We start from the raw sequence: 56,899 nt of genomic DNA on the forward strand, positions 1-56,899 counted from the left end.
TCCACGGCCAGTCGGGGGTGGTCACGGAAGAGCTCGATGAGAGCGTCGTGAGCAGGAGACGGCATGTCGCTTACCGTAACGTGAACACCACTTTATGTGACGGCTTTTCATCGAACAGGACGAGGATGAAGTTGTTCTCCTTCGCCGCACTCCCACCGTGGCGGCAGGTGGTCCGGTGATCACGCGGGTCTCGGCGGCGGGGTCGCGGCCGGTCCGGCGGTCTCCGTCCACGCGTCCGGTGGATGGAGACCGCCGGTGGCCGGATCAGGGGGTCACCGCGGTGCCCCCACCGGTTCCGGGGACGCAGGCCGTACCTCGGAGCGGCTCAGGCGGCCGGGCCACCAGGCGCGCGGGCCCAGGTCCCGCACCAGCGCCGGGACCAGCAGGGACCGCACCACCAGGGTGTCGAGCAGCACGCCGAAGGCGACGATGAACGCGAGCTGCGCCAGGAACGCCAGCGGGATCACCACCAGCGCGGCGAAGGTGGCGGCGAGCACGACGCCCGCCGAGGTGATCACCCCGCCGGTGGTGACCAGGCCGCGCAGCACGCCTTCCCGGGCCCCGTGGCGCGCGGTCTCCTCGCGCACCCTGGACATGAGGAAGATGTTGTAGTCCACGCCCAGCGCGACCAGGAAGACGAAGCCGTACAGCGGCACCGACGCGTCGCTGCCGGTGAACCCGAGCAGGTGCGTGAAGATCAGCGTGGAGACGCCGAGGGTGGCCAGGAAGTTCAGCGCCACGGTGACCACCAGGAGCACCGGCGCCACCAGCGAACGCAGCAGGAAGATCAGGATGAGCAGGATGATCACCAGGACGACCGGGACGATGAGCAGCGTGTCGCTCCGCGCGGTCTCCGTGGTGTCGTACTGCTGGGCGCTGTACCCGCCGACCATGACGCCGTCCTCGGTGTCGAGCGCGGCGCGCAGCCGCTTCACCGTGTCCTGGGCGGCGTCGCCGTCCGGCGCGTCGCGCAGCGTCGCCTCGACCAGGGTGCGCCCGTCGACGACCTTGGGCTCGCCGCCCGGCCGGCCGCTCTGCGAGACCGGCTCGGCGCCGGAGACGCCCTCGACGCCGCGGGCCTTCTCCGCCACGGCCGCGGCGCGCCCGGCGGGGACGACGACGACCGCGGGCTGCCCGGAACCTCCGGGGAAGTGCTCGCTCAGCGTCGCCTGCGCCGCGACCGACGGCGCGTCGTTCACGAAGGTCTCGTCCAGCGGGACGCCCCGGGCGTTGAGCTGCGGCGCGAAGAGGGCCAGGGCGACGAGCGGCAGCAGGGTCGCGATCCACAGCCGGCGCGGATGGCGGGCGACGAGGGAGGCCACCCGGCCCCAGATGCCGCGGTTCCCGGCGTCGGCCGGGCGCGGCTTGGCCGGCCACAGCGCGGCGCGGCCCAGCAGGACGAGGACGGCGGGCAGGAAGGTGAGCGCGCTGAGCGCGGCGCACGCGATGCCGATGGCGCCCACCGGGCCGAGTGCGCGGTTGTTGGTCAGGCTGCTGAGCAGCAGTGCGAGCAGTGCCAGGGCCACCGTGGCGGCGCTGGCGACGATCGGCTCGAACGAACGGCGCAGCGCGACGCGGCCCGCGGCGAAGCGGTCGCCGGTCGCGGCCAGCTCCTCCCGGAAACGGGAGGTCAGCAGCAGCGCGTAGTCGGTGGCCGCGCCGATGACCAGGATGAACAGGATGCCCTGCACCTGACCGTCGACCCGGACGATGTCGTGGTCGGCCAGGAAGTACACCACGGCACAGGCCAGTCCCAGGGCGAACACCGCGCCGATGATGATGACGAACGGCAGCAGCACGCTCCGGTACACCGCCAGCAGGATGACCAGTACGGTGACCAGCGCCACCCCGAGCAGCAGGCCGTCGATCCCGGCGAAGGCGTCGGACAGGTCGGCCCGGGTGGCCGCCGGTCCGGCGAGCTGGGCCCGCAGGCCGTCGACCGCCACCGCCGAACCGATCCTGTCCAGGGTCTCGCCGAGCGAGTCCTCGACGGCGGGGCTGAGCTGGACCACGCCCTGCAGCGCCCGGCCGTCATCCGATCCGATGGCGGGGGAGGGCGTTCCGGTGACGCCCTCCGTGCCGCGCAGCGCGGCGAGCTTCCGCGTCGCCGTGGCGGTCTGCTCGGAGGTGACGGCCCCGCCGTCCGCGGTCCACACCACGATGAGCGGCTGCGTGTCACCCTCGCGGAACTTCTCCTGGACCTCCAGCACGCGTGTCGACTCCGCGCTCTGGGGCAGGAAGGCGGCCTGGTCGTTGGTGGAGACCTCGGCGAGCTTGCCGGCGAAGGGCCCCAGCCCGCCGCCGACGGCCAGCCAGACCAGTACCAGCAGGGCCGGGATGAGCCAGCGGATTCGCTTCCGTGCCATGGGGTCGCCTCTCCGTGATGCCATATGACTCAATTATTAAGATATTCAATGATTGAGTTAATGTAGCATGGCGGCATGGACGGTGACGGCGAGGGGGGCATCGACCGGCTGGCCTTCGCGATACGGCTGCGCAGGATGACCGCGGAGTTCAACCGCATCGCCCACGAGTTCGCCGGTGAGCACGGGCTGCACCACACCGACGTCCAGGCGCTCATCAAGATCTTCGACGCCCCCGAGCCGATCACCCCCACCCGGCTGCGGGAGGAGCTGAACCTCACCTCCGGCGCGGTCACCGCGTGCCTCGACCGGCTGGAGCGGGCCGGTCACATCCGCCGGGTCCGTGACGCGCACGACCGGCGCGTGGTCCACCTGCACTACCTCGACGCGGCCAAGGAGCTGGCCGGAGCCTTCTTCCGCCCGCTCGGCCGCAGCACGGACAACACCCTGCGACGGTTCAGCCCGGAGGAACTGCGCACCGTGGCCGCCTTCCTCGACGCCATGAACGAGGAACTCGACGCGCTGCGCGGCGCACCCGGCTCTCCCTGACGTCTCCGCCGGGTTCCCTCCCGAAGGTCTCACGCCGAGATCTTCGGCCACGCGGGCCGAATGGTTGCGCCCCGACCCGGCTCCTCAGAACACGCGCGCTGGACGGATGGACGTCCAGCGCGCGTGGCTTCGTGCGGAGAGGAGCGGCGCCCGTTCCTGTCACGACGGCCACCTCAGCGGGCGGTCACCACGGGGACGGCCAGAAGCGCATCGGCCAGCCGGGGCAGCGAGGAGACGACCAAGCCGCCCGCGGCGGCGAGTTGCTTGCGGCGGCCGTGTTCACTCACCACTCCGATCGCCCGGAGGCCGGCGTCCCGGGCCGTGTGCATGCCCCCGACAGACCGGCTGACCAGTGTGCAGGTGGAAGGTCGCAGCCCCATGGCCTTCACCGCCTGCCGTACGAGGCCGACGTACGGAAGGTCCTCGGTCATCCGTAGCCGCTCGCGTCCGAGGACCGGCCCCACCAGGGGGCGCAGGCCGTGCGTCTCCAGATGAGCCTCCATGGCGGCGGAGCAGGCGCCGCCCACCACGGCGACGGGTCTGCCGCCGGCCTGACACGCTCGTAGCACCTCGTGAATCCCGGATGTGGGTGCCGCCGTCACGGCCGCCGCCGTCTCGGCCTCCCGCACGATCTCCTCGGCCGCGGCGCCGTGATCCCGGCCGACGTCGTGTGCGTAGGCCAGCATCCAGAGCGGATCGGTCAGGAGGGAGGTCAGGAGCGTCATCCTGTGTCCCGCCGCGAAAAGGCCGTCGCGGATCCTTTCGGCGACCGCCGCGGTGTCCACCTCGGTGACCAGGTCGCACAGCGTGCCGTCGAAGGGGACCAGCACGGCATGGGTCCGCTCCAGAACATGGGCGACATGGGGCCGCACCCGTGCGCTCGTCACCCGGAACCCTCCTGATCATGACGGTCCGCCAGGTGTGTGCGCCGCCGCACGACCGGAGATGCTCGGCGGGGCGTCGCGCGTGACGCCGTACGGCCCGCCGCCCTACATGATCACATGGGGCCGATCCGTGTCCACCGTCCCTCTCGGACGGGTGACGGCGGACACCCGCGCGGACCCTTCACACGCGCTCCCCGGGACCACCACAAGCCCCTGCTTGGCTTCCCTCTCATGAAGCGGGAACCCATCAGACAGGAGCCGGACATGGGACGGCGGCTCGCGCCGGTTCCGGTCAGAACGGGGACGACGGGGGAGGACCGGGCGGACCGCGCGGCCTTCCTCACGGTGATGTCGCTGCCGGCGTTGGCGCTCGCGGACTGGTTCGTTGTGACGACCGTCATCCGCGAGGTCCAGTGTGAGCAGTACGAGCGCGGCGGCGTCCTGGACTGCGGTGGTTCACCCGCGATGGAGGAGGCGTACACCACCGGACTGCTGCTGACGGTCCCGGCCCTGGCGGTCCAGCTGTGGCTGATCGGGTTCGCGATCCGGTGGCTCCGGAACGGGTCACGCCCCTCCCTCGGATGGATGCGCTCACGTCGCGAAGGGAGCCGACGGGGCTGACCTCCGATCCGTGGGCCCGGCCCCGTTCCCGGCCCGCGTCGCCAGGCGGGCGCGGACGACGAGGTCGTGGAGGAGATCGCCCGCATCCGGCGTCTCCGGCAGGTGTGAGGCGTCCCGGGCCTCCTCCAGGACGGCGGTCAGCCGGGTGACGTCGCGTTCCAGCCGCGCGCGGCCGGGGCCGTCCGCGGGCGGCGCCCCGTGCTCCGCGTGCCGCTTGGCGGCCATCAGCTCCGCCAGGTACGGCGGGCCGCCGTCCAGCCGGGTGAGGTCGGCGACGAGCGTTCCGGTGCGCATCAGGTGGATGCCGGTGAGCAGCACCCGGAACGTGTAGAGCAGTGGCTTGAGCTCCCCGGACCGCTCGAACAGGCGCCACTGCGTCCGGGCGAAACCCAGGTAGTGGTGGGCGTGGTGGCGGGTCAGGCAGCCGGGTGCGGCGGCGGCCAGCTCCTCGTGCACCGGGGACGTCGTCACCACCAGCGGGGACAGCAGCTGCTCCAGCACGTAGCCGTTGCGGCGCAGCAGCAGCCGGCAGAACTTGGCCAGGTCGTGGGTGACGAGGTCCACCTCCACACCGTGACGGGTCCACGAGCGGGTGACGGTCTCCTCGGCGGCCCGCAGCCCGACGACGTCCTCCAGCGGCAGCAGGTGCACGCCGCGCAGGTCCACGTCGGAGTCGACGGACGGGAAACCGTACAGGTGCGCGCCGCTGACCGTGGCGAACGCCAGGGTGTGCGGCTGCTCGGCGGGGACCTCGGCCAGCCAGGCCGGGAGATGGACGGTCACAGTGATGCCCTCCGTACGGTCACCAGGTAGTCCTCGACGGTCCGGCGGTCGGGGGCCTCCGGCAGCGCGCCGGAGGCGCCGAGACGGTCGAGGTCCGCGGCCAGCTCCGCCCGCCAGCGCTCCACCTCCGGCCAGGGGATCTCGCCCCGCCGCAGCGCCAGCAGCCGGTCGCGGTGGGCGCCTACCCGGACCAGCGGCTCGCCCTCGCGGGCCAGGTGGAGGCCGCTGAGCATCAGCCTGATCATGTGCATGGCCTGCTTCCACTTCGGCCGTTCGGGGTCGAGCCTGCGGAGCTGCGCCTGGGCGTACCCGGCGAACGTCCGGTGGGCGCGCCGGGACAGGAAGGCGCGGCGGATCGCCAGCAGTTCCTCGCCCGCCGGGGTGAGCCGCTCGACGATCGGCGACCACAGGCACTCCAGGACCGTCGGGTTGGCCTCCAGCGCCAGGACGCAGAACCGCTCGACCTCCCAGGAGAACTGCTCGGGCAGCGGCCCCTCGATGTGGGTCGGCGGCTTGTCCAGCCGCCAGAACAGCGGGGCGGGCGCGGCGAAGACCCCGCGCCGGTCCACGTCGGAGTCCTCGGTCGCGAGGCCGTAGGCGCGGGAACCGGTCACCACCGACAGCACCAGGTGGTCCGGGACGCTGACCGGGCAAGCCTCCCGATCCGAGCGGACCATCAGGCGGTACGGAGATCGGCGACGACGCGGAAGCGCTCCAGGACCACCGGGGTGGCGTCGTCCACGGTGAAGGCGGCGTCGCCCAGCGCCGAGCGCATCTCCGGGCCGTGCCAGAACTCCTCGTGGGCCGCGCGCCACCGTTCGGCCGTCGTGTGGCCCTCGCCCTCGTCCGCCGCGTGGGCGTCGTCCACCTCGCCCAGCGGTACGACGCGCACGCTCGTCACCTCGATGACGGCCACCGGACGGCCGGCGGAGTCCACCACCGCCGACCGGCCGCTGACCTCGGGCAGCGGCTCGCCCGCCCGCTCGTATTCGACGGCGAGGGAGGTGGTGGCGGTCTTACGGCCGTCGAGGATCGCCGCGACGAGCGCGTCCCGCAGGGGGCCGGGGAAGGCGAACTCGGCCTCCGGCAGGCCGGCGGTGTCCGGCGACCCGCCGGAATCGGATGTCATGGGGGACCACCCTAACGATCCGGCGGACCGTCAGGGGTGAGCCAGTCGAGCCATTCGCCGTGCGGGCCGGCCAGGGCGAGGGGTTTGCCGTCCAGGGCGGACAGGAAGGTCGGCCGGTTCGCGCCGGCCGGCCGCGACGCGAGGGCCCGCGGACGTGTGCGGTGAGGTCAGAGGGCCGCCCCGGGGCCGGGGAGGACGTCTATGTCGGTGGCGTGCATCGGCTGTTCGCATGTCGAGCAGCGCAGTTCGACCCGGCTGACCTCGCCGCATCCGCGGTGCCGGTGCAGGACGGGCGGACCGGCCTCGCCCGCCGTCCAGCGGTCGCCCCAGCGGGTCATCACCAGCAGCAGGTCGCACAGTTCCAGACCCTTGTCGGTGAGGGTGTACTCGTGTCGCGGGGGGTGCCGGGAGTACTCCCGGCGTTCCAGGATGTCGTTCTCGACGAGCCACCTCAGGCGCTCCGCGAGCACCTTGCGGGAGATGCCGAGGTCCTGCTGGATCTGGTCGAAGCGGGTGATGCCCACGTAGACGTCCCGCAGGATCAGGGGCGACCAGGGCTCGCCGATGACGTCGAGTGTGCGGGCGATCGAGCATGCCATGTCGCCGAACCGGGTCCGTTGCATGACCACAGCGTAGACCCTGTGGGTTCCCTTAGGGAACTTGCTTCGCTAGGGTCTCTCCTATTCGTTCCCTCAGGGAACCCAGTGGGAGGAGAGTGACGTGGACCGACCCCGCACCGTGTCCGGCGAGGAGTGGCGGGCCGCTCTGGCCGCGCTGACGGCCAGGGAGAAGGAGCACACGCGGGCGGCGGACGCGCTGGCCGCCGAAAGGCGCCGGCTGCCCGCGGTCAGGGTGGACAAGGACTACGTGTTCGAGGGCCCCGCCGGGCCGCTGGGCCTGCCCGACCTGTTCGGCGGGCGCCGCCAGCTCATCGTGTACAGCTTCATGTGGCACGGCGCCGGAGAGTACTGCTCGGGATGCTCGATGTTCGTCGACAACCTCGGGCATCTCGCCCACCTGCGCGCCCGCGACACCTCGATGGTGCTGGCGTCCCGCGGCCCGCTGGCGGAGATCCTCCCGTTCCGGGAGCGGATGGGCTGGACGATCCCGTGGGTCTCCTCGCTGGGCAACGATTTCAACGACGACATGGACGCCGGTGACGGGTTCGCACTGAACGTCTTCCTGCGCGACGGCGACGAGGTCTACCGCACCTACTTCACCACGGCGCGGGGGGTCGAGCGTCTCGGCAGCGTCTGGACCCTCCTCGACCTGACGCCGTTCGGCCGCCGGGAGACCTGGGAGGACTCCCCGGAGGGCCGCCCACGGACCGAGCCCTACGGGTGGTGGCGCCTGCACGACGAGTACGGCGAGGGCGGCGGGCCGGAGATCTGAGCGTCCCCGCTACGGCGACGTCCGGACGGCGTCCCATCGGGTGAACCGTCCCGCACGCCCAATTAAGAGATGAAATTTCCTGAGATATCCGTACGAGGAGGCATGTGATGATAGCAATGGCGCCCACCGCCGAGCCGCTGTTCGGCGAGAAGGACGCGACGCCGTTCGACACGGACGCGGCGACGGTGAAACCGTGGGAGCAGGCGCGTTCCTGCCTGGAGACCGCACCGAAAGGGTGGCTCTCGACGGTGCGGCCCGACGGTCGGCCGCACGCCATGCCGGTGATGCCGGTCTGGGCCGACGGCGCGCCCTGGATCGCCACCCGTCCCACATCCCGGAAAGGCAGAAACCTCGCCGGCGACCCCCGCTGCGTCCTCACCGTCGCCGGCGAGGACCTCGATCTCGTGATCGAGGGCGACGCCGCCCGGTCATCGGACGAGGCCGAGCTCCAGCGGGTGGCGGCCGCCTTCACGGCGAAGTACGGGTGGGAGCTCACCGTGCGGGACGGCTCGGTCCACGAGGAGAACCTGCCGGGCTCACCCGAGTACGGCTTCTATCGGATCGTCCCCGTCCGCGCCTTCGGCTACGGCGCGGACGGCCTGACGGCGACGCGCTGGCGGTTCGGCTGAACCGTGATCCACTCCGGGTCGCCAAGGCCGAAGATCACTGAGCATAATGCTGCGGTGAGACGTCGTGTGTCGCGCGGGCTGTCCGTGGCGCTGGTCCTTTCGCTTCTCGCCGGATGCGGGCTGGTCGGGCGGAAGCGTTACACCGTCAGCAGTGAGTCCATGGAACCCACGTTCCAGGTGGGTGATGTCGTCACGGCGGTCAGGACCGACCGGGACTACACCCCGAGACAGGGCGACGTCGTCTTCTTCACCGCTCCCGCGTCATGGGGCGGTGACGGCGTTCGCGTCTCGCGGGTGATCGGGATCCCGGGAGCCACGGTGGCGTGCTGTGACGGCGGCGGGCGGATGACCGTGAACGGCCGGCCGCTGGAGGAGCCCTACCTCAAGGACTCCCAGGCTTCGCGTGTCGCCTTCGGCCCGGTGACCGTCCCGGCGGGCGGACTCTGGGTGCAGGGGGACAACCGCCATATCTCCCTCGACTCACGCAGCTACTTCATCAGGGACGGGATCGGCCAGGCCACGGTCCCGGTGTCCCACGTCGTCGGCGTCGCCGAATAGCCCCGCCCGGGCCGGCGGCCGGTCAGGGGGTGAGCCAGTCGAGCCGTTCGCCGTGCGGACCGGCCAGGGCGAGGGGTTCACCGTCCAGGGCGGGCAGGAAGGTCAGCCGGTTCGCGGGCAGGCCGCGCGGGAGCCGGGCGAGCACCGACGGCAGCCGGGACGAGCCCTCGTTGGAGACCCAGCGCACCGGCAGACTCCGCACCGTCTCCACGAACCGGTCGCGCTCGTCCGGCTCCAGGTACGGCATGAGCGCGCTGTGGAAGACGACCACCGTGGCGTCGCGGGGAGCCTCCGCGACCAGGTCGCCGAGCGCTCCGGCGGCGTCCCCCCGAACCAGGCGCGGCGGATCCTCCGCGGCCAGCCGTACGGCGCCGCGCAGCCGGGCCAGCCGGTCGTCCTGGCCGGGCCAGACCAGGCACTCCAGCCAGCGCGCCGTCTCCGCGTCACGTACATCCAGCGGTTCCAGGTCGAGACCCGCCCGCCACACCACCTCCGGCATCCGCGCGGGCACCGGCGCCCTCCCGTTCGCCCGGCACGGCAGCTCGACCGGACCGTCCGCCGGGCCGAGGACGGGCCGGTCGTCGTAGCGGTAGCGGTAGCGGTCCAGGAGGAGACAGAGCCCGGCCGAGGCGCCCACCTCCACCAGGGCCAGCGGGCCGGGCAGGCCGGCGAGCACCGGCAGCAGGCTCGCGCACCGTCCGGCCTCGTTGGTCTGCGTCCGGCGCGTCAGCATCGTCTCGCGCACCTCGGGCCAGTGCCGTACGGTCCACTCACGGAAGGCGGGGAAACCGGCGGACGGCCCGCCGAGGAAGCGGACCGAGGCCAGCAGCAGGTTCGGCTGCCGCTTGGCGGGCGGCAGGCCGTCGATCAGCGCCGGCAGCAGCGCGTCGGAGGCGACGCCCCGGGCGAGGTCCTCGTACGCCGGGGAGCGCCCCCGGACCTCCTGCTCGGCGAACCGCCGGTACCGCTCGGCCGTGTCCATCCCGCGGGGGAGGGTCAGAGCCGCACCGGGAGGCGGGCCAGCCGCCACGACCCCGGCAGCGGCTGGCGCTCCAGGTCCGCCGGATCGACGGCCAGGGCCAGATCGGGGAAGCGGCGCAGCAGCGCGCCCAGCGCCACCTCGCCTTCCTGCCGGGCCAGGGCCGCACCCAGGCAGTAGTGCAGGCCGTGCCCGAACCCGACGTGGTTCTCCCGGCGGCCGTCCGGCTCGCGGGTGACGTCCAGCCGGTCGGGGTCGGGGAACTCGCGCGGATCGTGGTCGGCCGAGACCAGTGAGGCCGTCACCGCCTCGCCCCGCCGTACCGGCATGCCCCCGATCGTCACGTCCTCGGTCGCGTAGCGCATCCGCGTCATCTGGACCGGGCCGTACCGGCGCATCAGCTCGTGCACGGCGCGCGGCATCAGCTCCGGGTCGTCGCGGAGCAGGGCGAGCTGGCCGGGATGGGTGAGCAGGGCGGCGACGCCGTTGCCGATCAGGTGGGCGGTGGTCTCGTGACCGGCGAGGACGATGGTCAGCACCATCGTCACCATCTCGACGTCGCTCAGCCGGTCGCCGTCCTCGTCGTGGGCGCGGATCAGCCCGGTGAGCAGGTCGTCCGCGGGTTCGGCGCGGCGCCGGACGATCAGCTCCTGGATGTGCGCGACCATCTCCCGCAGCGGATCCGTCAGGGCGCCGGGCTCGGTCGACACCAGGGCCCGTCCCCACGAACGCCATCGCGGGCGGTCCTCCTCGGGGATGCCCACCAGCTCGCAGATCACGGTGATCGGCAACGGGTAGGTGAACCGTTCCAGCAGGTCCACGACGCCGTCCTCGGCCGCGGCGGGCAGGCCGTCCAGCAGGTTGTCGGTGATCTCCTCGACGCGCGGCCGCAGCCCGGCGACCCTGCGGGCGGTGAAGGCGCGGGAGACGAGCCGGCGCAGCCGCATGTGGTCGGCGCCGTCGGCGTCCAGGATGCTGCCGAGGATGTACTTCGCGTACTCCGGCGGGATGCCGCGCGCCTGGATGATCTGCTCGCGGATGTCGCCCACGTCCATGCCCGGGACGTGCGCCGGGTCGTTGACGAACCGCTGGTCGCTCAGCATCCGCTTGACGTCCTCGTAGCGGGTGACGAGCCAGATCGGCGAGGCGGACCCGGGGAGGAGGACCCGCACCAGGGGGGCCTCCTCACGCATCCGCGCGTACCCGCCGAAGGGGTCGGCGAGCAGTTCGGGATCGAAGAGGTCGACCGTATCGGAGGCCGTCTCGGCGGTGCGGGGATCGGCCGGAGCGCTCATGTCGTCCTCCTCGGGACCGGGATGCTCTTCTGCTCCCAGGGTTCCCGTCCGGCGCGTACGGCATGCCCCCGGAGTGCGCGGCGCGTGTCCGTTTCCCGGGTGACGTGATGTCCGTTTTCCCGTGTACCGGCCCCCGTATGCCCGGCCCCCGTATGCCCGGCCCCTGTGTGCCGGTCCCCCGTGTGCCGCGGCGCGCTCCCCTCCTCGCGCGCCGCGGCACCGGTCATCGGTACGGCCACCCGCCGGCCATCGGTACGGCCGGCCCACCGGTCACCCGCCGGCCATCGGCAGGCCGTGCCGCCGGTCACCCGCCGGTCATCTGTACGGCCGCCGCATGTACGGCCGCCGCACCGGTCAGCCGCCCTGGGACCAGACGCCCTCCCAGCCGGAGCAGCGGCCGGTGATCCTGGTGGACGTGCCGCGGCAGACCTTGGCGGAGGAGGTGAGCATGTAGCCGGCGTTCACCCGGAAGGAGAGGACCCGCGACCGGGAGCAGTTCCGGAACGTCTTCGTGTGCCACCGGCCGTGGTCGGAGAGCCACTTGATCTTCAGCCACGAGCAGGTGCGCGCACCCGCGGCGTCGTAGAGGTCACCGTGAATGCGCAGGCCGGTGCCGGAGCTCCTGACGACGCCGCCGGCCCAGCCCCCGCGGTCGGAGGAGGCGGTGGGGCCCCACGACCAGGTCTCGGCGGCCCTCGCGACCGACGACGCCGTCGAGGCGGCCGAGGTGGTCGCGGCGGAGGCCGTCGTGGCGGGCAGGCCGAGCCCGAGGGCGGCGGCCGTCGTGAGGCCGAGCAGCAGGCGGGCGGTGCGATGCATGGGTCCATCTCCTGAAAAAACCGGATTTCTGATGGACCAAGAGATATCCGGGACGGCTTGCAGTCGGCTTGCCGCTCCTTGCAACCGCCTGACGCGCTCCACCCCGGCCGGGCCAGGCGGTTCACCCGTGGGCGGCGGGGCACATTCCAGATTTCCCGGCTGTCTCCCAGGACGGCTCGAGGTGGTTGTCCGACGCTCGCCCGACTCGTTGAACACGCACCGCGTCAAACGCCCTTCAGAACACGATCAAGTGCCGCGCGGCCCGCAGGTCCCCAGTTCGGCTTACCGCCGGGAAGGCCTCGATCCCCGTTCTGCCCCATGAGCATCAGGAAGAGGCTCTTCATGGCGGCCAGTCCGCGGGCGCGCCGGATCGTCGCCTCGTCCGCGTGCGCGTACGCGTCGAAGAACCGTGCGGCCGTCCCCGTGGGGAGCAGCACCCACGCGGCGGCGAGGTCCCATGCGGGATCGCCGGCGAACAAGGCACCGAAGTCGATCACACCCGAGAGCGTCCCGTCCGAGACGACGACGTTCGCGGGATGGAGGTCGCCGTGCACCCACACCGGCGGGCCCTCCCACTCGGGGGCCGCGACGGCATCGGCCCAGACGGCCCGGACGGCGCGGACATCGCCGACGGTGCCGGGGTCGATGGCCTGCAGGAACCGCTCGAAGCCGTCCGTGCACCCCCTGGGGTGAGCGCCGAAGCCCGAACCGGCCGGGGCCTCGGCGGGCGCCTCCACATGGAGTGCCTGGAGGAAACCCGCCAGCGTGTCGGCCGCGTGGGCGCCGCGGCTGATCGAGCCATGATCCAGCGGCTCGCCGGGAACCCATGTCATCACGGTCCAGTGCTTGGGGAAGCGCTCGGACGGCTCGCCGAACCGCACCGGGGTCGGCACCGGCAGCGGCAGACGCGGAGCCAGCACAGGTAGCCACCGCCGCTCCTTGAGCTGGAGCTCGGGGGTTGGGTCCATGCGCTGCATGCGTACGGCCAGCTCGTCTCCGAGGCGCCACATGTGATTGCCCCAGCCGCCCGCCACCTCGCGGACGGTCAGCCCCGCAAGGTCCGGATGTTGCTCCTGCAGCAGGTCGCGGACCAGGTCTGCGGTGATCTCGATCTCGGTGCCGGTCATGCGACGTCACAGTAGCGAGGCGGCGGGCGGAGCGGCTCCGGGGTGTTCACGAAGAGGGCCGCCCCGACCTGCATCCGCCATCTGTCGTTCACAGCCTCCGACTGCGGATCACCCGCACAGCGGCGTCGCCTCGTCAGGTCCACCCGCGGGCGGCGGGCCAGGACAGGACGAACGTGGTGTGACGCTTGCGGATCACCAGCCCGTCTCCGGGGGCACCCTCGGCAGGAAGAGGTGCCGGGGCACCGCGCGCAGCGCCCCGGCGACCTCCTCGCCGATCCCGCCGAGCCCGCGCACCCGGGCGACCATCTCCTCGCGCGCCACGCGCCAGTCCGCCATCACCGGCCTCCCCACCCGTCGATCCCGTCACGGCGGGAGTCCTACTGCAGACAGAACTCGTTGCCCTCCGGGTCTCTCATCAGCACCCAGTACTCGCCGTTCTCCGCGTAGTCCCGCACCCATTCCGCCCCTAGCCCGGTGAACCGGGCGACCTCGGCGTCCACCAGCTTGCGGCGCTCCTCGATCGGCAGCCCGGACGGGCCGTCCACGCTGATGTCCAGGTGCACCCGATTCTTGGCCGTCTTCCCCTCCGGCACGCGCTGGAAGTAGAACCGGGGACCGTTCCCGGCCGGGTCCACCGCGGCGGCCCAATCGAGCCGCCCCTCCTCGGGGATGCCCTGCGCGTCGGCCCAGGCGTCCCAGCTGCCGAACCCCTCGGGCGGCGGCTGGAGCACGTACCCCATGGCCGCCGCCCAGAAGGCGGCGAGCGTGGACGGATCGTTCGCGTCGAAGCTGATCTGGATTTTCATGGACCTCCCTATGCCCACTCGGCGAGGATCTTGGCCTCCTTCTCCGGGTCGATGCCGTGGCCGCGGAAGGAGCGCTCCTCTACGGGGATCTCGCGGAGCCAGGCCCAGGTGTCGCGGACGGTCTCGGCGACCGGACGGCAGCGCAGCCCGGCGGCGAGGGCCTTCTCCGACGACGGCAGCCAGACCCCGGCGAACTCCTCGTCGCGCGGTGCCCAGACCGGCAGCTCGGTCCACGGGGCGACGTCCCGGCCGAGCAGGAACCCGTCGTCCACCCAGACCAGCTCCGCGTCCGAGCCCGTCACCGAGCGGCACTCCTCCAGCAGACCGCGGTAGGTGGTGTTGCCCCGCACGCCGCTGACGAAGAAGCGGTCGTTCGTCCCGGCCCCGGCCTGGTCGAGGGTGAACGCGGCGATGTCGCGGGCGTCGATGAGCTGCATCGCCATCTCGGGGTCGCCCGGTGCGAGCACCCGGCCACCGCGGTCGATCCGGGTGAGCCACCACGGGAGGCGGCCGACGTTCTCGTGCGGGCCGATGATGAGGCCGGGCTCGATGATCAGGGAGTTGCCGTCGAAGCCCTGCTCGACGGCGCGCTCGCAGCCCGCCTTGAGGACGCCGTAGTCGCCGTCGTCCCGCCCGGCGTCCGGTGCGCACTCGAACCGGGGCGAGCTCTCGTCACTGGCCTGTCCCGGCCAGGAGGCGCAGGCCGAGATGCTGGAGATGAACGCGTAGGTGGCCACGTGGCCGTTGAGGACGCGCACCGACTCGCCGACGACGCGGGGGACGAACCCGCAGACGTCGACGACGATGTCCCACTCCCGGCCCTCGGCGAGCCGTTCCAGGTCGGAGGTGACCTCCCGGTCACCCCTGACCGCTTCGACGCCGGGTACGTCGACACCGTTCCTGCCCCGGTTGAACGTGGTGACCTCATGTCCGCGCCGCAGCGCCTCTTCGACGATCGCCCGGCCCAGGAAGACCGAGCCGCCGATTACCAGAGTTCTCATGACCGAACATTGTTCGCCCACCGTCGACGATGTGGCATGGCCTTTCACCCTTGGCGCAAACTATCCGCTCACAGCAGATCGGCGGTTCACCGCGGATCGGCGGCCCATGGAGGACCGGCGGCTCGCAGCGGACCGGCGGCTCACAGTGGGCTGGCCGCGAGCGGCGGACGCTCCAGGACGTGGACCTGCGCCGTGCCGATGTCGAAGTAGAGGCCCACCAGCTCCAGACGGTCCTCCCGGACGAGCCGGTCCACCGCGGGGTAGGAGCGCAGGTTGTCGAGCTGCTGGAGCACGTTGGCCCGGCAGAGACGGTCCAGCGGGCCGCCGTCGCAGCCCGGGGACCCGGCGCTCCCGGAACCGGGAACCCCGTCGTCCCCGGGCGCCTCGGGCGACGCGCCGCCCCCGCGGCCACTTCCGGCGACGAACCGGGCCAGGCTGTGGCGGCCGTGCCGTAGCCAGCGGCCGAGCGCCGGCATGCCCTCCGGGGCGTCGCCGCCGAGCAGGGCGGCCATGGCGCCGCAGCCGGAATGCCCGCACACCGTGATGGTGCGGACGCCGAGCGCCTCCGTGGCGTACTCGATCGCCGCGGCCACCGAGTCGTCCGGAGGCGCCGCGCCGCGGCGGGGAACCAGGTTGCCGAGGTTGCGGACGGTGAACAGGTCACCGGGCCCGCTCGCGGTGATCAGGTTCGGCACGATTCGGGAGTCGGCGCAGGTGATGAACAGGTGCGACGGCTCCTGCTTGCGGGCCATCCCCATCATGAACGGGCGGATCAGCGGGGCCGTGCGGCGGTGGAACTCCCGCGCTCCGGCCAGCAGGTCAGGCTGTCCCGAGCCGTCCCCGCCTGTCATGGCCGCGCCGCCCGCCGCCGCCGGATCGGCCGCGGCCCCACCGGCACCACCGGCGACGGCGTCCGCCGCCCGCGTGGACGCGACCGCGAGATCCGCCGCCGCCGCCGACGACCGGCCGCGCCGCCTGTGGGCCCAGGGCAGCCACCAGCGGTCCGGGGCCGGTGGTGGGGGCTTGGCGGGGAGCACCCGGGCGCCGCTGACCGCCATCGCGTACCACTCGTCGTGGATCTCGTCGATGTCCACGCTCCCGCCGCCCCGCTCGTGGTCGGTGCGCCAGGCGTGGACCGCCTCGAACGCGGCGTTGTCCATGAAGTCGATGTTGAGGTCCAGGTCGACCGGGACCCCGGCCGGGATGGCGCGCAGCTCGGAGGTGATCCGCGGGACGCCGAGGAAGGTCAGCGACCCCGCGATCGACACGTGCCAGTGCCCGCCCGGCTCGGGGGTGACCCGTACGGTGACCCGGGTCAGCCGGCGCAGCGCCAGCAGCGCGGCGAGCCCGAGCCCGAGCAACACGCCCTCGGCCAGGCCGACGAGCACGACCCCCAGCATGGTGGTCACGTACACCGGGATCTCGCCGTGCCCCCGAAGATTGCGCAGGTGCCCCATGTTGACCATCTGGACGCCGATGAAGACCAGCAGGGCCGCCAGCGCCTCCATCGGGATCAGCGTGATCGTCCAGCCCAGGCAGAGCGCGAACACCAGGATCCACACGCCGTGCATGACCGTGGACCAGCGGCTGCGCGCTCCGGCACGGGCGTTGGTGCTGCTGCGCACGATGACCCCGGCCACCGGCAGCCCGCCCAGCGCGCCGGTCACCATGTTGGCCACGCCCTGTGCGGTGAGCTCCCGGTCCAGGTCGGTGCGCGGGCCGTCGTGCAGCTTGTCCGTCGCCACCGAGCACAGCAGCGACTCCACCCCGGCCAGCAGCGCCACGAGCAGCACCGCGGCGACGATCCCGTGCCAGTCGCCGCGCGGCCAGGCCGGCATGACCCATGTGTCCAGGCTCTTCGACAGGTCGACCCGGGTGACGTCCCACCCGGACACCGCGGCGGCCGCCGAGGCGACGACCAGGGCGGCCAGCGGCGCCGGGACGAGCCGCAGTCGCTGCGGCAGGCGGCCCCAGCCGACCAGGACCGCGATGGTGATCAGACCGGCGTAGACGGCGTGATCGTGTATGTCCAGGATCTGCCGGGGCAGCTCGGCGATGTTCTCGATCGCGGAACGCTGCGGGCTGCCGCCGAGCACGACGTGCAGCTGGGAGAGGGCGATCACCGCGCCCACCCCGGCGAGCATGCCGTGCACCACGGCGGGGGAGACCGCCAGCGCGGCCCGGGCGACCCGGAACACCCCCAGCAGAAGCTGCAGGGCGCCCGCGAACAGGGTGATCATGCAGGTGGCGCGCCAGCCGTACGTCGAGACCAGCTCGGCGACCACCAGTGACAGGCCTGCGGCGGGGCCGCTGACCTGGACGACCGAACCTCCCAGAAGGCCGGCGACCACGCCGCCCACGACGCCCGCGATGAGCCCGGCCGCCAGCGGCGCCCCCGAGGCGACGGCGATGCCCAGCGAAAGGGGCACCGCCACCAGGAACACCACCAGGGAGGCGGGCAGGTCGTACCGCAGCACGGAGGAGAAGCCACCCCGTGCGATCGTTTCGTTACTCTTCGTGTCCGTCCCCATGGGACAGACCCTATGACGCGGGTCCCCGCCGGTCGGGCGGTTACCCGAGGCCTTTACGCAGCCGGGAGGAAATCAGCGGTAATAGTCGGGGTGGTCCGGCGGCTGGGCCGCCCGTCGGCTCCGCCGGGAACCCGGCCGTCCCTGACCCTCGGGGGTCGCGACCGGGCCGGTGCCGTAACCGTCTCTGGTGACGGACTGGCCCGGGGCCGGCTCGGGCCAGGCGACGGGCGACTCCGGGCTCGCCGGGCGGACGGCGTCGTAGCCGTAGCCGCCGGTCGCCGGGCCCTGCCGCGGGCCGGCGGCGCGGTCGCCGGGGGAGACGCTCCGGGAGGGGGCCGTCGGGGTCGACAGCGCGGGGGTCGGACCGGTCAGCGCGTCGTCCTCGATGGCGGCCCAGCCGGGACTCACCTCGTAGGAACCCGCGGTCGGCGCGCCGTACACCGGTGACTGGTACGAGGAGTACGACGGGGCGGGGTCGTCGAGGATGTCGGCGGTGTTCACGGCGGGCCAGCCTCCGGAGACCGGGGAGGTGGCCCTCGCCCAGGGATTGTCGGCGACGTCCTTGGACGTGCCCGCCGCGGCGGGACCCTGAGCCGGGGCCGGCCGGGCCTCGGGGGCGGGACGGGGCGCGGGGGCGTGCGGCGCGGCCAGCGGGTCCGGGGCGGACCCGGCCGACGGGTTCGGGGACATGACGGGGAAGCCGCCGCTGGTGGTCGGCCCCATCGGGCGCATCGGCGGCAGCGGTCCGGCGAGCTGGTCTCCGGCCGGGCTCGCCGCGGGCACCGGCCCGGTGGCGGGCGGCTGACCCGCGGCGCCGCGCGAGCCGCGCCGGGGGGTGGGACCGTTCAGCGGGTCGTCCAGCGGGTCGGGGCGGCCGGATCCGCCGTTGCCGGCGGTACGGGAGCGGCCGGATCCGCGCCGGGAGCCGGTCCGGCGTCCCTCGGGCGCCGCACCCGCGGTGGGTGCGGCGAAGGTGACCGTCTTCTGCTCGGCCAGCGCGGCGGACGTCGGAGCGGGCTCGGGCTTGACCGGCCCGGTCAGGTCGGAGAGGCCGGAGGGCAGCGAGGCGGCGGCGGACTCGGCGGAGACCGGGGCCGGGGCCGGGACCCGGGGCTGGGGCTGGGGCTTGCGGTGCGGCAGCGGCACCTGGACGGTCGTCGCGTCCGGGTCCGCGCCGGAGGAGGCCCGGTCACCGGAGGCGGCGCGGCCCGCACCCGCCGGATTCTCCAGCGAACCGCCGAAGCCGCCGACGTCGGCCTGCAGGCGCGTCCAGTAGTCGTCGTCGTAGTCGTCGGCCCCGCCGAAGTCGTTCATGCCGCGCTTGCCGCGCGCGCCGGACGGCCGCGGGCGCGACGGCTTGGGCTCGTCGAACGGCGTCAGATCGGGGGAGTAATGCGTCATCTTCGGCTCGCGTGAGGCGAAGTCGTCGATGGACACCGACGGTGTCTGCGCCTCCTTCTCCGCCATCTCGCGAAGACGCTCCGCAGGGAGCGCGCTCTCCCTGCGGCTCATCGACCGCATGCCCAGTGCCACGACAACGAGCACGAGGAGCACGACGGCGACCAGGATTATTACGACCGCGGTCATTGCACCACCCTCAAGGCCATGGCCTTCCAGCGGCGCCGGTGAGGTCGCGCGGCCATCGACGCGACCTGCCCCCTTGCATCACCTGCGCACGGACATCGGTTCTGATTGTGTCGGACCACTATGAGCGTTGTCACACCCAACGTGAAGAATCGGTAACCATCAATACCTCCGGTGTTCGGCGCATCACTGGATGTGCCCCGCGGTCAGCCTGCCCCAGGCGATCGTCTTCTCCGCGATCGCCTTCAGCGTCTTGCTGAGTGGGGCCCCCTTGCCGAGGTGGATCTTCCCGTTGAGCGCGTAGACGGTGAAACGATAGCTCTGCCCGCGCCGGCACGGCGGGGCGTAGCCCACCTTGCCGCTCGTCGTGCTTCCCTCCACCGCGCCCACCGGGACGCTCTTCTCGGCGACCTCGTTGGTGCGCGGATCGATGTCGAACACCACCCAGTTCACCTCACCACCGGCACGCGCGTTGTTGTCGGCCACGATCGCGACCGACTTCGTCCCGTCCGGAACCCGTGACCAGCGCAGCGGCGGGTTGCCGGACGATCCCTTGCACGAGTATCCGGACGGCAGGACCGCGCCGTCCCGGAGGCGGGGACTGGAGACGCTGATCGGCTCCAGCTGGAGCCGATCGGCGGACGCGATGCTGCCCACCATCCCGCAGCCGGAGGAGACGACGACGAGCGCCGCGGCGAGTGCCGTCGGTACGGCTCGCCGCGGGCGGCGCGTAGACGTGTGCGGCTGCCCCATGCCCGATGATGCTACGCGGAACTGGAAGATGCGCAGACCGGATCGCGAGGTTCCATGGCGCGGAAACACCCGGGAATCGGACAGAATCAGAGCATGGAGGGGGTGCGGGCGGAAGGGAAAATGACCTTCGCCGTCCTCGGGGCCCTGGAGGTCCACAGGGGGGACGAGCCGGTGGAGATCTCCGGCCGTCGCCTGCGCGCGCTCCTCGTCCTGCTGCTGCTCGACGCGGGCCGTACGGTCCCGGCGAGCCGCCTGATCACCGGGATCTGGGACGACCGCCCGCCGGGTGCGGCGGGCAACGCCTTGCAGGCGCTGGTCTCCCGGCTGCGCGCCGCGCTCGCCGCCGAACGCGGGGTCGTCGAGGCGACCGCCTCCGGCTACCGGCTGGCCGTCGAACGCGACCGGGTGGACGCCCACCGCTTCGCCCGGCTGGCGGCCGAGGGCCGTGCGGCTCTCTCCGCGGGTGCCCCGGCCGAGGCCGCGGACGTCCTGCGCGCCGCGCTCGGGCTCTGGCGCGGTCCCGCCCTGGCGGACCTGGTGGACCCGGCGGACGACGACGCCACGGGCTTCGCAGGTTCAGCGGCCGCCGCGGCCGCCCGGCTGGAGGCGCTCCGCCTGGCCGTCGTCGAGGACCGCGTCGAGGCCGACCTGCTGCTCGGGCGGCGGGCGGAGGCCGTCGCCGAACTGCCCGGCCTGATCACCGCCCATCCGCTGCGCGAGCGGTTCCACGGCCAGCTCATGCGCGCCCTGTACGGCTCGGGCCGCCGGGTGGAGGCGCTGGCCGCCTACGAGGCGGCCAGGGAGGCGTTCGCCCGCGAACTGGGAGCCGACCCCTCACCCGGCCTGGCCGGGCTGCACCTGGCCATGCTGCGGGGGGAGTGGGCCGAGAAGCACGCGGAACCCCGCCCGGCGCGGATCTCCCCGCCCGCCGGGGCCGGCTCCCCGCCGGCCGGGACGCGAGGCCGGGAGATCCCACCGTCCCAGGGGGAGCCGGTCGTCGGGGAGCCGCGGTCCACCGGCGCGGCGTCCGCGGCGGATCCGGCGCCCGCCGGGGACGCGCGGCGGGGCAACCTGCGGGCCAGGCTCACCAGCTTCGTGGGCCGGGAACGCGACGTGGCGCGCACGGCCGGGTTCCTCGCCCGCCACCGCCTCGTCACCCTGACGGGCCCCGGCGGCGCGGGCAAGACCCGGCTGGCGATCGAGACGGCCGAGGCGATGGTGACCGGGACGACGGCCGGGACGGCGGAGGAGGCGGCGGGCCGGGCGCCCGACGGGGCGTGGCTGGTCGAGCTCGCCCCGGTGGCCGAGCCGTCGGAGGTTCCGCAGGCCGTGCTCTCGGCGCTCGCGGAGCTGGAGCTGCGCGACGCCCCCGTCTCCGCCGGGATCGCCGCACCCGTCCCCGCCTCCGCGCCCGCCGGGATCGCCGCGCCCGCCCGGCGCGACCCGGTCACCCGGCTCGTCGCGGCCCTGACCGGGAGGCGGCTGCTGATCGTCCTGGACAACTGCGAGCACGTGGTCGAGGCGGCCGCGGCGCTCGCCGAACGGCTGCTCGCCTCCTGCCCCGGGGTGCGGATCCTCGCCACCGGCCGCGAGCCGCTGGGCATCGCCGGCGAGCTGGCCTGGCCGGTGCCGTCGCTGGGCCTGCCGCCGGACGGCGCGGACCCCCGTGAGGCCCTCGCCTACCCGGCCGTCCGCCTGTTCGCCGAACGCGCCGAGACCGCCCGCCCCGGCTACCGCCCCGAGCGTGAGACCGCCGCGATCGTGCGGATCTGCCGCGAGCTCGACGGCATGCCGCTCGCCATCGAGCTCGCGGCGGCCCGGCTGCGCGTGCTGTCCGCCGCGCAGATCGCCCAGCGGCTCGACGACCGCTTCCGCCTGCTGACCGGCGGCAGCCGTACGGCGCTGCCGCGGCACCGTACGCTCCGCGCGGTGGTCGAGTGGAGCTGGGACCTGCTGGACGGTCCGGAACGGGTGCTGGCCCGGCGCCTCGCCGTCTTCGCCGGGGGAGCCGCCCTGGGCTGCGTCGAGCGGGTCTGCGCCGGGGACGGGCTGGACCGGGACGACGTCCTCGGCGTGCTGGCCCGGCTGGTGGACAAGTCGCTGGTGGTGGCCGACGAGCACGGCGCCGCCGTCCGCTACCGGATGCTGGAGACGGTCCGCGCCTACGCCGCCGAGCGGCTGGCCGAGTCGGGTGAGGAGCCCCGCGTACGGCTGGCGCACGCGGTGTTCTTCACCGAGCTGGCCGAGGCGTCCGACCCCGCCCTGCGGGACCGCGGGCAGGCCGCCGCCCTCGCCGCCCTCGCCGCCGAGCACGACAACCTGTCGGCCGCGCTGCGCTGGGCCGTCGAGGAGTCCAGGACCGTCCTGGCGCTGCGCCTGGCCGGCGCGCTCGGGTGGTACTGGTGGCTGCGCGGCCACCGGGCCGAGGGGGCGCGCCGCGCCCGCGAGGCGGTCGGACTGGCCACGGGCGGGGAGGACCCCCGGCTGATCGCCCTCGCCGAGGCCGCCCACGGGTACAACGCGCTGAGCGCCGGCGTCACGCTCGACGCGGCGCGGGCCTCGCTCGGCGAGGTGGTACGGCTGGCCCGCGAGGAGCTGCCCCGCCCCTGGCACCCGTCGGTCGCGATGGCGGACGCGGTCGCCGCGCTGTTCGGCGGCGGACCCCTCGGCGAGCCCGACTTCGGGGAGATGCTCGCCCACCCCGACCCCTGGGTGGTGTGCTCCGCGCACCTGATGCGCGGGGTGGAGCACCTCAGCGCCGGCCGCGTCGCGGAGGCCGGAACGGACCTGGGGACGGCGCTGGACGGCTTCGAGCGGATCGGCGACCGCTGGGGCGCCGGCAACGCGCTGGCCGGCCTCGCGGAGATCGACCTCCTGCACGGCGAGTCCGCGCGGGCGCTGGAGCGGATGCGCGAGTCCATCCGGCGGATGGAGGAGATCGGCGCGATCGACGAGGTCACCTTCATGCGCGGCCGCCTGGCGATCGGGCTCCACCTGAGAGGGGAGCGGGCGGCGGCCGAGGAGACCCTGGAGAAAAGCCTCCTGAGGGCGCTGGAGAGCGGCGACCGCATGACCGCGGTCCCCCTGCTCGTCGCCCGGGGCGACTTCGCCCGCCGGGACGGCGACCTGGAGCGGGCCCGGCGCCACTACGCCGAGGCCGCGGGCCTGCTCGACCGCGAGACCGGGACGCCGCCGCAGCTGCACGCCGTGCTCGGCACGGCGCTGGGACTGCTGGCCGAGCAGGAGGGCGACCCGCCCCGGGCCCGGCGGCTGCTGGGCGCCGCGCTCACCAAGGCCGTCGAGAGCCGGGACACGACGCTGCTCGTCCCGGTCCTGGTCGGTCTCGCCGGGGTGGCGCTGGCCGGCGGCGATCCCGGCGGGGCCGCCGTGCTCCTCGGCGGGGCCGCGGCGGCCCGGGGGACCGACGCGGTGGTCGACTTCGACCACGTGCGCGTCACCGAGCGCGCCGTGGCCGTGCTCGGCCGCGAGGGGTTCTCCCGGCGCCACGAGCACGGCCGCGCCCTGCCCCGTGAGGAGATCATCGATCTGGCGACCCGAGCTCCCGGTAGGGCTTCCTGAGCAGGTCGATCAGGGGGATGTGCCGTACCTTCACCGCCGGGGGCTCCAGCATCCGCAGCAGCAGGTCCGCGGGACCGGCCGCGGCCGGCCGCGGCCGCAGCCGGTCCAGCGGGACGCCGGGGGAGTAGAAGTCCCCGAGCAGCTCCTCGAACGGCGGGTCACCGGCCCGTGCCGCGTCACCGGAGGACACGCCGTCCTCGCGGGAGGATCCGTCACGCGGGACGGCGGCGTCACGGCGCGGGTCACCGGCCCGTGCGGATCCCCTGCCGGCTCCCCTGTCGGCTCCCACGTCAGCTCACCGCCCCGGGGCCGAGACGGAACAGCTCACGCAGCTGGTCGGTGGACAGCTCGGAGATCCAGTCCTCACCGGCGCCCACCACGCTCTCGGCGAGCGACCTCTTGCGCTCGATCATCTCGTCGATCCGCTCCTCAAGGGTGTCCACGCAGATGAACTTCCGCACCTGCACGTTCCTCTTCTGGCCGATCCGGAAGGCCCGGTCGGTCGCCTGGTCCTCCACCGCGGGGTTCCACCACCGGTCCACGTGGATCACGTGGTTGGCGGCGGTGAGGTTCAGGCCGGTCCCCGCGGCCTTGAGCGACAGCAGGAACAGCGTCGGCTCGTCGCCGCGCTGGAAACGCTCCACCAGCTCCTCCCGCCGGGTCCTGGACAGCCCGCCGTGCAGCCACAGCACCGGCCGGTCCAGGCGGGCGGCCAGGTAGGGGCGCAGCAGGGCGCCGAACTCGGTGTACTGGGTGAAGATCAGCGCGCTGTCCCCCTCGGCGAGGACCTCCCCGGCCAGCTCCTCCAGCCGGGCCAGCTTCCCCGACCGCCCGGCCAGGCGCGAGCCGTCCCTCAGCAGGTGGGCGGGGTGGTTGCAGATCTGCTTGAGCTTCGTCATCGCGGCCAGCACGTTGCCGCGCCGCTCGATGCCCGCCGAACCGCCGATCCGGCCCATCATGTCGTTCACCACGGCCTTGTACAGCTCCGCCTGCTCGGGGGTGAGGGTGCACCAGACCTTCATCTCCTGCTTCTCCGGCAGGTCCGTGATGATCGACCGGTCGGTCTTGAGCCGCCGCAGCACGAACGGCCCGGTGGCCCGCCGCAGGGCCGCCACCGCGTCCTCGTCGCCCCGGGTCTCGATCGGCTCCTGGTAGCGCTGGCGGAAGCGCCGGGCAGGGCCGAGGAGGCCGGGGTTGCAGAACTCCATGATCGACCACAGTTCCGAGAGGCGGTTCTCCACGGGGGTACCGGTCAGCGCCAGCCGGGTGCGCGCCGGGATGGCCCGCACCGCCCGCGACTGCCGCGCCGCGCTGTTCTTGATCGCCTGCGCCTCGTCGCAGATGACCCGCTCCCACCTCAGCGCGGCCAGCGCCCCCAGGTCGCGCAGGGCCGTGCCGTAGGTGGTGATGACGAGATCGGCGTCCCGTACGGCGGCGGGCAGCTCGTCGTCCCGCCTGCGGGAACCGCCGTGGTGGACGTACACCCGCAACGACGGGGCGAACCTGGCCGCCTCCTTCCGCCAGTTGCCGATCAGCGACATCGGGCAGACGAGCAGCGTCGGCCCCGGCGCCCGCTCCGCGCCCCCGACGGCCTGCCCGGCCGTCTCCTCGGTGCTCCGGGCCGACGCCCCCGACGCTCCTTCTGCGCCGCCGGCCGCCCGCTCACGCTCGGACAGCAGGAGGGACAGGGCCGACACCGTCTTGCCGAGCCCCATGTCGTCGGCCAGGACGCCGCCCAGGCCGACCCCGGACAGGAAGCTCAGCCACGACAGGCCGCGCTCCTGGTAGGGGCGGAGCGTCCCGCGCAGCGCGCCCGGGGTGGCGACGGGGGTGAGCCGGCGGTCGGCCTCGCCCGACAGCAGGTCGCCGAGCGGGCCGTCGGCGTCGACCGCCACCAGCGGCAGGTCACCCTCACCGCCGGCGGCGATCTCGCGGATCACCTCGCCGAGGGTCGTCTCCCCCCCGCCCCGCCGTCCGACGACCTCGAGCGCCGCCTTGAGCTGCCGGTCGTCCAGCTCCACCCACCTGCCCCCGACCCGGGCCAGCGGTACCCTCAGCCCGGCCAGCCGCGACAGCTCCTCCTCGCCGATCGTGTGACCGCCGACGGCCGCCTCCAGCCGGAAACCCACCTTGTCGCCCAGCCCGGTCTCCTTCCCGCCCTCCATGGCGCGCACGGTCAGCTTCAGGCCGAGGCCCTGCCGGCCGGCCCACTCCGGCAGCCGCACGACGTACCCGGCCGCCGCCAGGGCGGGCGCGCCACCGCGCAGGAAGGAGAACGCCCGCGCCGTGTCGATCTCCATGACGGCCGGTTCGGCCTCGCGCAGCACGCCGTGCAGGTCGGGGTGGAGGCGCACCGCCCTGGCCAGCTCGGCCCGCAGGACCTCCCAGGGCCGCTCGGGCAGCCAGGACGCCCGTTCCCCCGCCCGGATCCGGGCGGCGGACAGGTGATCCGGCTCGTCCGCGCCACCGGCACCCGGATCGTCCGCGCCCTCACCGCCCGCGTGACCCGCGTGACCCGCGTGACCCGCGCGATCGGCCCCGGCCGTACGGCCCGCGTCGCCCGCCCGGCCGGTCCCCGCGGTCACCGCCGGGGCGAGGCCGAGCTCCACCTTCCACGGGTCGTCCTCACCGGTCGGCTCGACCAGCCTGAACCAGGCCCGGACCGGCCCGTCCAGTTCGTGTGCCGCCGCCGACCAGTCACGCAGGGCGTCGCCGAGCGCCGCCGCCTCGGCGGGCCGCGCGTCGGGCAGCGAGGCGTCCGGCGCCGTCAGCGCGTGCAGCCAGCGGTCGGCCAGCGCCGTTCTGCGTCCCGGCCGGTTGCCGACGATCAGCCGCTCGGGCAGCGCCGTCCGGGCCGCGGCGTCCACCAGGCCCTCCAGCGCCTCCCGCAGCGCCTCCGCCGACGGCCGTTCCCCGGGCAGCGCCCGGCAGACCGGCGGCATGGCGGCGGCGAGGCCGCGGAACGCGGCGGCGTCGGCGCCGATGAGCACCGGACGCCAGCGGGCCGCGTGACCGCCGTCCTCCTCGACCAGTCTCGGCAGGATCCGGCCGCGCCGTACCAGGCTCCGGGCGTGCTCGGCGACCACGGCGAGGTAGCGCAGCGACAGACCCGGTTCCCAGGGCGGCTCCTCGGCGTCCCCGGACGTCCCCCGCCCGTGTCCGGGCGTCCCGTCCCGGGGCGCGGATGTTCCGTCTTCGTCCCCGGCGGGACCCCGCCCGTCCCCGGGGGGACCCCACTCGTTCCCGGGGGACCCCTGAGGGCCGGGGGCGGTCGCGGAGCCCTCCTCGCCCGGCTGGGGGAGGGCTTCGAGCAGGGCGAGCGCGGCGTCCGGGCGGAGCAGCAGCACCGGCACGAGCCACGTGGAGATCCGGGGGCCGCGCGCCGAGCCCGTCAGCCCGGACTCGGGAGAGGGCAGCGGCCGGGAGGCCGACCCCGGCAGCCGGACCGTCGTCTCGGCCGCCTCGGCCCGCGCCGCTCCAGAGGTCCCGGCCTTCTCGCTCCCCGGGATCCCTCCGGCCTCCCCGGCCGCTTCGGAGCCCCCGGCGCCGAGCGCGGCGGCCAGAGCGGCGGCGGACGCGGCGAACGGATGCCGCCTGGGCGCGGCCCCGGAGGACGCGGCGCGGCCCCGGGAAGCGGGGGAGTGGCCCCGGGAGACGTCCTCCCCCCACAGCGCCAGCCGCCCGCCGTACCAGCCACCGTGAACCACCAGCACGCGATCACTCCGTTCCTCGTCTGTCACTCATGCTCTCCCGGGGATCCGCCGCGCGGGAACCGTCCGGGAACCCGCGCGGGAACCCGTCCGGGAGCCCGCCGTCCGGGAATCCGCATGGGAACCCGTCCGGGAGCCCGCCGTCCGGGAACCCGCTCGGGAACCCGTCCGGGAACCCGCCGTCCGGGAGCGGCCCCGGCCCCGCCGCCCGTCCCGCCTTCGCAGGGGATCAGGCCCGGCCCCGGAAGGCGCGGACCGCCAGCGGGGCGAACACCACGACGAACCCGGCCGACCAGGCCAGCGCGACGAGTGCGGACGCGGCCACCTCACCGCCGATCAGCAGGCCGCGGATGGCGTCGGCCAGATGGGTGACGGGATTCAGATCGGCCCAGGTCCGCAGCCAGCCGGGAAAGGTGCGCGGATCGACCAGCGCGCTGCTGGTGAACGTCAACGGCATCATGACGGAGAAGCCGAACATCTGCACCTTCTCCGGATTGGACGCTTTGAGCCCGATCAGTACCGACATCCACGACATGGCCAGCACGACCGCCACCAGCAGCGCCAGCGCGCCCAGCACGCCGAGCACGCTGGTCTGCACCCGGAACCCCAGGATCATGCCGAAACCGACGAGCAGCGCGAACGCCCACACCTGCTTGAGGGCGTCGGCGGCGACCCGCCCGGACAGCGGCGCCGTACGGGAGATCGGCAGGCTGCGCAGCCGGTCGAAGACCCCCTTGGTGATGTCGGTGTTCAGGCCGACCGCCGTGGACAGCGTGTAGAACAGGGCGTTCTGCACGAGCAGCCCCGGCAGGGCGAACTGCAGGTAGTCCCCCGTCGATCCCGAGATCGCCCCGCCGAACACGTAGGTGAACAGCAGCAGCAACATGATGGGTTGGATGCCCAGGTCGAGCAGTTCCCACGGGTTGTGCTTGATCTGGACCAGGCTGCGCCAGGCCAGCGTCGCCGTCTGGGTCAGCGCGGCCACCGGGCCGACCCGCCTCGCAGGGGTCGGCCCGGTGGCGGTCATGGTCGCCGTCGTCACGCGATGGCCCCTTCCTTCTCGGATCCGGCGGTTCCGGCCTCGGTCCCGGCGCTCTCCTCGGCCGGATGGCCGGTGAGGGCCAGGAACACCTCGTCGAGGCTCGACCGGCGCAGTGTCAGCTCGGCCGCGACGACGCCGAGGTCGTCGAGCCGCCGCACGACGGCGGGCACGGCCGCGGGGTCGTGCACGGAGACCACGACCCTGCCGCCGGCCGGCGCGGGGGACTCGCCGGTGACGTCCCCGACCACCTGGGAGACCAGCGACAGGTGGTCGGCGCGGAGCGGCCGGACCTCCAGGACCTGCGCCCCCGTGGTGGCCTTCAGCTCGTCGGGGGTGCCGGAGGCGATCACCCTGCCGTGGTCGAACACCACGATGTCGTCGGCGAGCTGGTCGGCCTCCTCCAGGTACTGGGTGGTGAGCAGCACCGTCACCCCGTCCGCCATCAGGCCCCGCACGACGTCCCACAGCTCGGTACGGCTGCGCGGGTCGAGACCGGTGGTGGGCTCGTCGAGGAACAGCACCTGGGGCCGTCCGACCAGGCTGGCCGCCAGGTCCAGGCGGCGGCGCATGCCGCCCGAGTACGTCTTGGCCGCGCGTCCCCCGGCGTCCGCGAGGGCGAACCGCTCGAGCAGCTCGCCGGCCCGCCGCCGGGCCTCGGCCTTCCGCAGGCCGAGGAGGCGGCCGATCATCACGAGGTTCTCCACGCCGGTGAGCATCTCGTCGACCGCGGCGTACTGCCCCGTCAGGCCGATCATCGACCGCACCTCGTGGGCGCGGTCCACCACGTCGAACCCGCCGACCGAGGCGCTCCCCCCGTCGGGACGGAGGAGCGTCGCCAGGATCCGCACGGCGGTGGTCTTGCCGGCGCCGTTCGGTCCCAGCACGCCGAGCAGCCGCCCCTGGGGGACGGCGAGGTCCACCCCGTCGAGCGCGCGGGTCTCCCCGTAGCGTTTCACCAGGCCCTCTGCCTGGATGGCGTATCGCACGATCTGCGCCTTCCTGTCGTCGTCACGGCCCCGGAGCCGCGACGGGAACCAGGGTGCCCGGGGCCGCTGACGGCCTCCTGACATCGGGCGGGCCGGGGCGGGGAGCCGCTGACATATCGCTGACACGAAGATCCGACGGACCTGACGCGACCCCTTAGGCTGGACGCTGTGAGCGACCGAACCGAGCAGGGCGGGGGCGCCGGGCGCCTTCCCGGGCGGGTGCCGCTGCGTCCCCCGGCCAACCCGGTCTCCCGCAAGGCCGTCGTGATGTGGCTGCTGGACGGGCTCTTCTGGTCGGTGCTCCTGGTCGGCGGAGCCTTCCTCCTGTCCGGGTGGATCGGCGGCGGCCGGTGGGGCTGGCTGCCGGAGTGGCTGTCCGACGGCGCCGGATGGCTGCCCGTGCTGACGGCGGTGCTCGTCGTGCCCGCCGCGCTCGCCGAGCCGTTCTGGCGCTACGCCGTGCACCGGTGGGAGCTCAGCGGCGACGTGGTCTACGCCCGCTCCGGGTGGATCGACCGGCAGTGGACGTTCGTCCCGGTCAGCCGCATACAGACGGTCGACAAGAAGCAGGGCATGCTGGAGCGGCTGCTCGGCCTGGCGACGGTGGACATCCGCACCGCCTCGCACGCGGGATCGTCCACGATCAAGGGCCTCGACTACGGCGTCGCGGCCGCGCTGGCCGAGAGACTCGCTCAGCGGGCCGAGGAACTGAGGGACGACGCCACGTGACCGGTCTCCCCGGCCCGGCCGACCGGCACGGTGACCCGCGCACCGGCCCGGACGCCGGTCCGTCCGCCGACCCGCACGCCGGGTCCGCCGCGGAAGGTCCCGACCCGCACGCCGGGTCCGCCGCGGAAGGTCCCGACCCGCACGCCGGGTCCGCCGCGGAAGGCCCCGGCCCGCGGACCGCGCCCGGACCCCACGCGTACGGCCCGCCGCCGGCCGGTTCGCCGCCGGTCAGGCCGTCCCTGAGGCTCAGCCCCCGGGTGCTGCTGACCGAGCCGATCAGAACCCTGCCCTCGCTGCTCCTGCCGCTGACCGGCGTCCTTTTCCTCGGCGGGTTCTCGTCCGGCTCGTTCGGCTGGGCGGCCTTCGGCCTCGTCGGGTCGGTCCTGTACGCCGCCGTCCGCTGGGCCACCTTCACCTATCAGGTCATCGGGGACAGGCTGGAGCTGACCCGCGCCCTGATCGGCAGGTCGGTGCGGACCATCCCGCTGGAGCGCATCCGCGGCGTCGACGTCAGCAGCCCGCCGCTGCACCGCCTGCTCGGGCTCGCCGTACTGAGGATCGACACGGGCGCCGGCGGCGCCAAGCAGGAGGGCGAACTCGACGGGGTGACGCTCGCCGAGGCCGAGCGCCTCAAGGCCGCCCTGCTCTGGCACGCCCGCGCGCGGGCGGCGCGCCGAGCCGAGGCCCGGGGGACCGTCGCCGCCCACGGCGACGGTCCCGTGGGAGCGGCGGTCACCGTCCCCGCCGGGGCCCTCCCCGACTCTCCGGCGCCCGCCGGGCCGTCACCGGCCGCGACCGCCTCCCCGGTCCCTCGCCGGACGGGGGAGGCGTCCCCTGAGCGGGTGCTGTTCGTGGTGCCTCGCAGATGGCTGGCCTACGGTCCCCTCTCCGGCTCCTACCTGCTGACCCCGTTCGCGTTCGTGGCGGGCGCGGTCGGCCTGGCGTTCCAGTGGGGCTCGGAGCTGAGGATCGACGGCAGGGTCGTGGTCGGCGCCGGAGAGTGGCTGTGGGGCCACCCCCTCCTCCTCGGCGGCGCGCTGGCGGTGCTGGTGCTCGCCATGCCGGTGCTCGGCGCCGCCATGTACGCCGTGTTCAACTGGGACTTCACCCTGCGCGCCAGGGACGGTTACCTCGTCGCCGAGCGCGGCCTGCTGACCCGCAGGAGCGTGTCCCTGGAGCGGCGCAGGGTGCGCGGATTCGAACTGGTCGAGGGTCTGGCCGAACGCTGGGCCGGGGTCGCCCGCGCCTGGGCGATCGTGACCGGGCTGGGCGACTCCGGGACCCGGGGGCAGCTGCTGTCCGTGATCCCGCGCCGCGCCGCGCTGGACGTGGTGCGCGAGGCGGTCGGGCCGATCCTGACGGGGTTGCGGCCTCATCCGCCGGTCGCGCGCCGCCGCCGCCTGTTCCGGGCGGTCTTCCCCTGGCTGGTGACCGCCGCCTGCGCCGCGGCCGCCGCCCGGTCCTGGCCGCCGCTGTGGTGGGCGGTGGCCGCGGCCCTCGTCCTCGCGGTCCTGGGCGTGCCCCTCGGTCTCGACCGCTACCGCTCCCTGGGCCACACCCACGAGGGTGGGCGGCTGTCGGTCCGCTCGGGTTCCCTGCGCCGTTCGCAGGTGGTGATCGAGGAACGCGCCGTGGTCGGCTGGACGCTGCGCCAGACGTGGTTCCAGCGGCGTGCCGGCGTGCTGACCGTGGTCGCCGGGGTGGGGGCGGGCAGCGGAGGCTACGCGGCGATCGACGTCGGCGAGGCCCAGGGGGTGACCTTCGCCGCCGAGGTCACACCGGCCTGGCTCGCCCCGTTCGTCGAGGACGGACCACCCGCCTGACCCGGTACGGCGAGGCGGGGGCGACCGGACCGGTCGCCCCCGCCTCGTCCCGTGTCGCGGTCAGTCCTGGCGCCGGGCGCCGAACATGATCTCGTCCCAGGTCGGCACCGACGCGCGGCGCCCCCTGGCCTTCTTCGCCGGCCGCGCGGGCGCGGGCTTGGGCTGAACGGGCGGAACGGCCGGAGCCGGCGGCGCGGCCGGAGCCTGCTGGGCGGGCGGATCCGCGGGCTTCTCGGCCGGCGGCTCCTTCGCCGCCGCGGCCGTCCGCGGCTCCTCCTTCACCGGTTCGGCCTGCGCGCCCGTGTCGAGGCTGATGCGCGCCGCGGGCACGGCTATCGGGGCGTCGGCGACCGGCTCCGGCTCCTCCTTCGCCGCCGGGGCGGGTCCGGTGGGAGCGGTCTCGGGCCCGTGGGCTCCGGCTCCCGGGCCGGGCTCCGGCGCCGCACCGGTCTTCGGCTCCTCCGTCGCGGCCGGTTCACCGGTCGCGGGCTCCCCGGGCTCCGCGAGCTCCGCGGCCTCCGCGACGGGTCCGGCGGCCGTGGGCCTCCCGGGCTCCGCGGCCTCCGGGGACGCCGAGGGTTCCGCGGGCGCACCGGCGGGACCCGTGGCGTCCGCCGGCTTCGCGGGCTCCACGACCTCCGTGTGCTCCGCGGCCTTCGGGGGTTCCGGGAGTTCCGGGAGCTCCGCGGGTCCGGGGAGCTCCGGCGGTTCGGCGGGCCGTACCCGGGTCACGGGGGTGACCGAGCCGGGTTCGGGCGCTCTGATCGGCTCGTAGACGTCCGGGGCGCGCAGCGGCGGCACCGTCGGCCTGGGCGGGTCGAACCCGGCCGGGATCGGCGGCATCGGCGGCTGCTCGTACGGCACCGGCTCGGCGCGCGCGGCCGGCGGCTCGGCCGCGTCCGGCTCCGGCGCGTCGTCCCGCACGACGGAGGGGAACGACACCGGCGGCTGGTTCAGCGGCTCGGACGTCAGCGGCGGCACCGGCGAGAGCTTCGCCACCACGCGGGGCACGAACGGGGTGACCGTCGCGTCCTCGGCCGGTTCGGTGTAGTCGCCCGACGACAGGCGCATGGCCTCGTCGTCGTGCGGGGTGATGTGCCGCCTGCGCGGATCGAAGATCCACTCAGCCCGGCGGGTGTGGCCGTTCCATACGAAACCGAGCTTGATCCGCCACAGGTTGTCGTCCCTCTTGGCCGAGTCCCAGTCGATCTCGTCGGCGGGCACGCCGCGACGGGTCAGCCGTTCGGCGACCAGGTCGCCGAGGGTGGGACCGGGAGCGGAGTCGCCCGGCAATCGCACGGCGCAGCGTTGCGCCTGCTGAGCCATGTACTCACGTTCCTGGAGCACGGGGCCCTCGAACCACCGCACCCGCTCGACCGGGATGCCCGCCGTGGCGGCGATCTCCTCCGCGGTCTCGCCGGCGCGGATCCGGGCCTGGATCTCCTTGGGGCGCAACGGACTCTCCACTTCGATCTCGTACTGGCCGAGACGGGAGAAGTTGCCGCGGACGGCAGCGCGGAGCCGGTCGTCGACGGGCAGCGTGAACCGGGTGCCCCGGCCGGCCGTGGCCAGCACGAGGTAGGTTCCGTCCTCACTCACCGCGACGAGTCGGAGCTCCTGCATGCGAGTCCCTTCGTCGTCGTGCTCAATCTTCCCCCGGACCCTTGAGTCTCTCGCGTGTGCCGGTTGCCTGCCAGCACCGTACCCGGCATGTCCGAACATCGCCTTCCTGGATGGGGGTCGCAGCGATGTGACGCCGGTCACATTTGCTCCATTCATCAACTTACAGGCCACCGGGATGGAGCAGCGGGTTTGAAGTCTCCCAACGGATTCTCTCCGATGAACGGAGGCGCCGCCGGGGACTTGGGGCAAGTGCCGGAAGGGCGGGCCGGAACCGTTCCGGCCGCCCCCGGCCGGGCGCGCCGGCGAGGGGCGTCCGGGGGGCGGGCCGGACCGGCCCGGCCGTCACCGGAGGTGGCGATCACGGCGCCCGGTGTGGCGTGAAGCGACGGCGGGCCTGGTAGGCGGGAGAATGTCATCTCCGGCGGACTCCCTCGGGGTCGAGCGGCGCGGGGCGTCTGCGAATCTGCCTGTCGCACAGGTCACAGGAACAACAGGACACGCGGATGCGTCATTCTTCGGGGGAGCCTTTACGCACCCCTTTACCGAAAGCTCGTGAGAAGGGACTGATTCGGGGAATGGGCGGCGAACAGAGGTTCGATCTGAGCCTGCCGCAGATCGTCGGGGGAGCCCTGGCCACGATGACGGCGGCGGTGGCCGCCTCGTATCTCGGGGTCGCGGGCACGGTCATCGGCGCGGCCGTGATGAGCGTGGGCAGCACGGTCGGCGGCGCCGTATACACCCATTACCTGAAGCGCACCGGCACCCACCTGCCGTTCCTGTCCCGGCAGGAGGCCGGCGACGACCCGCCGAAGAAGGTCGAGGACAACGGGGAGCTGGCGACGGCGGCGCTGGCCACCGTGCGCGAGGCTCCCGTGCGGCCGTCCGGCGGAAGCCCCGTCGCACCGTACGGCGAGACCCTCGGGGGACCGTACGGCGGGGCCCTCGCGGAGCCGTACGGCGACGGCGACGAGCTGGAAGACCTCGTCGTGGTGGACATCGATCCCGCCACGGCGGAGATCCCCGCGACCGATCCGGCGACGATGGTGATCCCCGCGACCGGCCCCGCGACGGCGGGGATCCCCGCGTCCGCCACGGCGGGGCCGTCAGGGATCACCGTCGAACTGCCCGCCGCCGTGCCGGCCGCGGCGGCGGCCACGGCCGCCGCCGGCACGGCCGTGCCTCCCGGGAGCACGGCCGTCCTGCCCGCAGTCTCCGGCCTCTCCGGGGGCGGTGGTCCGTCCGGTGACCGCGGCCGGGCCAGGATCTGGGTGCTCGCCGCGACGGCGGTGATCACGTTCGCCGTGGGCATGGGCGCGATCCTGGGCTTCGAGAAGGTCACCGGCCAGCCCGTGGCGAGCACCGTCAAGGGCGAGCGGAGTTCGGGCACGAGCCTCAACCCCGGGCCCGTGGTGCGGCGAGAGGAGGCACCCCCGGTGCGGGAGCGGACGCCCAGGCCGTCCGATTCGGCCCCGGCGACGGCCCCGCAGGCCACCCCGGAGCCGACCGGCACCGGGGAGCCGGCCCGGACCGAGGAGCCCGGGTCCGGCGCGACGTCGAAGCCGACCACCCCGGTGACGCCGAGCCAGGCTCCGACGACGAGCCCCACCCAGGTCGAGCCGTCCCCGGAGCCCACCGGGAACCCGACCGGTTCGCCGGCCCCCGCCGAGACGGACGCCCCCGCCCAGGGGGACGCCCAGGACGGCGAGGACGTGCGGGTCGGCCCGGCGGGCGAGTGACGGTTCAGCCCAGGACGGTGTCCAGGTAGTCGTTGGTGAACACCCGGCCGGGGTCGAGGGCGTCCCGCAGCGCCCGGAAGTCGGCGAACCGCGGGTAGGCCGCGGACAGGTAGGCCGCGTCCCGGGTGTGCAGCTTGCCCCAGTGCGGCCGGCCGCCGAGCCCGGTCATGATCTCCTCGACCTCCTCGAAGTAGGCCGGGTTGGGCGTCGCCCGGTAGACGTGGCAGGCGATGTACGCCGACGGCCTGCCGTACGCGGTGGACAGCCACGCGCCGGAGGGCGGGGTGACCCGGACCTCGATCGGGAAGGTGATCCGCCAGCCCCGCCGCTCGATGAGGTCGCGCGTCTCGCGCAGCGCCCGGCCGAGGTGCTCGCGCGGGATCGCGTACTCCATCTCCAGGAACCGCACCTCCCGCACGGTCGCGAAGATCCGGTAGGAGGCGTCGGTGCGGGTGGAGGCGGTCAGCGCCGCGGCGGAGACCGCGTTGAGCCGGGGGATCAGGCCGGGGAGGCGGGCGCCGAGCGCGCACAGCGCGCCGAAGGCGGTGTTCTCCAGGAACCTCTCGTCCAGCCAGCGCCGGAACCCGCCCGGCGGGTCGGCCGGGCCCGGATCGCGGTTGTTGCGCTTGACCAGGCAGGCGTCGGTGTGCGGCAGCCAGTAGAAGTCCAGATGGTCGTTGCCGGCGGCCAGCTCGTCGAGCGAGCCGAGGGCGTCGCCGAGCGCCATGGGCCGCCGGTCGCCGCGCAGCAGGAACGACGGCTCCACCCGGAAGGTGAGCGCGGTCACCACGCCGAGCGCGCCCAGCCCCACCCGGGCCGCGTCGAAGAGGTCCTGCTCACTCACCCCGTCGCGGATCCTCCCCTGCCCGCCGTCGCGCACGGTGACGATCTCACCGTCGGCGAGCACCAGCTCCATGGCGGTCACCTGGTCGGCGAGTCCGCCGCTGTGCCGCCCGGTGCCGTGGGTGCCGGTCTGCACGGCCCCGGCCAGGGTCTGGGCGGTGATGTCGCCCATGTTGGCCAGGGCCAGGCCCCTGCGGTGCAGCTCCTCGTTGAACGCGGCGAGCGTCGTCCCGGCCGCGGCCGTCACCTCTCCGTCGCCTGTCTCGCGGATCCCGGTCAGCGCGCCCGGCCGCAGCAGAACCCCGTCGGTCAGGGCGACCCCGGTGAAGGAGTGCCCGGAGCCGACCATGCGCACCCGGCGCCCCGCGGCGGCGGCGTCCCGTACGGCGCGGGCCACCTCCTCCGCGGAGGCGGGGGTACGGATCTCCGCGGGCGTGGCGGACTGGTTCCCGGCCCAGTTGCGGAATGCCTCGCTCATGCTTCTCGCTCCTCGCCCGCCGGCGGGCGGGCGAGGTCACGCCGCGGCCGCCGGCTCACCTCTCCGACCGTGAACATGAACAGTACTCATGATTCTGGCCGGGCGACAGGGGTCCGCAGCCAGGCGGCGCCGGCGGCGCCGATGGCCGCGGCCAGCAGCGCGCAGCCCAGGGGGAACACGTACGCGTTCGACGCGCCGAACGCGTCGGTGAGCCGCCCGCCCGCCCAGGCGCCGAGCGCCACGCCGAGCCCGATGGAGGTCGAGAGCCAGGCCATGCCCTCGGTCAGCAGGGCGGGCGGCACCAGCCGCTCGACGAGCGAGTAGCCGGTGATGATCGTCGGGGAGATGGCCGTCCCGGCGGCGAACAGCGCCACCGCCATGAGCCTCGGGTCGCCGACCAGGGAGAGCGGGATCATCCCCGCCGCGAACACCGCCAGGGACCGGGCGAACCGGCTGTTCAGCGTGATCCTCCACCGCCGCGCGCCGTACCAGAGCCCGGAGAGCATGCTCCCGGCGGCGACGGCGGCGAGCAGCAGGCCGGCCGCGGGCTTGACGCCGCGCTCGTCGGCGAACGCGACCGTGATCAGGTCGATCGACCCGAACACCGCGCCCATCGCGCAGAACGCGGCCGACATCAGGGCGACCCCGGGGATCGTGATCGGGGTGCCCGCGCCCCTGCTCGCCGGACGGATGGGCGGCTCGGTGCCGCGCTGCGCGGCGAAGGCGAGCGTGCCCACGACCGTGCAGACCAGCGCCACCACCAGGCCGGCGTACGGGTTCACCATCGTGGCCAGGGCGGTGACCAGCGCCGGCCCGGCCACGAAGACGACCTCGTCGGCGACGGACTCGAACGAGAAGGCGGCGTGCAGCCGGTCGGTCCCGGCCAGCAGATGCGACCAGCGGGCCCGCACCAGCGAGCCGAGCGACATCCCGGTCGCGCCGGTCGCGACGCCGGTGGCGAACAGGGCCCACCGGGGGACCGCGGGGCCCGCGCAGAACATCAGGCCGGTCAGCGCGGCGCCGTGCGCCAGCACGAAGGGCACGATTACCCTGGCCTGGCCGAACCTGTCCACCAGGCGTCCCGTCAGGGGAGCGGCGACGGCGAAGGAGAGGTTGACGGTGGCGGCGACCGCCCCCGCCAAGGCGTAGGAGCCGGTGAGCGTCTGGATGAGCAGCACGACGCCGATGCCGAGCATCGACATGGGCATCCGCCCGACGAGGCCCGCCACGACGAATCCCTTGGCCCCGGGCATGCCGAACAGCCCTCGATACAGCCCGGCCACCGTCGGACCCCCTCCCCGTTCTCCCGGCGTCGATCGTACCGAGGATCCCCCAGCGACCTGTCCGGAGGAAAACCATTTTCCGGACCGCACCCCATTTCCGGGGACTTGGAGCTAATGTGAGCGCGGTGTCGCATGTTCCCCGGATGGGGGCGTTCGTCGCGGTGCTCGCCGCCGTGGTCGCCCTCGCGGTCGCCGGAGCCGCGGTGTTCCTCGCCACCCGCCCCGCCGAGCCGGTCACCGTACCCGTCGCCGAGTCCGAGGTCAGGGACCTGACCAGCCTGGTCCCGCAGCCCGTGAACCAGCCGGAGGGGGAACCGGCCCGGAACCAGGGCCAGGACCAGGGCCGGCCGCAGGACCAGAGCCGGGGTCAGAGCCAGGGCCAGGGCCGGGATCAGGGCGGACCGGGAAGCCAGAGCCAGAGCCAGGGCCAGGAGCGGAGCCGCCCCGCGGAGACCAGGCCGGCTCCGGCCGCCACCGGCGGGCCCGGCATCACCCTCACCCCGCCCCGCCTGCTCGTGGTCTCCCAGACGACGCTGTCCGAAAGGACCAAGGCCGACATCTCCCGCCTGAAGAACGTCGAGAAGATCGACTCCTTCGACGGCGGCGCGGTCAAGGTCTCCGGGACGGGCCTCAACCTGCTCGCGGTCGACCCCGCCCGTTTCCGCGCCTGGGCACCGAAGGCCGTGGCCGCCCAGCCCGCCGTGTGGGAGGCGCTGGACCGGGGCGAGCTCGTCGCCGACGACGCCGGGGCGCGCCGGCTCGGCCTGGTCCTCGGCGCGAACTACCAGGTGGACGGCGGCCCGCTCCTGCGGGTCGCGGCCTCGGCCCACTTCGGCCTGCCCGGTGTGGACGGCCTGGTGGGCGCCGAGACCGGCCGCCGCCTCGGCCTCCTGCCCGGCGTGGTGCTGCTGGTGAACGGCCCGGAGAACGCCTCGGCCAAGCTGGGCTCCCTGGTGCGCAGGCTGGCCGGGGGCGGCACGCAGGTGATCACCGTGGGCCGCGCCCGCGCCGCCGCGCCGCCCACCGCCAAGCCGGCGACCGGCGAGAAGGGCGGCACGGGCGGAACCGGGACCGCCTCCACCGAGAACGTCTCGGGAGGGGGCGCCTCCACCGTCCGGCGCGCGCAGGTCGGACGGCCCGGCAGCTACCTGGAGCTGTACCGCAGGGCCGCCGCGGTCTGCCCCGGCCTGTCCTGGACCGTCCTGGCCGCGATCGGCCAGGTGGAGAGCTCGCACGGGCGCAACAACGGGCCCTCGTCGGCCGGAGCCCAGGGGCCGATGCAGTTCATGCCCGCCACCTGGAAGACCTACGGGGTGGACGGCGACGGCGACGGGGTCGCCGACATCTGGAGCCCGTACGACGCGGTCCCGGGCGCGGCCAACTACCTGTGCGCCAACGGCGCCGGGCAGGGCGGCAAGAAGCTGGAGAAGTCCATCTGGTTCTACAACCACTCCTGGGCCTACGTCTCCAAGGTCATGTCGATCGCCCAGGCCTACGCCCGCACCTACCCCTGACCGCGGACCCGCCCGCGCCCGCGTGAGACCCCGGCCGGTGACCGCCGTGCGAGGGCCCTGTGCGGCCCTGCGCCGCGCAGGCCCGCGCCTGCCCCGCCTACCTCGTATCGCCCGTCCCGGCGGGGCGGCGGAGCGGTGCCGGGCAGCAGCCGGGCGGGCACCCGGCGGGCTCCGGCTCGGCCAGCAGCTCGCCCACCATCGAGACGAACCGCGGGTGGGTGCCGGCGGTGGCGGCCCTGACCAGCGGCAGGCCGATCTCCCTCGCCGTCTCGGCCGCCTCCACATCGAGGTCGTAGACGACCTCCATGTGGTCGGAGACGAACCCGATCGGGACCAGCACCGCGGCCGGGGCGTCGAGCACCCGCAGGTGGTCGCAGACGTCGGGCTCCAGCCACGGGATGTGCGGGGCGCCGCTGCGGCTCTGCCACACCAGGTCCCACGGGCGGTCCCCGCCCAGCTCGGCGGTGACCAGGGCGGCCGCCTCGCGTAGCTGCGCCTCGTAGGCCCCGCCGTCCGGCCCCGCGGTCCTGGCCATCGACAGCGGGATGCTGTGGGCGGTGAAGACCAGCCGCGCGGAGTCGCGCAGCTCGGCGGGGAGCCGCTCCAGGGCCTCGCGGGTGTGGTCGGCCATCGCCGCGATGAACCCGGGGTGGTCGAAGTAGTGGCGCAGCTTGACGACCTCGGGCGCGCCCTCGACCGCGGCCCTGGCCAGCGCGATGTCGTCGAGGTACTGCCGGCAGGCCGAGTAGGAGCTGTAGGCCGCGGTGACGAAGGCGGCGGCCCTGCGGACGCCGTCGGCGGCCATCCGCCGGAGCGTGTCCTCAAGGTAGGGGTGCCAGTTGCGGTTGCCCCAGTAGACCGGGATGTCGAGCGTCGGCTCAACGGCGGCGATCAGGTCGCGGCACTGCTGGTTGATCGGGCTGGCCCCGCCGAAGCGCTGGTAGTGCGCCTCGACCTCCAGCAGCCGCTCGCGCGGGATCCCCCGGCCCCGCACGACGTTCTCCAGAAACGGCATCACGTCGTCCGGCTTCTCCGGGCCGCCGAACGACACGACGAGAAGTGCGTCGTAAGTCCCCATGGCACTCATCAAACCGCATGCCGGGAGGTCTTTCTGCATGGTCACACCAGGGGATTCGGAACCGGGCGTCCTCCCGGACGCCTGCGCCGCCCCCTTTCGGGCGTCTTCTTCGTCACATTCCGGCTGCTCTCCCCTTCCGGGGCGTCCGGCGGACCCCGTTTCCGGCCTCTTCCGGGACGTCCGGCGGGACGTCTCGCCGGACGAGGGGTATCCGGTCCGGGCGGAGACGGGAGTAGGTTCGGACCGTGACTCCTTTCAGCGACATGCGTGACTATGTCGGCACGCCCAGGCTGGTGTCCCTCCGCCTCTCTCCCGACGGATCCCGCCTCGCCGGCGTGGTCCAGGCCCTCGACCCCGACGGGAAGTCCTACGGGACGTCCCTGTGGGAGATCCCCCTCGACGGCCGTGCGCCGTACCGGCTGACCAGGTCCGCCAAGGGTGAGAGCGGGGCGGAGTTCACCGCGGGGGGCGACCTGCTCTTCGGCTCGCGCCGCCCCGACCCGGTCGTCAAGGACCCCGACGATGAGGCGCCCGCGCTGTGGCTGCTGCCCGCGGGCGGCGGCGAGGCCCGGCAGGTCGCCTCCCGGCCCGGCGGCGTGGCCGGGTTCGCCACCGGCGGGCCGGCGGTGGTCTTCACCGCCGACGTGCTGCCCGGCGACGAGGCCACCGAGGACGAGCGGCGCAAGAGCCGTAAGGACGCGGGGATCAGTGCGATCCTGCACGAGAGCGCCCCGGTGCGTTACTGGGACCACGACCTCGGCCCCGGGGAGACGCGGCTGTTCGCCGGCACGCTCGGCGACGACCGGCTGACCGAGGTCAGGGACCTCACCCCGCAGCCGGGCAAGGCCCTGGGCAACGCCTCCTACGACGTGACGCCGGACGGCTCGGCGGTGGTGACCACCTGGGAGGTGCCGCAGCCCGGCGGCGAGGTCCGCTCCCGGCTCGTGGTGATCGGCACGTCCGGCGACGACGCCCCGCGCGTCCTCGCCGAGGAGGACGACCACGACTTCGACGGCCCGGTCCGGGTCTCGCCCGACGGCCGGCTGGTCGCCTGCACCCGCGCCCGCCGCGCCGACGGCGCCACCATCCCCGAGATCACCCTGTGGATCATCGACCTCGCCACCGGCGAGGGGCACGCCGCCGGCGGCGACCTGTGGCCGTCCGACGTCGCCTGGGCGCCCGACTCCCGCTCGCTGTACGTCGCCGCGGACCACCGGGGCCGCCGCCCCGTGTTCCGTGTCCCGGCCGACTCCTCGGAGCCGGTCCGGCTCACCGCCGACGACGGCGCCTACCTGTCGCTCGGCGCCGCGCCCGACGGCTCGGTCTACGCGCTGCGCAGCGCCGTGGACTCGCCCGCCCGCCCGGTGCGGATCACCCCCGGCGGCGAGGTCGAGGAGCTGGCCTCGCCGGTGCCCGTTCCCGAGGTGCCCGGCACCCTGACCGAGGTCACCGCGACCGCCGACGACGGCGCGACGATCCGGGCCTGGCTCGTGCTGCCCCAGGGCGCCTCGGCGGAGAACCCGGCGCCGTTCCTGCTGTGGATCCACGGCGGTCCGCTGGGAAGCTGGAACGACTGGTCCTGGCGGTGGAACCCGTGGATCATGGCGGAGCGCGGCTACGCCGTACTGCTGCCCGATCCGTGCCTGTCCACCGGCTACGGCCCCGAGATGATCCGCCGGGGCTGGGCGAACTGGGGGCCGCGCACCCACGCCGACCTGATGGCGATCACCGACGCCGCGCTGGAGCTGCCCGAGGTCGACGAGACCAGGACGGCGGCCATGGGCGGCTCGTTCGGCGGCTACATGGCCAACTGGGTCGCCGGGCACACCGACCGGTTCGCGGCGATCGTCACCCACGCCTCGCTGTGGCACCTGGACCAGTTCGCCGGCACCACCGACGCGCCGATGTACTGGCAGCGCGAGTTCGGCGCCCTCGGCGGCGAGCTGTACGGCGCGCTCTCCCCGCACCTGTCGCTGGATCAGATCTCCACGCCGATGCTGGTCATCCACGGCGACAAGGACTACCGGGTGCCGATCGCCGAGGGCCTCCGGCTGTGGTGGGACCTGCAGCGCTCCCATGTCGAGTCGAAGTTCCTGTACTTCCCCGACGAGAACCACTGGATCCTCAAGCCCGGCAACGTGATCGCCTGGTACGAGACGGTCTTCGCCTTCCTGGCGCAGCACGTGCTGGGCCAGGAGTGGAAGCGGCCGGAGTCGCTGGCGTGAGGACGGACGACGGCCCCGCCGCGGAGGGTCGTCGTGGACGGACGGAGAGTGAACGAGAGGGGGGGCAGGCCATGGAGACCTTCGTGACCTTCGCCCAGCTGGCCGAGGAGATCGCCCGGGAGGCCGGGGAGATGCTCGTGGCCAAGCGGCCGGCCCGGCCGGAGGTGCTGGCCACCAAGTCCAGCCCGACCGACGTGGTGACCGCGCTGGACCGGGCTTCGGAGGAGCTGATCCGCACCAGGATCAGGACCGTCCGGCCCGACGACGCGATCCTCGGCGAGGAGGGCGGCTCGACCGGCGACGGCCGGGTCCGCTGGATCGTCGACCCCATCGACGGCACGGTCAACTTCCTGTACGGCCTGCCCGACTGGGCGGTCAGCATCGCCGTCGAGATCGACGGGGAGGTCGTCGCGGGCGCGGTCAACGTCGTGCCCCGGGGCGAGGTCTTCACCGCCGCCAGGGGCGAGGGCGCGTGGCTGGCGGGGGAGCGGCTGCACTGCAACACCGGCGTGCCGCTGAACCGGGCGCTGATCGCCACCGGGTTCGGCTACGACGCGGGGCGGCGCAGGGTCCAGGCCGAGGTGCTGGCCGGGGTGCTGCCCGCCGTACGCGACATCCGGCGGGGCGGGTCGGCCGCGGCGGACCTGTGCTCGGTGGCGGCCGGGCGGGTGGACGGCTACTACGAGCGCGGCCCGCAGACGTGGGACTACTCCGCCGGGGGTCTCGTCGCGGTCGAGGCCGGCGCCAGGATCGGGGGTCTGAACGGCCGGCCGCACGGCCCCGGGCTCACGGTCTGCGCGGCGCCGGGCCTGTTCGAGGAACTGTGCGACCTGCTGGCGCCGCTGGACCCCGAGCGCGACGCCTGAAGGCCCCGCGCGTCCGGCCCCGCGCGGTGACGGCGGGTGACGGCGCCCGAGGTCACGGGCGGTCCGGGCCCTCACTGGCCCGGACACGGGAGGAGCCCCCGGCCGGATGGCCGGGGGCTCCTCCCACATCGGTGCCGGATCAGCGCCGGACCGCGTCAGTGCCGGAGGTGGACCCCGTTGTCCGTCGCCAGACGGTGGAGATCCTCGATCTCGGCGGTGAAGGTGTCGGCGAGGTACTGGTCGCCCGTGGATTCGGCTTCGTGGAGGTTCTTGTACGCCTGGTCGAGGCGGTGTTCGATCGTGGAGGTGAACTCGCCCATCTCACCTTCTTTCTCGGCGGGGATGTAAGGACTGGGTCTGAGGGGACTGGCCTTCAGCCGTACCCACCTCTCACCTCGCGCTAAACCTCGTTGTGGGATACATCACGCACGGTGGTTATCGTGACTGGGGGCTTACCGCCGGCTTACGGGGGGAGTGCTCACAATGGGGGGCCGTTCCGGCGGCTGTTCGCAGATTTCACGGGGAGGTTCGGAAGCCGTGCGGGTGCTTGTGGTGGAGGACGAGCGGGTGCTCGCCGACGCGATCGCTACGGGGCTGAGGCGTGAGGCCATGGCCGTGGACGTGGCCTACGACGGCGCCGCGGCGCTGGAGCGGACCGGCTACATCGACTACGACGTCATCGTCCTGGACCGGGACCTGCCGAAGGTCCACGGGGACGAGGTCTGCCGCCGCCTGGTGGCCGAGCGGACCTCCTCGCGGATCCTGATGCTCACCGCCTCGGGCGACGTCGACGACAAGGTCGAGGGGCTGGGTTTGGGCGCCGACGACTACCTCGCCAAGCCGTTCGTGTTCATCGAGCTGGTCGCCCGGGTGCGGGCGCTGGGCCGCCGCTCGGCCCCGGCGCTGCCGCCGGTCCTGGAGCGCTCCGGTGTCCGCCTGGACCCGGGTAAGCGGCTGGTGACCAGGAACGGCGAGGAGATCTCGCTCACCAAGAAGGAGTTCGCGGTCCTGGAGGAGCTGATGCGCGCCGAGGGCGCCGTGGTCAGCCAGGAGGACCTGCTGGACAAGGCATGGGACGAGAACATCGACCCGTTCACCAACGTGGTGCGCGTCACCATGATGACCCTGAGGAAGAAGCTGGGTGAGCCTCAGGTCATCGAGACGGTGCCCGGGGTGGGATACCGGCTGTGAGCGCCCCGGCAGGCGGTGGGGCCGAACGCCCGGCGGGCGTCCCGGCGGACGACGCGCGCCTCTCCGCACCCACCCACCCGATGATCAGCCCCCACTCCGCGCGGGGGCCGCGGCGCGACGAGGAGACGCCGCAGGCCGGTCCGGAGCCGGGCGGGCGGACCTCGCCGCGGACCGACCCGGGGCGGACCGATCCACGGCGGACCGGCTCGGGGCCGACCGGTCCCGGGCAGGGCGGGCAGGCCCCGCCGCCGCAGGGCCCGCCGGTGTGGGACGGGCCGCCGCCGGGCGGCGCCGCACAGGCGCACGGCGGGCCGCTGGAGCGGATGCGGGCGATCTTCGACCGGATCAGCATCCGCTGGCGGCTCACCATCACCTACGGCCTGCTGTTCTTCCTGGCCGGGATGCTGCTGGTCTTCGTCATCTACATGATGGTCGGCTGGGCCATCAACGAGGCCTGGCCCGGCGTCAGCCTGCCCGACGCGCCGCTGGCCTACGAGCAGCGCTTCCAGCAGGACTGGCTGTGGTGGAAGCACGCCGCGATCGACGAGGCGCGCGACGCCCTGCTCAGCCGTACGCTCCTGGCCCTGGTGGGGGTGGGGATCCTGGCGATCGTCATCGGTTACGTCGTCGCCGACCGGGCGCTGCGCCCGATCCAGCAGATGACCTCGACGGCCCGCAGGCTGTCGAGCAGCACGCTGGCCCACGAGCGGATCGCGCTCAAGGGCCCCGACGACGAGCTCAAGGAGCTGGCCGACACTTTCGACGCGATGCTGACCAGACTCAATGTGGCGTTCGACACACAGCGCAGGTTCGTGGCCAACGCCTCCCACGAGTTGCGGACCCCGCTGACGATCAACCGGACCGTCCTGGAGATCGCGCTGGGCGACCCGGAGGCGTCGGAGGACCTCAAGGCGCTGGGCCGCACCCTGCTGGAGGTCAACGCGCGCAACGAGCGCCTGATCGAGGGCCTGTTGCTGCTGGCCCGCAGCGAGCGCGAACTCAGCGTGCGCAAGCCGGTGGACATGAGGGACGTGGCGCGGACCGCCGTCGAGCAGCTCGCCCCGGTGGCCGAGGCGGCCGGCGTGACGATCTCCACCGAACTCCGGAAGGCCGAAACGACAGGCGATCCGGTGCTGCTGGAACGGTGCGTCTCCAACCTCGTGGAGAACGCGATCAAACACAACCTCCCCGACGCCGGCCATTTGTGGGTCAGGGCGGGAATTGTGGAGGGCGTCCTGATTGTTCAGGTGGCCAACACGGGGCCGCACGTGCCCGCGTACGAGGTGAACAGCCTGTTCGAGCCGTTCCGGCGGCTCAACGCAGACCGGGTCGACTCCTCCAAGGGAGCCGGGCTCGGGTTGTCCATCGTGCGCGCGGTCGTGCGGGCTCACGGAGGCGACGTGACCGCCGTCCCCAGGGACGGGGGCGGTCTCGTGGTGACCGTGAGACTCCAGCCACGGTGATCCGGCGGGGGGCGTCTCGCTCACGCCGCACATGTGGTTGGATGTGCCGTCGAACACGGTGGCTCATACCGCCGATGCTGTGGTTTACGCCATATTCGGCTAACCATGGCCATTGGCAGTAGGTACCTCACGTGTGGGGAGGTTCAGTGACCATTCCGACGGGGTACCGAAGCAAAGTCTCTTCGTCGGATTGGGCACAACTCGTGCCTCTCAGACGTTACACGCGCGAACGGGCGCAAAGAGAGATGAGGGGGATGGAGCAAACCGATGGCCACTGATTACGACAGCCCACGCAAGACCGACGACGACCTCAACGAGGACAGTCTTCAGGAACTGCAGGCGCGCCGTACGGACAAGTCCTCGGGCAGTATCGACATCGACGAGACCGATCTCGCCGAGTCGCTCGAACTGCCGGGCGCGGACCTGTCCAACGAGGAGCTCTCGCTCCGGGTGATCCCTCGTCAGGCCGACGAGTTCACCTGCGCGCGCTGTTTCCTCGTGCACCACCGCAGCCAGCTCGCCACCGAGAGGAACGGCCAGCAGATCTGCCGGGAGTGCGCGGCCTGACGATCGTTCCGATGGCCTGTCCGAGGTGTGTTCTCCCGTGGAAGGGTAAGTGCGCGCCAGGACGGCCTTGAGGAGGTTCCGCGACATGACTTCGAAGAGGGGCAAGACCGGTGGCTCGCCGGAGGATCCCGCGCCCGCGGGGGAGGCCGGCGCACCGGAACGGGAAGTGGCGGAGATCGTCGGCAGGCTCACCGAGCCCGGTGACATCAAGGGCGCCGAGCGGCGACGGCTGCTCGGCCGCCTGTCCGCGGCGCTGGCCGCGGGAGCGAAGAACGCCAGGAAGTCGGGCGTCGGCCGGGGACGCTGGCTGGCCGACGTGTTCATGTCCGTGGCCCCCCGGATCCCCGTCCGGGACCTGGCCACCCTCTCCGAGCACCATCACGGCCTCACCGCCGAGGCGCTGGCCGACGACCTGGTCCGCACGGCGGGCAAGGCGACCATGACGGTCGGCGCGATCGGCGGAGCCCTCGCGGCGGCCGAGTTCGCCGCCCCGCCCCTGCTGCTCTCCGCCCCCGCCCAGCTCGTGGCCGAGACCCTCGTCGTGGCGGCCATCGAGGTCAAGCTGCTCGCCGAACTCCACGAGGTGTACGGCGTGCAGATCCCCGGCGGCGGCGCCCAGCGGGCCGTGGCGTTCGTGAACGCCTGGTCCAAGCAGCGCGGCGTCGACCCCGCGGCCCCCGGCTCGGTCACCGTCGCCCTCGGGACGGCGGCCAAGACGGCCCTGCGCAACCGGCTGATGCGCACGCTCGGCCGCAACCTGACCACCCTCGGCCCCTTCCTCACCGGCGCCGTGGCCGGTGGCACGCTCAACCGCGCCGCGACCCGCAAGCTCGCCGAGGTCGTGCGCGCCGACCTGAGAAGCCGCCACGAACTCCCTCCCGCTAAGTCATAAAAAGTCCCCAACTGGGTAGTTGATAGAACAAACCAACTCCCTGGAGGATTTCGTGCCGGGCCGCAGCTCGTTTCTGATCGTCGCAAACCGCCTTCCCGTCGATCGGGTGGGGGAGGGGACGTGGCGGCGCAGCCCCGGCGGACTGGTCACCGCGATCGCTCCGGTCCTCCAGCGGAGGGAGGGCGCCTGGATCGGCTGGCCCGGATCCCCCGACGAGCACCTCGACCCCTTCGACCACGACGGCATGCACCTCATCCCCGTGCCGCTGTCGGCGTCGGAGGTCGAGCTCTACTACGAGGGCTTCTCCAACTCCACACTGTGGCCGCTCTACCACGACGTGGTCGCCCCCCCGGTCTACTCGCGCGTGCTGTGGGACGCCTACCGCACGGTCAACGAGCGCTTCGCCCGCGCCGCCGCCGAGGAGGCGGCCGAGAACGCGGTCGTGTGGATCCAGGACTACCAGCTCCAGCTGGTCCCGGCCATGCTGCGCGAACTCCGCCCCGACCTGCGCATCGGCTTCTTCCTGCACATCCCCTTCCCGCCGGGCGAGCTGTTCTACCAGCTCCCCTGGCGGCGGGAGCTCCTGGAGGGCCTCCTCGGCGCCGACCTGGTCGGCTTCCAGCGCCCCGGCGGCGCGTCCAACTTCACCCGCCTCTGCCGCCGCCTGCTGGGCCTGCAGCACCAGAAGAACGAGATCCACCTGGAGGGCGGCCGGGTGGTCCGCGCCGCGGCCTTCCCCATCTCGGTCGACTTCGGCGAGTTCGACTCCCTGGTCCGCCAGCCCCACATCGTGGAGCGCGCCAAAGAGATCCGTTCCGAGCTGGGCGACCCGGAGTGCGTGCTGCTCGGCGTCGACCGGCTCGACTACACCAAGGGCATCGGCCAGCGGCTCAAGGCGTTCGGCGAGCTGCTCCACGAGGGCTCCATCAAGCCGGGGGAGGCGGCGTTCGTGCAGATCGCCACCCCGAGCCGGGAGCGGGTCGAGGAGTACATGCGGCTGCGCGACTCCATCGAGCTGCAGGTCGGCCGGATCAACGGCGAGCAGGGGGAACTGGGCCTGCAGCCGGTGCAGTACATGCACCAGTCCTACGGCCGCGACGAACTGGCCGCGCTCTACCTCGCCGCCGACGTCATGGTGGTGACGCCGCTGCGCGACGGGATGAACCTGGTCGCCAAGGAGTACATCTCCTGCCGCCACGACCTGCGCGGCGCGCTGGTGCTCAGCGAGTTCGCCGGCGCGGCCGACGAGCTGCGACAGGCGTTCCTGGTCAACCCCTACGACATCGACGGCCTCAAGCGGGCCATGCTCGCCGCGATGCGGGCCACGCCGCACGACCTGTCGCGGCGGATGCGCTCGCTGCGCCGCCGGGTCTCGACCTACGACGTGGACCGCTGGGCGAAGGACTTCCTCGCCGACCTGGAGTCCTGACCGCGCCGCCCGCGCGGCCGTCCGCCGTACGGCCGGCCCGGCGCCCCGGCGCGCCGTCCGTGACCACCTGTGACCGCCGTACGGCCGGCACGCCGTGCGCGCCGCCCGTGATCGCCCGCGCCCGCCTGTGCCCGCCGTACGCACTCCCCGAGGGAGGCCCGTACGGCGGGCGCGCGGAGGCGGGTCAGGAGACGGCGTCGCGCGCGGTGGACTTCACGGCCTTCCAGGCGTCGTAGCGCTTCCTGGCGGTACGGCCGGCGAGGATCTGCGCGACCTGCATGCCCACGCCCATCACGATGGCGTAGCCGATCGCCTCGCCGAGTCCGACGTCGAGCGACTCGGTGTCCACGGGGGGCTTCCTGCCGGTCGTCTTCTCCCAGGCGAACCCGATGGCCTTGCGCGCGGCGAAGGCCGTCGCCAGGCCCACCAGGCCGCCGATGGCCCGCCACGCCATGTCCTGCTGCTGCTTATCGCTTTTGCCCGGCATGTGCTCCCTGCCTTTGTATCGCTTTGCAGAAGAACACTAACCCTCCCCGTCGCGGGAACGCGCGAAGCCATACCATGGGGAGGCATGACACACCAGCGATCACGCCATGCGGCCATGCCCGGGAAGCCGACTCTCGACGGGCTGGAATCCGTATGGGCCGCCCGCTGGGAGGCCGAGGGGACATACCGCTTCGACAGGTCGCGCAGCCGGGACGAGATCTACTCGATCGACACCCCGCCCCCGACCGTCTCCGGATCCCTGCACGTCGGCCACGTCTTCTCCTACACCCACACCGACGCGATCGCCCGCTTCCGGCGCATGCGCGGCCGCGAGGTCTTCTACCCCATGGGCTGGGACGACAACGGCCTGCCCACCGAGCGCCGGGTGCAGAACCACTTCGGCGTGCGCTGCGACCCCTCCGTCCCCTACGACCCCGCCTTCCGCCCGCCGGCCGACCCCGACCCCAGGCGGCAGGTGCCGATCTCGCGCCGCAACTTCATCGAGCTGTGCGAGCGGCTCACCATCGAGGACGAGAAGGCGTTCGAGGAGCTGTGGCGGCGCCTGGGCCTGTCGGTCGACTGGTCGCTGACCTACGCCACCATCGACGGCGGCGCGCGGGCCTCCTCCCAGCGCGGCTTCCTGCGCAACCTCGCCCGCGGCGAGGCATACCTCGCCGAGGCGCCCACGCTGTGGGACGTCACCTTCCGCACGGCCGTCGCCCAGGCCGAGCTGGAGGACCGCGAGCACCCCGGCGCCTTCCACCGGATCGCCTTCACCGCCGCCGGGGGTCCGGCCGCCGGGCAGCGCGTCTGGATCGAGACGACCCGGCCCGAGCTGCTGCCCGCCTGCGTGGCGCTGGTCGCCCACCCCGACGACGAGCGCTACCGCCCGCTGTTCGGCACCACCGTCGCCACGCCGCTGTTCGGGGTCGAGGTGCCGGTGCTGCCGCACCACCTGGCCGAGCCCGGCAAGGGCTCCGGCATCGCGATGGTCTGCACCTTCGGCGACGTCACCGACATCGTCTGGTGGCGAGAGCTGAACCTCCCCACCCGCCCGGTCATCGGCCGCGACGGCAGGCTGCTGCCCGACCCGCCCGCCGGCGTCCCGGCCGGGCCGTACGGCGAGCTGGCCGGCCTGACCGTCCACGGCGCCCGGGAACGGGTCGTGGAGGCGCTGCGGGTCTCGGGCGAGATGGACGGCGAGCCCCGGCCGGTCAAGCGCCCGGTGAAGTTCTACGAGAAGGGCGACCGCCCCCTGGAGATCGTCACCACCCGCCAGTGGTACATCCGCAACGGCGGGCGCGACGCCGGGCTGCGCGAGGCGCTGCTGGAACGCGGGCGGGAGCTGTCCTGGCACCCGGAGCGGATGAGGGTCCGCTACGAGTCCTGGGTGGAGGGCCTGGCGGGCGACTGGCTGATCTCCCGGCAGCGGTTCTTCGGCGTGCCGATCCCGGTGTGGTACCCCCTCGACGCCGCGGGCGAGCCCGACCGCTCCCGGCCGATCCTGCCGGACGAGTCCGCGCTGCCCGTCGACCCCGAGAGCGACGTCCCGCCCGGCTACACCGAGGACCAGCGCGGCAAGGCGGGAGGCTTCATCGCCGACCCGGACGTCATGGACACCTGGGCCACCTCCTCGCTGAGCCCGCAGATCGCGGGCGGCTGGGGGATCGACGACGAGCTGTTCCGTAAGGTCTTCCCGATGGACCTGCGCCCGCAGGCCCACGAGATCATCCGGACCTGGCTGTTCTCCACCGTGGTCCGCGCGCACCTGGAGCACGGCACCCTGCCCTGGCGCAACGCCGCCATCTCCGGCTGGATCCTCGACCCCGACCGCAAGAAGATGTCCAAGTCGGTGGGCAACGTCGTCACCCCCCTGGGCCTGCTGGAGCAGTACGGCTCCGACGCGGTCCGCTACTGGGCGGCGAGCGGCCGGCCGGGCACCGACACCGCGTTCGACGTCGGGCAGATCAAGGTCGGCCGCCGCCTGGCGATCAAGATCCTGAACGCCTCGAAGTTCATCCTCGGCCTGGGCGAGGCCGGAAACGGACCGGACGGCGGACCGGCGGGCTCCGGGACCGCCGGGACCGCCGAGATCACCGAGCCGGTGGACCTGTCGATGCTCGCCCGGCTGTCCCAGGTGACCGGCGAGGCCACCGAGGCGTTCGAGTCCTACGACTACACCCGCGCGCTGGAGCGGACCGAGCGGTTCTTCTGGGAGTTCTGCGACGACTACCTGGAGCTGGTCAAGAACCGCGCCTACGGCGAGGGCGGCCCCGCCCGCTCGGCCCGCGCGGCGCTGCGCGAGGCCCTCGACGTCCTGCTGCGGCTGTTCGCGCCCTTCCTGCCGTTCGTCACCGAGGAGGTCTGGTCCTGGTGGCGCGAGGGCTCGGTGCACCGGGCGCCCTGGCCCGAGGTCCGCGAGACGGGCGGCCGGCCCGACCTGCTGCCGGCGGTGGCGGCGGTCCTCGGCCACGTCCGCAAGGCCAAGTCCGACGCCCGGCTCTCGATGCGCGCCGAGGTCTCCCGGCTGAGCGTCACCGGCGCCCAGGCGGACCTGGTGCGGCAGGCGCAGGACGACCTGTGCGGCGCGGGCGTCGTCGAGGAGTTCGTGCTGGAGCCCGCCGAGGGCGAGCTGACGGTGGAGGTCGCCCTCACCTGAGCCCACGGGAATCTGTCCTCCGCGTCGGGCGGTCCTGCCGTACGGTCGAGGCACGGACCGGTCCAGGGCAGGCGAGGGGAGGACGGCGCATGACGCCAGGGTGCGGCAGCTGCAACTGCTACCTCGAGGACAGAGTGATCTCCCGGCCGCCGGGAGAGCGCTGATCCGGTGCCCGCTGAGGGGAGGCCCGGCGTCCCGCCGGGCCTCCCCTTTGCCGTTCCTTGGCCGGTCTCTTCCGAGTCCGGGTGTTGACCATGCGCGCCGCAGGCCGTGACGTGACAGTCTGGAACGCGTGATCTCCGACCGGGAACGTCTGAAGCATCTGGTGCCGCTCACGCTGCTCCGCATCGCGGCCTGGAGCCTGTGCCTGATCATCATCGGCTGGGCCGTCTTCTACTTCGCGCAGTTCATCGCGACGCTGCGCATCGTGGTGCTGCCGGTGGCGATCGCGCTGCTGCTGACGGCGCTGCTGTTCCCGGTGACCCGCCGGTTCCGGGCGGCGGGGATGCGGCCGATCTACGCCACGTGGCTGACCATGCTGATCGCGTTCGCGGTGCTGGGCGGCATCGGCTGGTTCATCGGACTGCGGGCCAACGACGAGTTCCCCCGGATGGTCGACCAGGTCAAGTCCACGATCAAGGATGTGGAGAACTGGCTGTACAGCGGGCCGCTGCACCTGCAGCGCAGCCAGATCAGCTCCTGGATCGACAACCTCACCGAGCAGCTCAGCGCGAGCCGCAACCAGATCACCCAGACGGTCCTCACCGGCGCCACGGTCGCGGCGGAGGTGCTGGCCTCCCTGGTGCTGGTGATGTTCATCGCCTTCTTCCTGCTCAAGGACGGCGACCGGATCTGGTCGTGGTTCCTGAGGGCGTTCGGCTCGGCCGCGCCCCGCGTCGACCGGGCCGGCCGCACCGCCTGGACGACGCTGTCGCACTACGTGCAGGGCACCGTCGCGGTGGCCGCCGTGCACGGCGTGGTCATGGGCATCGTGCTCGCCGGGATGGGCGTGCCGCTCTGGGCGCCGCTCGCCGTACTGATCTTCCTGGCCAGCTTCATCCCCATCGTCGGCATCCTCTTCGCCGGCGCGGTCGCGACCGTGGTGACCCTCGGCGCCCAGGGGCCGGTCTACGCCCTGATCTTCCTGGGGATCCTGGTGGTCGAGCAGCAGCTGGAGAACCATGTGCTCCAGCCGCTGATCGTCGGCCGGGCGCTCGACTTCCACCCGCTGGCGATCATCCTGGTGCTGGCCGTGGGCGGCGTCCTGGCGGGCATCGCCGGGGCCGCGGTGGCGGTGCCGATCGCCGCGGTGATCTACCGGGCGCTGCCCGCGCTGGCCGGCGACCAGCGGGCCCTGCCGCCCGCCCCGCCGCACGAACCGCCTGGCGGGTCCGGGGACGCCGGGGGGCCGCAGGGCCCGCCGTCCGCGGCCGAGCAGGCCGGAGACGCCCCGCCCGCCTCGACCTCGACCGTCTCGGCCGGGGACGTCTCGGCCGGAGACGCGCCGTCCGCAGACGTCTCGGCCGGAGACGCGCCGTCCGCGGACGTGCCGGCCGGAGACGCGCCGGGAGGGTCGTCCGGCGCCGCCGGGGAGGCCGGGCCGCCGGAAAGGACCGTTCCCTCCGAAGCCGGAGGGAACGCCGATCCGGCGGGGGAGGATCCGGTGAATGAGGAGTCGCCGCAGCCCAGGCGGTAACGTTCTGCCTCGTGACCCGTTCAGCCCTGACGACCCCTCCGCCCGGCGCGGCCGGCCCCCGGCCGGCCTCCGGCGCGCCCGGCCCCGGTGAGCCGCTCGGCTCCCACTACAGCCGCTGCTTCGGCTGCGGCGACCGGCACCCCACAGGCCTGCACCTGAAGGCCGTCACGCCCGACGGGGAGACGGTGGTCGCCGAGTTCACCGTCGCCGAGGCCCACCAGGGCGCCCCGGGCCTCGCGCACGGCGGCGTGCTCGCCACGGCGATGGACGAGGTCATCGGCATGTCCATCTGGCTGTTCCGCCGCCCCTACGTCACCGCCCGGCTGGAGACCGACTACCTCGCGCCGGTCCCGGTCGGCACCACCCTGCATCTCCGGGCCTGGTGCACCGGGGTGTCGGGCCGGAAGGCGTACCTTGAAGCCGAGGGGCGGATCGGTTCCGCCGACGGACCGGTCGCCGTACGGGCCGCCGCCCTCTTCGTCGAGGTGGGCATGGAGCACTTCGCCGAGCACGGCGACGCCCAGGCACTCCTGGACGAGCATCACGACTACGAGGTGAACCCGTGAGCGAGAAGGTCGAGGTGCTGATCAGCCGGATCGACGCCGGGCTGCCGCTGCCGGACTACGCCCACCCGGGCGACGCCGGCGCCGACCTGCGCGCGGCCGAGGACGTCGAGCTGCCGCCGGGCGGGCGGGCCACCGTGGGCACCGGCGTGGCGATCGCGCTGCCCGACGGCTACGCCGCCTTCGTCCACCCGCGCTCCGGCCTGGCGGCCGAGCACGGCGTGACGATCGTGAACGCGCCCGGCACCGTCGACGCGGGTTACCGTGGCGAGATCAGGGTGACGCTGCTCAACACCGACGCCGGGCGGGCCGTACGGCTGCACAGGGGAGACCGCATCGCGCAACTGGTGGTCCAACGGGTCGCCAGGGCGGTGTTCCACGAGGTGGACCGGCTGCCCGGGTCGGCGCGCGGCGCCGGAGGCTTCGGCTCCACCGGCCGCTGAGAGCCGGCGGGCGACCAGCCGGTGGCCCGCCGCAGACGAGACTTCAAGGAGCGTGAGGAAAGTGTTCGGACGCCGCCGTCGCGAGGAGTCCCCGGCCCCGGCCGAGGGGTTCGCGCGGACCGAGGAGCCCAAGGGGACCGCGGAGGGACCGGCCAGGGAGTCCGGGCCGTGGGACGCCGCCGACGCCTACCCCGAGCGGGAGCGGGTCGATCTCGGTGGCCTGCGGCTGCCGATCGACCAGGGGTTCGAGGTGCAGCTCAACCTCGCCGGAGAGCAGATCGTCGGCGCGGTCATCCTGGCCGAGGAGAGTGCCCTGCAGGTGCATGCCTTCGCCGCGCCCAAGCGCAACGGCATCTGGGACGAGGTACGGGCCGAGCTGGCCGCGGGCGTGAAGACCGCGGGCGGGACGGCCGAGGAGAAGGACGGTCCGTTCGGCGTCGAGCTGGACGCGCGGGTCCCCGCGGAAGGGGTCGCCCAGCCGGTCCGCTACATCGGGGTCGACGGCCCCCGCTGGTTCCTGCGGGCGGTCCTCAGCGGCCGCGCCGCGACGGACGCCGAGGTGGCCGCGACGCTGGAGGACGTGATCCGTGACATCGTCGTCGTCCGCGGGGACGAGCCGATGGTGCCGAAGGAACCGATCGAGCTGCAACTGCCCCCGGAGGCCCGCCAGGCCATGGAGCAGCAGGCCGGGGCCCCGAACGGCCGGGACCTCCGGCCGTTCGAACGGGGGCCCGAGATCGCCGAACTCCGTTGAACCACCGGATCGCGTACGCTGTTGCGACACGTATCTGAAGGAGAAAGTCGTGGGTTCTCAGGAACCGCATAAACAGCGCGGATTTCGGAGCTTCTTCCGGCGGCTGACCACGAGTCAGGAGGAGCTGGAGGCCGACGAACTCCAGCAGGACCTCGACCGCCACGGCGCCACCCCCATCGTCTCCTGCGCCGGGCGCCGCAGGTTCTGCGTGACCGGTACACTACGTACGGTTACATTACGTCCCCGCGGGGGCGCCCCCGCGCTGGAGGCGGAGCTCTACGACGGTTCCGACGTGGTCGAGCTGATCTGGCTCGGCCGCCGGAAGATCGCCGGGATCGAGCCGGGCCGCATGGTCCTGGCCGAGGGGCTCGTCAGCGTGCAGGACGGCCGCAAGGTGATGTTCAACCCGCGCTACGAGCTGCGTCCCGCGGGCGGTGCGTGACCCATCGACGAGCACGGAGCGTGAACGACAAGATGACCACCCCCGAGCCCTCCGCCGGGACGTCGAAGCCGGGGCCGGCGGCGTCCACCGAGACCGCCGCGCACGACACCGTCGAGGCGGCGATCCGCGTCCAGCTCGCCAAGGCGTTCGGCGGGGTGCGGGGCGTCGTCGAGGCGGCCGTGCCCACGATCTTCTTCACCCTGGCCTGGATCACCACCTCCGACCTGCGGCAGTCGCTGACCGTCAGCATCGCGGCGGCGGTGGTGCTGCTCGTGGTACGCCTGGCGCAGCGCTCGACGCCGCAGTTCGTCCTCAACAGCCTCGTCGGCATCGGGATCGGCGCGTTCTTCGCCTCCCGCACCGGTGAGGCCCGCGACGTCTACCTCCCCGGCATCCTGTACAACGCGGGATACGCCGTGGCGATGCTGCTGTCCATCGTCACCCGGTGGCCCGTGGTGGGCTTCCTGATCGGGTCGGTCACCGGCGACCCGACCGGATGGCGCGCCGACCCGGCGGTGGTGCGGCTCTGCTCCAGGCTCACCTGGCTGCTGCTGGTCCCGTGCGTGATCCGGGTGGCGGTGCAGCTGCCGGTCTACCTCATCGGCGGCAACGACGCCGTGGCCGAGCTGGGAATCCTCAAGATCGTCATGGGCTGGCCGCTGCAGATCGCGGGTCTGGCCGCGATGGTGTGGCTGCTGACGAGGGGCAGGACCCCGGTCCGTACGTAGCTCATTGCGACAGTGTTCATGGCGACGCTGCGCGTCGCGGCTCGGGGGCTGGTAACCGGTGTCTTCCCTCGTCGCTCCGTCGCTTCGCTCCTGCGCTCCTCAGTCCAGACACCGGCGCCCCCGAGCGGGTCCAGACACCGGCGCCCCTGTGCTCAGGCGACACTGCGTGTCGCGGCTCGGGGGCTCTTATCCGGTGTCTTCCCTCGTCGTTCGCTCGCTGCGCTCGCTCTCTCCTCAGTCCAGACACCGGCGCCCCCGAGCGGGCTCC

Annotated in this window: 50 protein-coding genes; 24 read left to right on the forward strand and 26 right to left on the reverse strand. The window is 73.5% G+C overall.

Features of this window, described 5'->3' with window-relative positions:
* Window positions 1-272: 272 nt before the first annotated feature.
* Window positions 273-2,366, reverse strand: a complete 2,094-nt coding sequence (locus ACFYSC_RS12320; protein WP_389960328.1) for an MMPL family transporter — start codon at window positions 2,364-2,366, stop codon at window positions 273-275.
* Window positions 2,367-2,441: 75 nt separating this feature from the next.
* Between ACFYSC_RS12320 and ACFYSC_RS12325 the strand changes: the two genes are divergently transcribed.
* Entirely contained in the window at window positions 2,442-2,912 is a 471-nt protein-coding gene (locus ACFYSC_RS12325; RefSeq protein WP_389960330.1) for a MarR family winged helix-turn-helix transcriptional regulator, read from the forward strand.
* 173 nt (window positions 2,913-3,085) lie between these two features.
* Here ACFYSC_RS12325 and ACFYSC_RS12330 read toward each other — a convergent pair whose 3' ends face one another.
* Window positions 3,086-3,799 carry an HAD family hydrolase gene (locus tag ACFYSC_RS12330; RefSeq protein WP_389960332.1) on the reverse strand — a complete coding sequence of 238 codons (714 nt, stop codon included), beginning with the start codon at window positions 3,797-3,799 and terminating at the stop codon, window positions 3,086-3,088.
* A gap of 261 nt (window positions 3,800-4,060) precedes the next feature.
* Between ACFYSC_RS12330 and ACFYSC_RS12335 the strand changes: the two genes are divergently transcribed.
* Window positions 4,061-4,417: a hypothetical protein gene (locus tag ACFYSC_RS12335; RefSeq protein WP_389960334.1), complete on the forward strand. Its 357-nt coding sequence runs from the start codon at window positions 4,061-4,063 to the stop codon at window positions 4,415-4,417.
* On the opposite strand, the gene ACFYSC_RS12340 is transcribed toward ACFYSC_RS12335, so the two are convergent.
* The 4 genes from ACFYSC_RS12340 to ACFYSC_RS12355 all read right to left on the reverse strand — a co-directional run bounded on the left by ACFYSC_RS12340 (window position 4,388) and on the right by ACFYSC_RS12355 (window position 6,952).
* Window positions 4,388-5,200 (reverse strand): DNA polymerase beta superfamily protein, encoded by an 813-nt coding sequence (locus ACFYSC_RS12340; RefSeq protein WP_389960336.1) that lies wholly within the window; start codon window positions 5,198-5,200, stop codon window positions 4,388-4,390. The genes ACFYSC_RS12335 and ACFYSC_RS12340 overlap by 30 nt on opposite strands.
* Entirely contained in the window at window positions 5,197-5,877 is a 681-nt protein-coding gene (locus ACFYSC_RS12345) for a DNA polymerase beta superfamily protein (protein ID WP_389960339.1), read from the reverse strand. Before ACFYSC_RS12345 ends, ACFYSC_RS12340 begins: the two co-directional genes overlap by 4 nt.
* Window positions 5,877-6,329 (reverse strand): ASCH domain-containing protein, encoded by a 453-nt coding sequence (locus tag ACFYSC_RS12350; protein ID WP_389960341.1) that lies wholly within the window; start codon window positions 6,327-6,329, stop codon window positions 5,877-5,879. The genes ACFYSC_RS12345 and ACFYSC_RS12350 overlap by 1 nt, the downstream gene beginning before the upstream one ends.
* A 167-nt stretch (window positions 6,330-6,496) precedes the next feature.
* On the reverse strand, window positions 6,497-6,952 hold the full coding sequence (locus ACFYSC_RS12355; protein WP_389960343.1) for a winged helix-turn-helix transcriptional regulator: 456 nt from the start codon (window positions 6,950-6,952) through the stop codon (window positions 6,497-6,499).
* 97 nt (window positions 6,953-7,049) lie between these two features.
* On the opposite strand from ACFYSC_RS12355, the gene ACFYSC_RS12360 reads away from it, so the two are divergent.
* The 3 genes from ACFYSC_RS12360 to lepB all read left to right on the forward strand — a co-directional run bounded on the left by ACFYSC_RS12360 (window position 7,050) and on the right by lepB (window position 8,908).
* Window positions 7,050-7,721, forward strand: a complete 672-nt coding sequence (locus tag ACFYSC_RS12360) for a DUF899 domain-containing protein (RefSeq protein WP_389960345.1) — start codon at window positions 7,050-7,052, stop codon at window positions 7,719-7,721.
* 107 nt (window positions 7,722-7,828) lie between these two features.
* Window positions 7,829-8,350: a pyridoxamine 5'-phosphate oxidase family protein gene (locus ACFYSC_RS12365; protein WP_389960347.1), complete on the forward strand. Its 522-nt coding sequence runs from the start codon at window positions 7,829-7,831 to the stop codon at window positions 8,348-8,350.
* A 54-nt stretch (window positions 8,351-8,404) separates the two neighbouring features.
* Complete coding sequence (lepB, locus tag ACFYSC_RS12370; RefSeq protein WP_362939536.1) at window positions 8,405-8,908, forward strand: signal peptidase I; 504 nt, start codon at window positions 8,405-8,407, stop codon at window positions 8,906-8,908.
* A gap of 22 nt (window positions 8,909-8,930) precedes the next feature.
* Here the strand turns inward: lepB and ACFYSC_RS12375 are convergent, their stop codons facing one another.
* The 10 genes from ACFYSC_RS12375 to ACFYSC_RS12420 form a co-directional block, all read right to left on the reverse strand.
* Window positions 8,931-9,890, reverse strand: a complete 960-nt coding sequence (locus ACFYSC_RS12375) for a DUF2332 domain-containing protein (RefSeq protein WP_389960350.1) — start codon at window positions 9,888-9,890, stop codon at window positions 8,931-8,933.
* A gap of 14 nt (window positions 9,891-9,904) precedes the next feature.
* Window positions 9,905-11,182, reverse strand: coding sequence for a cytochrome P450 (locus ACFYSC_RS12380; RefSeq protein WP_389960352.1), 1,278 nt, complete (start codon window positions 11,180-11,182; stop codon window positions 9,905-9,907).
* A 354-nt stretch (window positions 11,183-11,536) separates the two neighbouring features.
* The gene (locus ACFYSC_RS12385; protein WP_389960354.1) at window positions 11,537-12,001 is read right to left on the reverse strand and encodes a hypothetical protein; all 465 of its coding nucleotides are present in this window, start codon (window positions 11,999-12,001) and stop codon (window positions 11,537-11,539) included.
* A gap of 224 nt (window positions 12,002-12,225) precedes the next feature.
* On the reverse strand, window positions 12,226-13,128 hold the full coding sequence (locus ACFYSC_RS12390; RefSeq protein ID WP_389960356.1) for an aminoglycoside phosphotransferase family protein: 903 nt from the start codon (window positions 13,126-13,128) through the stop codon (window positions 12,226-12,228).
* A 192-nt stretch (window positions 13,129-13,320) separates the two neighbouring features.
* Entirely contained in the window at window positions 13,321-13,464 is a 144-nt protein-coding gene (locus ACFYSC_RS12395) for a hypothetical protein (RefSeq protein WP_389960358.1), read from the reverse strand.
* A gap of 41 nt (window positions 13,465-13,505) precedes the next feature.
* On the reverse strand, window positions 13,506-13,934 hold the full coding sequence (locus tag ACFYSC_RS12400; RefSeq protein ID WP_389960360.1) for a VOC family protein: 429 nt from the start codon (window positions 13,932-13,934) through the stop codon (window positions 13,506-13,508).
* Window positions 13,935-13,942: 8 nt separating this feature from the next.
* Window positions 13,943-14,935, reverse strand: a complete 993-nt coding sequence (locus tag ACFYSC_RS12405) for an NAD-dependent epimerase/dehydratase family protein (protein WP_389960362.1) — start codon at window positions 14,933-14,935, stop codon at window positions 13,943-13,945.
* A gap of 140 nt (window positions 14,936-15,075) precedes the next feature.
* Window positions 15,076-17,466: a SulP family inorganic anion transporter gene (locus ACFYSC_RS12410; RefSeq protein ID WP_389960364.1), complete on the reverse strand. Its 2,391-nt coding sequence runs from the start codon at window positions 17,464-17,466 to the stop codon at window positions 15,076-15,078.
* 72 nt (window positions 17,467-17,538) lie between these two features.
* On the reverse strand, window positions 17,539-19,053 hold the full coding sequence (locus ACFYSC_RS12415) for a hypothetical protein (protein WP_389960366.1): 1,515 nt from the start codon (window positions 19,051-19,053) through the stop codon (window positions 17,539-17,541).
* 183 nt (window positions 19,054-19,236) lie between these two features.
* Entirely contained in the window at window positions 19,237-19,803 is a 567-nt protein-coding gene (locus tag ACFYSC_RS12420; protein WP_389960368.1) for a YbhB/YbcL family Raf kinase inhibitor-like protein, read from the reverse strand.
* Between the two features lie 120 nt (window positions 19,804-19,923).
* Here ACFYSC_RS12420 and ACFYSC_RS12425 point away from each other — a divergent pair, with 120 nt between their 5' ends.
* On the forward strand, window positions 19,924-23,382 hold the full coding sequence (locus ACFYSC_RS12425; RefSeq protein ID WP_389960370.1) for a BTAD domain-containing putative transcriptional regulator: 3,459 nt from the start codon (window positions 19,924-19,926) through the stop codon (window positions 23,380-23,382).
* On the opposite strand, the gene ACFYSC_RS12430 is transcribed toward ACFYSC_RS12425, so the two are convergent.
* The 4 genes from ACFYSC_RS12430 to ACFYSC_RS12445 all read right to left on the reverse strand — a co-directional run bounded on the left by ACFYSC_RS12430 (window position 23,342) and on the right by ACFYSC_RS12445 (window position 29,120).
* The gene (locus tag ACFYSC_RS12430) at window positions 23,342-23,671 is read right to left on the reverse strand and encodes a hypothetical protein (protein ID WP_389960372.1); all 330 of its coding nucleotides are present in this window, start codon (window positions 23,669-23,671) and stop codon (window positions 23,342-23,344) included. The two genes, ACFYSC_RS12425 and ACFYSC_RS12430, sit on opposite strands and share 41 nt — an antisense overlap.
* Window position 23,672: 1 nt before the next feature.
* Window positions 23,673-27,095, reverse strand: coding sequence for an SNF2-related protein (locus ACFYSC_RS12435; protein ID WP_389960374.1), 3,423 nt, complete (start codon window positions 27,093-27,095; stop codon window positions 23,673-23,675).
* 226 nt (window positions 27,096-27,321) lie between these two features.
* A complete protein-coding gene (locus ACFYSC_RS12440; protein ID WP_389960376.1) occupies window positions 27,322-28,134 on the reverse strand; it encodes an ABC transporter permease in 813 nt (270 codons plus the stop codon).
* Window positions 28,131-29,120 (reverse strand): ATP-binding cassette domain-containing protein, encoded by a 990-nt coding sequence (locus ACFYSC_RS12445; protein ID WP_389960378.1) that lies wholly within the window; start codon window positions 29,118-29,120, stop codon window positions 28,131-28,133. The genes ACFYSC_RS12440 and ACFYSC_RS12445 overlap by 4 nt, the downstream gene beginning before the upstream one ends.
* Window positions 29,121-29,288: 168 nt before the next feature.
* On the opposite strand from ACFYSC_RS12445, the gene ACFYSC_RS12450 reads away from it, so the two are divergent.
* Both ACFYSC_RS12450 and ACFYSC_RS12455 read left to right on the forward strand, forming a co-directional pair.
* Window positions 29,289-29,849: a PH domain-containing protein gene (locus tag ACFYSC_RS12450; RefSeq protein ID WP_389960380.1), complete on the forward strand. Its 561-nt coding sequence runs from the start codon at window positions 29,289-29,291 to the stop codon at window positions 29,847-29,849.
* Window positions 29,846-31,672, forward strand: coding sequence for a PH domain-containing protein (locus ACFYSC_RS12455; RefSeq protein ID WP_389960382.1), 1,827 nt, complete (start codon window positions 29,846-29,848; stop codon window positions 31,670-31,672). Before ACFYSC_RS12450 ends, ACFYSC_RS12455 begins: the two co-directional genes overlap by 4 nt.
* A gap of 60 nt (window positions 31,673-31,732) precedes the next feature.
* Here the strand turns inward: ACFYSC_RS12455 and sepH are convergent, their stop codons facing one another.
* Window positions 31,733-33,295, reverse strand: coding sequence for a septation protein SepH (sepH, locus tag ACFYSC_RS12460; protein WP_389960384.1), 1,563 nt, complete (start codon window positions 33,293-33,295; stop codon window positions 31,733-31,735).
* Between the two features lie 575 nt (window positions 33,296-33,870).
* Between sepH and ACFYSC_RS12465 the strand changes: the two genes are divergently transcribed.
* Complete coding sequence (locus ACFYSC_RS12465; protein ID WP_389960386.1) at window positions 33,871-35,031, forward strand: hypothetical protein; 1,161 nt, start codon at window positions 33,871-33,873, stop codon at window positions 35,029-35,031.
* A 4-nt stretch (window positions 35,032-35,035) separates the two neighbouring features.
* On the opposite strand, the gene ACFYSC_RS12470 is transcribed toward ACFYSC_RS12465, so the two are convergent.
* Window positions 35,036-36,352 (reverse strand): D-arabinono-1,4-lactone oxidase, encoded by a 1,317-nt coding sequence (locus ACFYSC_RS12470; RefSeq protein ID WP_389960388.1) that lies wholly within the window; start codon window positions 36,350-36,352, stop codon window positions 35,036-35,038.
* An 86-nt stretch (window positions 36,353-36,438) separates the two neighbouring features.
* Window positions 36,439-37,635, reverse strand: a complete 1,197-nt coding sequence (locus tag ACFYSC_RS12475; protein WP_389960390.1) for an MFS transporter — start codon at window positions 37,633-37,635, stop codon at window positions 36,439-36,441.
* Window positions 37,636-37,760: 125 nt separating this feature from the next.
* Between ACFYSC_RS12475 and ACFYSC_RS12480 the strand changes: the two genes are divergently transcribed.
* Window positions 37,761-39,149, forward strand: coding sequence for a lytic transglycosylase domain-containing protein (locus tag ACFYSC_RS12480; protein WP_389960392.1), 1,389 nt, complete (start codon window positions 37,761-37,763; stop codon window positions 39,147-39,149).
* A gap of 97 nt (window positions 39,150-39,246) precedes the next feature.
* On the opposite strand, the gene ACFYSC_RS12485 is transcribed toward ACFYSC_RS12480, so the two are convergent.
* Window positions 39,247-40,227, reverse strand: coding sequence for a ferrochelatase (locus tag ACFYSC_RS12485; RefSeq protein ID WP_389960394.1), 981 nt, complete (start codon window positions 40,225-40,227; stop codon window positions 39,247-39,249).
* Window positions 40,228-40,490: 263 nt separating this feature from the next.
* Between ACFYSC_RS12485 and ACFYSC_RS12490 the strand changes: the two genes are divergently transcribed.
* Window positions 40,491-42,452 carry a prolyl oligopeptidase family serine peptidase gene (locus ACFYSC_RS12490; RefSeq protein ID WP_389961119.1) on the forward strand — a complete coding sequence of 654 codons (1,962 nt, stop codon included), beginning with the start codon at window positions 40,491-40,493 and terminating at the stop codon, window positions 42,450-42,452.
* A gap of 71 nt (window positions 42,453-42,523) precedes the next feature.
* Window positions 42,524-43,318: an inositol monophosphatase family protein gene (locus ACFYSC_RS12495; protein WP_389960396.1), complete on the forward strand. Its 795-nt coding sequence runs from the start codon at window positions 42,524-42,526 to the stop codon at window positions 43,316-43,318.
* Window positions 43,319-43,473: 155 nt separating this feature from the next.
* Here the strand turns inward: ACFYSC_RS12495 and ACFYSC_RS12500 are convergent, their stop codons facing one another.
* On the reverse strand, window positions 43,474-43,638 hold the full coding sequence (locus ACFYSC_RS12500) for a hypothetical protein (RefSeq protein WP_389960398.1): 165 nt from the start codon (window positions 43,636-43,638) through the stop codon (window positions 43,474-43,476).
* Window positions 43,639-43,855: 217 nt separating this feature from the next.
* On the opposite strand from ACFYSC_RS12500, the gene ACFYSC_RS12505 reads away from it, so the two are divergent.
* The 5 genes from ACFYSC_RS12505 to ACFYSC_RS12525 all read left to right on the forward strand — a co-directional run bounded on the left by ACFYSC_RS12505 (window position 43,856) and on the right by ACFYSC_RS12525 (window position 48,860).
* Window positions 43,856-44,509 (forward strand): response regulator transcription factor, encoded by a 654-nt coding sequence (locus ACFYSC_RS12505; RefSeq protein WP_179826978.1) that lies wholly within the window; start codon window positions 43,856-43,858, stop codon window positions 44,507-44,509.
* Complete coding sequence (locus ACFYSC_RS12510; protein WP_389960401.1) at window positions 44,506-45,972, forward strand: sensor histidine kinase; 1,467 nt, start codon at window positions 44,506-44,508, stop codon at window positions 45,970-45,972. The genes ACFYSC_RS12505 and ACFYSC_RS12510 overlap by 4 nt, the downstream gene beginning before the upstream one ends.
* Before the next feature lie 267 nt (window positions 45,973-46,239).
* Entirely contained in the window at window positions 46,240-46,539 is a 300-nt protein-coding gene (locus tag ACFYSC_RS12515) for a DUF4193 domain-containing protein (protein ID WP_362939618.1), read from the forward strand.
* 85 nt (window positions 46,540-46,624) lie between these two features.
* Entirely contained in the window at window positions 46,625-47,431 is an 807-nt protein-coding gene (locus ACFYSC_RS12520; protein ID WP_389960403.1) for a hypothetical protein, read from the forward strand.
* Window positions 47,432-47,483: 52 nt separating this feature from the next.
* Window positions 47,484-48,860: a trehalose-6-phosphate synthase gene (locus tag ACFYSC_RS12525; protein WP_389961121.1), complete on the forward strand. Its 1,377-nt coding sequence runs from the start codon at window positions 47,484-47,486 to the stop codon at window positions 48,858-48,860.
* 184 nt (window positions 48,861-49,044) lie between these two features.
* Here ACFYSC_RS12525 and ACFYSC_RS12530 read toward each other — a convergent pair whose 3' ends face one another.
* Window positions 49,045-49,347, reverse strand: coding sequence for a DUF4235 domain-containing protein (locus ACFYSC_RS12530; protein WP_362939623.1), 303 nt, complete (start codon window positions 49,345-49,347; stop codon window positions 49,045-49,047).
* An 84-nt stretch (window positions 49,348-49,431) separates the two neighbouring features.
* Between ACFYSC_RS12530 and valS the strand changes: the two genes are divergently transcribed.
* The 7 genes from valS to ACFYSC_RS12565 all read left to right on the forward strand — a co-directional run bounded on the left by valS (window position 49,432) and on the right by ACFYSC_RS12565 (window position 56,631).
* The gene (valS, locus tag ACFYSC_RS12535) at window positions 49,432-52,005 is read left to right on the forward strand and encodes a valine--tRNA ligase (RefSeq protein WP_389960405.1); all 2,574 of its coding nucleotides are present in this window, start codon (window positions 49,432-49,434) and stop codon (window positions 52,003-52,005) included.
* 292 nt (window positions 52,006-52,297) lie between these two features.
* Window positions 52,298-53,701, forward strand: coding sequence for an AI-2E family transporter (locus tag ACFYSC_RS12540; RefSeq protein ID WP_389960407.1), 1,404 nt, complete (start codon window positions 52,298-52,300; stop codon window positions 53,699-53,701).
* Between the two features lie 11 nt (window positions 53,702-53,712).
* On the forward strand, window positions 53,713-54,267 hold the full coding sequence (locus ACFYSC_RS12545) for a PaaI family thioesterase (RefSeq protein ID WP_362939632.1): 555 nt from the start codon (window positions 53,713-53,715) through the stop codon (window positions 54,265-54,267).
* Complete coding sequence (gene dut / locus ACFYSC_RS12550; RefSeq protein ID WP_389960409.1) at window positions 54,264-54,707, forward strand: dUTP diphosphatase; 444 nt, start codon at window positions 54,264-54,266, stop codon at window positions 54,705-54,707. Before ACFYSC_RS12545 ends, dut begins: the two co-directional genes overlap by 4 nt.
* A gap of 52 nt (window positions 54,708-54,759) precedes the next feature.
* Entirely contained in the window at window positions 54,760-55,461 is a 702-nt protein-coding gene (locus ACFYSC_RS12555; RefSeq protein ID WP_389960411.1) for a DUF3710 domain-containing protein, read from the forward strand.
* Window positions 55,462-55,510: 49 nt separating this feature from the next.
* Entirely contained in the window at window positions 55,511-55,903 is a 393-nt protein-coding gene (locus ACFYSC_RS12560) for an OB-fold nucleic acid binding domain-containing protein (protein WP_389960413.1), read from the forward strand.
* Window positions 55,904-55,935: 32 nt separating this feature from the next.
* Complete coding sequence (locus ACFYSC_RS12565; protein ID WP_389961123.1) at window positions 55,936-56,631, forward strand: DUF3159 domain-containing protein; 696 nt, start codon at window positions 55,936-55,938, stop codon at window positions 56,629-56,631.
* Window positions 56,632-56,899: the final 268 nt, after the last annotated feature.

The organism is Streptosporangium sp. NPDC004379, assembly GCF_042873875.1.
Classification (GTDB): Bacteria; Actinomycetota; Actinomycetes; order Streptosporangiales; family Streptosporangiaceae; genus Streptosporangium.

Coding starts and splice junctions, on each gene's coding strand:
- ACFYSC_RS12320 (WP_389960328.1), bottom strand. CDS start 2,366: ATGGCACGGAAGCGAATCCGCTGGCTCATCCCGGCCCTGCTGGTACTG.
- ACFYSC_RS12325 (WP_389960330.1), top strand. CDS start 2,442: ATGGACGGTGACGGCGAGGGGGGCATCGACCGGCTGGCCTTCGCGATA.
- ACFYSC_RS12335 (WP_389960334.1), top strand. CDS start 4,061: ATGGGACGGCGGCTCGCGCCGGTTCCGGTCAGAACGGGGACGACGGGG.
- ACFYSC_RS12345 (WP_389960339.1), bottom strand. CDS start 5,877: ATGGTCCGCTCGGATCGGGAGGCTTGCCCGGTCAGCGTCCCGGACCAC.
- ACFYSC_RS12350 (WP_389960341.1), bottom strand. CDS start 6,329: ATGACATCCGATTCCGGCGGGTCGCCGGACACCGCCGGCCTGCCGGAG.
- ACFYSC_RS12355 (WP_389960343.1), bottom strand. CDS start 6,952: ATGCAACGGACCCGGTTCGGCGACATGGCATGCTCGATCGCCCGCACA.
- ACFYSC_RS12365 (WP_389960347.1), top strand. CDS start 7,829: ATGATAGCAATGGCGCCCACCGCCGAGCCGCTGTTCGGCGAGAAGGAC.
- ACFYSC_RS12375 (WP_389960350.1), bottom strand. CDS start 9,890: ATGGACACGGCCGAGCGGTACCGGCGGTTCGCCGAGCAGGAGGTCCGG.
- ACFYSC_RS12380 (WP_389960352.1), bottom strand. CDS start 11,182: ATGAGCGCTCCGGCCGATCCCCGCACCGCCGAGACGGCCTCCGATACG.
- ACFYSC_RS12385 (WP_389960354.1), bottom strand. CDS start 12,001: ATGCATCGCACCGCCCGCCTGCTGCTCGGCCTCACGACGGCCGCCGCC.
- ACFYSC_RS12390 (WP_389960356.1), bottom strand. CDS start 13,128: ATGACCGGCACCGAGATCGAGATCACCGCAGACCTGGTCCGCGACCTG.
- ACFYSC_RS12395 (WP_389960358.1), bottom strand. CDS start 13,464: ATGGCGGACTGGCGCGTGGCGCGCGAGGAGATGGTCGCCCGGGTGCGC.
- ACFYSC_RS12400 (WP_389960360.1), bottom strand. CDS start 13,934: ATGAAAATCCAGATCAGCTTCGACGCGAACGATCCGTCCACGCTCGCC.
- ACFYSC_RS12405 (WP_389960362.1), bottom strand. CDS start 14,935: ATGAGAACTCTGGTAATCGGCGGCTCGGTCTTCCTGGGCCGGGCGATC.
- ACFYSC_RS12410 (WP_389960364.1), bottom strand. CDS start 17,466: ATGGGGACGGACACGAAGAGTAACGAAACGATCGCACGGGGTGGCTTC.
- ACFYSC_RS12415 (WP_389960366.1), bottom strand. CDS start 19,053: ATGACCGCGGTCGTAATAATCCTGGTCGCCGTCGTGCTCCTCGTGCTC.
- ACFYSC_RS12420 (WP_389960368.1), bottom strand. CDS start 19,803: ATGGGGCAGCCGCACACGTCTACGCGCCGCCCGCGGCGAGCCGTACCG.
- ACFYSC_RS12425 (WP_389960370.1), top strand. CDS start 19,924: ATGACCTTCGCCGTCCTCGGGGCCCTGGAGGTCCACAGGGGGGACGAG.
- sepH (WP_389960384.1), bottom strand. CDS start 33,295: ATGCAGGAGCTCCGACTCGTCGCGGTGAGTGAGGACGGAACCTACCTC.
- ACFYSC_RS12465 (WP_389960386.1), top strand. CDS start 33,871: ATGGGCGGCGAACAGAGGTTCGATCTGAGCCTGCCGCAGATCGTCGGG.
- ACFYSC_RS12470 (WP_389960388.1), bottom strand. CDS start 36,352: ATGAGCGAGGCATTCCGCAACTGGGCCGGGAACCAGTCCGCCACGCCC.
- ACFYSC_RS12485 (WP_389960394.1), bottom strand. CDS start 40,227: ATGGGGACTTACGACGCACTTCTCGTCGTGTCGTTCGGCGGCCCGGAG.
- ACFYSC_RS12490 (WP_389961119.1), top strand. CDS start 40,491: ATGCGTGACTATGTCGGCACGCCCAGGCTGGTGTCCCTCCGCCTCTCT.
- ACFYSC_RS12495 (WP_389960396.1), top strand. CDS start 42,524: ATGGAGACCTTCGTGACCTTCGCCCAGCTGGCCGAGGAGATCGCCCGG.
- ACFYSC_RS12500 (WP_389960398.1), bottom strand. CDS start 43,638: ATGGGCGAGTTCACCTCCACGATCGAACACCGCCTCGACCAGGCGTAC.
- ACFYSC_RS12515 (WP_362939618.1), top strand. CDS start 46,240: ATGGCCACTGATTACGACAGCCCACGCAAGACCGACGACGACCTCAAC.
- ACFYSC_RS12520 (WP_389960403.1), top strand. CDS start 46,625: ATGACTTCGAAGAGGGGCAAGACCGGTGGCTCGCCGGAGGATCCCGCG.
- ACFYSC_RS12530 (WP_362939623.1), bottom strand. CDS start 49,347: ATGCCGGGCAAAAGCGATAAGCAGCAGCAGGACATGGCGTGGCGGGCC.
- valS (WP_389960405.1), top strand. CDS start 49,432: ATGACACACCAGCGATCACGCCATGCGGCCATGCCCGGGAAGCCGACT.
- ACFYSC_RS12565 (WP_389961123.1), top strand. CDS start 55,936: ATGACCACCCCCGAGCCCTCCGCCGGGACGTCGAAGCCGGGGCCGGCG.